This is a genomic window from Acidobacteriota bacterium, from assembly GCA_016184105.1.
In the GTDB taxonomy this organism is placed as follows: Bacteria; Acidobacteriota; Vicinamibacteria; order Vicinamibacterales; family 2-12-FULL-66-21; genus JACPDI01.
This window is the reverse complement of the sequence record JACPDI010000008.1, coordinates 1-57,031: the sequence shown is the minus strand read 5'-3', so window position 1 is coordinate 57,031 and position 57,031 is coordinate 1. Positions and strand designations below refer to the sequence as shown.

Sequence of the window (57,031 nt, the reverse complement as noted above, 5' to 3'; positions counted from 1 at the left end):
GCGATTCCTGGACGTAGGTGGACGTCTGGTAGATCGGCGTGATGATCGCGCCCGTCGCTGAATCGGGCTGCTGTCCGGCGTGGATGCAAACGGTGGAGAATCTCGCGTCGTTGGTGAGCTTCACAGGCCTCCACGATACTTTGATATCATCCGGTTTTCAATTGCGATGCTGAGTGAGCACACGCGCGCGACGTTGCTGCGCACGCTCGCCGGCCGCGCCTTCCTCGTCGCGGCGGCGGTGAAGCTGGTGCTCGCGGCCGCCGGCGTCGTCCGGCCGCTGCCGGACGGGCTCGCGTTCGTCGAGGCCGTCGCCACGCTCGTCATCCTCGGCGTGCTGCTGCTGTTCGTGTGGCGGCTCGCGCGCGCGTTGCGCCGGCGCCTGCTCTGGCGCGTGCGGCGCAAGTTGATCCTCTCCTACATCTTCATCGGGTTCGTGCCGGCGCTGCTCATCGCGATGTTCTTCCTGGTGGGCGCGTTCCTCCTGTTTCTCAATCTCAGCTCGTATCTGTTCAGCGACGGCTACGGCAGCCTGCTGAACACCGTGCAGTTGATGACGGGCACCACGGCCGCCGAGCTGTCGCGCACGCGGAATATCGAACAGGGCGGCGGGGCGATACTCGAGCGCCGCCGCAACAACCTGCGCAACCGGTATCCCGAGATGTCGCTCGCGATCGTCCCGCTCCGCCCGGGGCACGGCACGGTGCTGGCGGCGGGCCCGTGGCGCCATCTCGAGCCGCCCGACGCCATCCCTGACTGGGTGATCAAGCGCGGCGAGTTCCGCGGCACGCTGGCCATGGTGCACGAGGACGCGCCGAACGAGCCTGAGCTGGTGCTCCGCGCGGTGCAGCTGCCCGAGGGAGCCGACCCCGCGTACGCCGTCGTGGTGGACCTGCCGTTTGACGGCGAGGTGATCGAAGCGCTCAACGATCAAACCGGGATTCGCGTGGGCGGGATCACCATCACGGCGAACCAGACCACGCGCGCCCGCCCGTTGCTGGGGCGGCTGCGCCGCGCCGCGAGCGCAATCGTGCAGCCCCGGCCGGCCGACGCGGCGCAGACGGCCGAAGGCGGGACCTCGCCCGGGATCTGGGAGCGCAGCGTCGCCTTTCTCGAGTACGTTGACTGGCAGACCGGCGCGTCGGGACGGGCGTCGCTGAGCCTCGACGTGACGCCCCGCAGCCTGTACGCGCGGATCTCCGGCGCGCACCCGGCCTTCGGCGGGTCGCCTCTCGGCCAGACCTTCGTCGTCATCCTGGTCGGCATCGCGGCGCTGTTTGTCATCATCCAGCTCGTGGCCCTGACGATGGGGGTCGCGCTGGCGCGGTCGATCACGGGCGCCGTGCACGAGATGTTCGCCGGGACCGAGCGCGTGCGGCAGGGGGATTTCACGCATCGCATCGCGGTGAAGACACAGGATCAGCTCGGCGAGCTGGCCGCGTCGTTCAACACGATGACCGAGAGCATCGAGCACCTCCTGCAGACCGAGGCGGAGAAGAAGCGGCTGGAAGAAGAGCTGCGGATCGCGCGCGAGATCCAGATGTCGCTCCTGCCGCGCGGCCCGCTGTCGATGCCCGGCCTGGAGGTCACCGCGCTCTGCGTGCCCGCGCGCGAGGTCGGAGGGGACTACTACGACTTCTTCCCGCTCGGGGAGGGACGCGTGGCGATTCTCGTCGCCGACGTGTCCGGCAAGGGCACGTCGGCGGCGCTCTACATGGCGGAGCTGAAGGGCCTGCTCCTGTCGCTCGCCCAGCGCCACCAGTCCCCTCGGGAACTGCTGATCGAGGTCAACCGCATCCTGTCGGACAACCTGGACAGCCGCAGCTTCATCACCATGACGTATGCGGTGTTCGATCTGAACACCGCGACGATGACGTACTGCCGCGCGGGGCACACGCCGATGATCTACCTGCCGGCACGCGGGCCCAGGCGCGGGCTCGCGCAGGCGCTTCTGCCCGGCGGGCTCGTCGTGGGGCTGCGCATCGACGGGATCGGCGAGAAGTTCACCGCGCTGCTCGAGGAAGAGCACGTGCCGCTGGATCGCGGCGACGTGTTCGTGCTGTACACCGACGGCGTGACCGAGGCGATGGATGGCGACCAGGAGCTGTTCGGCGAGGCGCGCCTGCGACGGATCGTCGAGGAGCACGGCCACCTGCGGTCGGCGGAGCTGCGCGAGCGGATCCTGCGCGAGGTGGAGTCGTTTGTGGGCGAGGCGGACCAGCACGACGACCTGACGCTCATCCTCGTGAAGGTGGTGGATGTGGGGACGCCGGCGTCAATGCCGGAGCGCGAGGTCGCGGTCTCGTGAGCGAGCCGGTCGTCATCTTTCGCACCGCGTCCCAGATCGAGGCCAACATCGTCAGGGGCCTGCTCGACGCGAACGGCATCGACGCGATCCTGCTGTCGCACCTGACGCGGTCGGTGTTTCCGCTCGCGATCAGCGGCGAAGGCGAGCTGCGGATCGCGGTCAATCCCGATCAGATGGAGGAGGCGCTGGCGGTCATCGCCAGCCATCGCGAGGAGGTCGTCGCCGGGCGCGTGGTGCGGATCCGCGACGAGTTCGGGGGCCTGGAGCAGCGGCTCGGCTACCGGTTCCGGGATCACGGGCTGCTCGAGCACGCGCTCACGCACCGCTCGTCGGTCCACGAGGATGTCAGCGGCGGCGTGTTCGACAACGAGTCGCTCGAGTTTCTCGGCGACGCGGTGCTCGGCTTTGCGATCGCCGACATGCTGTTCCGCGAGTTTCCCCAGCACAACGAGGGGCAGAAGTCGAAGATGAAAGCCTGGCTGGTGTCGGAGCGGTCGCTCGCCCAGCTGGCCGTGGACCTCGGGCTGGGGGAGTTCCTCATTTTGGGCCGCGGCGAGGAGAAGAGCGGCGGGCGGCGCAAACAGGCGCTGGTCGCCGACAGCTTCGAGGCGCTCATTGCCGCGATCTACCTCGATGGCGGCATCGAGGCGGCGCGCGAGTTCATCGCGCGCCGCTTTCGCCCGCTCATCGACGAGGCCAAGGTGACGAGCGACGAGGCCTCGTACACGGCCGACTACAAGTCCGCGCTGCAGGAGCGGCTGCAGTCCGAGGAGCGCGGGCTGCCGGATTACCGGCTTGCCGGCGAGACCGGCCCTGCCCACCGCAAGCGCTTCGAAGTGGAGGTCTGGGTGGGCGGCGCGCCGATGGCGCGCGCCGAGGGGCGCTCGAAAAAGCGCGCGGAGCAGGAGGCCGCCCGCCTCGCGCTCGAGGTGCTGAATCGCTCGCCGGGCGGGGAGAGCGGCCAGACCTAATCGATCTCGATGATCCCGTCCGACGAGGCGACGGCTGCGCCGGCCATGGCGAGAGCCGGCGCGGGCTCCGGGGCGGGTGGCGTGCCGGATTGCGGCAGTCGCGCCATCGCGTAGCCGTGCACCTCGCGCGCAAGATGCTCGTCCGAGATCGGCGCAGGACGGCAGTGGAGGCGGACCCAGAGGCGGAGGAGCGGATCGGTGAAACGATAGCGCTTCTGCTTCGACTCGACCAGGTCCACGTCTTCGAGCCAGGAGAGATAGTCCTTCGTGGATCCCGGCGTGCGGCGCAGCCGGTGCGCGATCTCGGTCAGCGTCAGCGGCTCTTCAGCGCCGAGCACTTCCAGGATCGCCTTGAGCGCGCCGTATCCGCGGGCGCGATGCAGCCGCAGCTCGTAGCAGAAGCGGCAGGACGCGAACAGCGCGCCGCCGGGGGCGAGCAACTCGGTCAGCGCCGCCACCGGATCGGCGGGCCCGCGCATCTTCATGGCCTGCGTGGCGCTCGCGATCGCGCGCGCGTACGCGGGACGCCCGTCGGCCAGCGCGTGGATCGCGCGCGTGGTCTCCTCGTCCAGCCCGCTCGCGCCGTCGCCCAGCGAGGCGTGGGTCTCGACGGCACTCAGCGGCGAGACGTTGATGATCTCGAACTGCGCCGGCGCATCGCGAAGGAGCCGCTGCGCGCGGGAGACATACCGGCTGGTCAGCACGAAACGGTTGGAGCCGGCGGCCAGCGCCGCGACGAAGTCGCGCAGCACGGTGCGCAGCCCCGGGAAGCTCTCGAAGGTGCGCAGCTCGAACGCCTCGTCCAGCAGGAACGTGGCCGGGCTGCCGCCCGGCGCGCGCGAGGCCGTGAGGAAGACGAGCAGCGCCTCGAGCGCATCGCGTGCCGTGGCATCGGCGGGCGCGGGGGCGTTCGGCGCCGGAGGAGCGAACGGTGAATCGTTCCGCAGCGCCTGGAGAAAGCGCTCCGGCGTGGTCGCGACGCGCTCCACGTCCACGTACTGGCACGTCGAGCGGCCGAACTGCTCTCTGAGCCGCATCAGGACGGATGTCCGGCCGCTGCCGCACGCCCCGAGCAGTACCGGGATGCGGCGGGGCGAGGCGTCGAGGGCCGCCAGGACGCGGCGCTCGAGCAGCGGACGCTGCAGGGTCATCGCTTCTCCTCGCGGCCTGCGACAGGCTCAGGTCGCGGCGTCATCGCTCGTTCTCGACCGTGCTCTTCAACATGGGGATTCGTACGCCGCGCTCGCGCGCCGTGGCGATGGCCTCAGGATACCCCGCGTCGGCGTGCCGCGCGATGCCACTGCCGGGGTCGCAGGTGAGCACACGCTCGAGCTTCTCGGCGGCCTCCTGCGTGCCGTCGGCGACCACCACCATGCCCGCGTGAAGCGAGTAGCCGATTCCGACCCCGCCACCGTGATGAACCGACACCCAGGTCGCGCCCGAGGATGTGTTCAGGAGCGCGTTCAGCACGGGCCAATCCGCGATCGCGTCGCTGCCGTCCCGCATTCCTTCCGTCTCGCGGTTCGGCGAGGCGACCGACCCGGTGTCCAGGTGATCGCGGCCGATGACGATCGGCGCCTTCAGCTGGCCGCGGCGGACCATGTCATTGATCTTCAGCCCGAACCGCGCGCGCTCGCCGTAGCCGAGCCAGAAAATGCGGGCCGGCAATCCCTGGAACGCGACCCGCTCGCCCGCCATGCGGATCCACCGGCAGAGCGGCTCGTCATCGGCAAACATCTCCAGCGCCGCGCGATCGGTGGCGCGGATGTCCTCCGGATCGCCCGAGAGGGCGGCCCAGCGGAACGGCCCCTTGCCCTCGCAGAACAGCGGCCGGATGTATTCGGGGACGAAGCCGGGAATCTCGAACGCGCGCTCGACGCCCGCCTTCTGCGCCTGCGCCCGGATGTTGTTGCCGTAGTCGAACGTGATGGCGCCGCGCCGCTGAAGATCGAGCATGGCGCGCACGTGCGCGCCCATGGCCGCGTACGATCGTTTCAGATATTCGTCGGGCCGAACGCCCCGGAGCGTCTCCGCCTGGTCCAGCGTCATGCCGTTCGGCACGTAGCCGTTGAGCGGGTCGTGCGCCGACGTCTGATCGGTGAGGACATCCGGCACCACGCCGCGGCGCGCGAGCTCCGGCAGCACGTCGGCGGCGTTGGCCAGCAGCGCGATCGAGCGCGGAACGCGGTTCTTCGTCCACTCCGCGGCTTTCGCCAGGGCTTCGTCGAGCGACGCGGTCTGTTCGTCCACGTATCGCGTCGCCAGGCGTCGCGCGATCCGTCCGGGATCGACCTCCACCACCAGGGCCACACCGCCATTCATCGTGACGGCCAGCGGCTGCGCCCCGCCCATGCCACCCAGACCAGCCGTGACGACGAGCCGCCCCGCGAGCGTGCCGTCGAAGTTCCTGCGCGCCGCCGACGCGAGCGTCTCGTAGGTCCCCTGGAGGATGCCCTGCGTCCCGATGTAGATCCAGCTGCCCGCGGTCATCTGTCCGTACATCGTCAGACCGCGGTCTTCGAGGTCGCGGAAGTTCTCCCAGGTCGCCCACGCCGGGACCAGGAGGGCGTTGGCGATGAGGACGCGCGGCGCCCAGGGATGCGTGCGAAACACGGCAACGGGCTTGCCGGACTGCACGAGCAGTGTTTCGTCGGCGCCGAGGGAGCGGAGCGAGGCGACGATCGCGTCGAAGCACTCCCAGCTCCGCGCGGCGCGGCCCGATCCGCCGTACACGATCAGATCGTCGGGCCGCTCGGCCACGTCCGGGTCGAGGTTGTTCATGAGCATGCGCAGCGCGGCTTCCTGCGGCCAGCCCTGACAGCTGATCGACGTGCCGCGGGGAGCCGTAACGTGGCGGGCGAGTGTGCGCATCTGCTGAACGTAGTCCCGAGGTGGCGAGGAGTAGAAATCTAAGAAGCTCCGGGCGCGTTGTCAATTTGAAAGAAAAAATTTCTTACTTGACATCTACTCCGCACGCGTTTTCCAGAGAGCCGTCGGCGATCAGGTCCGCGATCCGCGCGATGTCGGGCGCGGGCGGACGGTCGCCTGCGAGCGGTGCGACCCTCGTCCTGACGTGCGCGTGCGCCCGCGCCAGCGGCGGCGAGGTGCGCAGCGGCGCGAGCAGGTCGAGTCCCTGTGCGGCGCACAACAGCTCGATCGCCAGCACCTGTCGCGCGAGCTCCACGGCGCGCGCCGCTTTCAGCGCGGCGAACATGCTCATGCTGACGTGGTCCTCGCGGTTCGCCGACGTCGGAATCGTGTCCACGCTGGCCGGGTGCGCCGTCGCCTTCATTTCGGAGACCAGTGCCGCGGCGGCCACCTGCGCCATCATGTATCCGGAATGCAACCCGCCGTCGCGCGTGAGAAACGCCGGCAGGCCGCTCAACGAGGCGTTCATGAGCCGGTCGGCGCGCCGCTCGCTGATCGACGCAAGCTGGACCACGCCGATGGCGAGGGTATCGGCGGCAAGTGCCACGGGCGCGCCATGGAAATTGCCGCCGGAGACAATTTCCCCGCCGGGCGAATCCGCCGCGAAGACCATCGGGTTGTCCGTCGCGGCGTTCGCTTCGATCTCGACAATCCGGCGGCTGAAACCGATGGCCTCGCGGGCGGCGCCGTGCACTTGCGCGGCGCAGCGGAGCGAATAGGCGTCCTGCACCGTGCCGCAGTTTTCGTGCGACTTGTTGATGCCGCTCTCCTGCAGCAGCGCGAACAGGTTCGCGGCGGCCGCGCGCTGTCCCGCGTACGGGCGCGGTGCGTGAATGCGCGCCTCGAAGGGATGGTACGAGCCGCGGAGCGCGTCGACCGCCATCGCGGCGATGATGTCGGCGGCGCGCGCCAGCCGCTCGGCGTCGGCGACCGCCAGCGCGAGCACGGCCGCCGACGGCTGCGTGCCGTTGATGAGCGCCAGCCCTTCTTTCGGCTGGAGCGACAGCGGCTCGAGTCCGGCCCGGCGCAGCGCGTCGGCACCGCCGATCACCGTGCCGTCCTCGGCGATCGCCTCGCCTTCGCCGATGAGCACGAGCGCGAGGTGCGCGAGCGGCGCGAGATCGCCGCTCGCGCCGACAGAGCCGCGGCTGGGCACGCGCGGGTGAACGCGGCGGTTCAGCAGCGCGATCAGGGCCTCCACCGTTTCGACGCGGCTGCCGGAGAACCCCTTCGCGAGCACGTTGGCCCGTAGCAGCGTGGCGGCGCGCACGGCGCGCACCGGCAGCGGCTCGCCGACGCCGGACGCATGGCTCCGCAGCAGGTTCACCTGCAGCGCCGACAGCGCCTCACGCGCAATCCGGACGTCCGCCAGCGATCCGAACCCGGTGTTGATGCCGTAGACCGGCGCTTCGCCGCCGGCCATCCGATCCACGACGGCGCGTGCGGCGCGCACGCGCGCGGCCGCCGCCGGCGCCAGGCCGGCTTCAGCCCGGCGGTCCGCGATGTCGCCGATCTGTTCGAGGGTGAGCGATGAGCCGTCGAGGAGGATCGCCATGCGTTAGAATGGTGTGTTTGCAATTCTACAGCCTGAGCGTCCTATGAACATTGTCGTACTGGGCGCGCAGTGGGGAGACGAAGGCAAGGGGAAGATCGTCGACCTGCTGGCGCCGCGCTTTTCGATCGTCGCGCGCTACCAGGGTGGGCACAACGCGGGCCACACCGTCTACGTGCGGGGCAGCAAGTTCATCCTGCGCCTGATTCCATCGGGGATTCTGCACGACGGGCTGACCTGCGTCATCGGCAATGGCGTCGTCATCGATCCGCAGGCGCTGCTCGCCGAGGTGGCGGAGCTCGAGAAGAACGGCATCAGGGTCGGCGACCGCCTGGTCATCAGCGACCGCGCGCACCTGATCCTGCCGTACCACCGCGAGCTCGACCTGCTGTCGGAAGCCCGTCGCGGCGAACGGAAAATCGGCACGACATCGCGCGGCATCGGTCCGGCCTACGAAGACAAGGTGGCGCGCCGCGGTGTGCGCGTCGGCGATCTGCGCGACCTCGGCGCGCTCGGCGAGGCGATTCGACACAACGTGGACGCGCGCAACCGCCTCGTCGAGGGCAAGCCGATGGACGCCGCGGCGGTCGTCGCCGACCTCCGGGCGCAGTGGGAGAAGATGCGCGGCTGGGTGGCGGACGTCTCGCTGTACCTCGCGCAGGCGCGCGCGGCCGGCCGGCGCGTGCTCTTCGAGGGGGCGCAGGGCACGCTCCTCGACATCGATCACGGTACGTATCCGTACGTGACCTCGTCGAACGCCACGGCGGGCGGCGTGTGCACGGGGCTCGGCGTCGGTCCACGCACCATCCAGGGCGTCCTCGGCGTCGCCAAGGCGTACACGACGCGGGTCGGCGAAGGACCGCTCGTCAGCGAGCTGCACGGCGAAGCGGGGGAACGGCTCCGCCAGAAGGGCGGAGAGTTCGGCGCGGTCACCGGCCGGCCCCGGCGCTGCGGCTGGTTCGACGCCGTTGCGGTGCGGTACGCCGCGCGCATCAACGGGCTCGATGCGCTCGCCATCACGAAGATGGACGTGCTCGACGGCATGGACGAGATCCCGATCTGCACGGCGTATCGCCATCGCGGCCGGATCGTCCAGGAGTTCCCGGGCGACATCGCGCAGCTGTCCGCGTGCGAGCCCGTGTACGAGACGATGCCGGGATGGTCGCAGCCGACGCGGGGCGTTCGCAGCTTCGACGCGCTCCCGGCCGAGGCGCGGAATTACCTCGCGCGGCTGGAGGAAGTCTCGGGGATTCCCGCGGCCATCGTGTCCACGGGCTCGGAGCGGGAGGACACGATCATCCGCGGCGATTCGATTGCCGGCCGCTGGTTCGCCTAGCGTTCGACGGCCTTGTTGTCCTGGCAGAAGCGCTCGAGCAGGGTCTTGTCCGCGTCGATGAACTCGATGCCGACGCGGTAGTGCGGGCCGGGATCTCCCGCGCGGCGCGGCAGTTCGAACCTGGCCCACGCAATGACGCCGCGAAAGCGGATTGGCGGGTTGCCCCCCTCGCGCGTGATCGTCACGCGCACGCGTTGGCCGGGGCGGACCATGCCGGGCGAGAGCACCTGCGCGCCAATCACCGACATGTCGATCACCGAGACCGGGTCGCCATCCAGCTGGATTTCGAGGCCGGGGCGGGCGCGGAAGCGAGGCGACCGCCGCGTGCCGTGCCAGTCGAGCGGGCGGCCCGCGGCATCAACGGCGGCCGGCGGTCCCGGCGCTGCGGGCGCGACGGGACCCGGCTCGGGCGGCTTCGCGGTCTTGGCGGCGCCGGTCGCGGCGCCGACGCCCACCGCCGCCGGACGGGCGATGACGCGGGAGTAGTCGCCGGCGTGCGACAGGACTCGGATCTCGGTTTCCGCCAGCGAGGGATCGCTCTTGAGCCGATTGATCAGGGCCGCGCCGCGCGAGGTGGCGGCAAAGAGGCGCTCGAGGACCACGAGACGGGGCTGGTGCTCGTTGATCGCCTGCAGCGCTTCGAGGGGCTCGGAGTCTGAAAACGTTAGCGTCTCGTCGTCCAGACCCGCTCGTGACACGAGCGCCGGCAGCAGGTCCGCGGAGCCGATGACTACCGCAGCGGACATGGAAAAACGATCATAACATGCGGGCCTTTTTGTTCGATCTGGACGACACGTTGTTCGATCACCGCCACAGCACGCGCGTCGCGCTCGGCGTGATTCAGCGGCACCTGCCCGCCCTGGCGGCGCTTCCCCTGGACGTGCTCGAAGAGCGGCACGGCGTCGTCCTCGAGTCCGTTCATCAACAGGTGCTCGCCGGCGCCCTGAGCGTGGACGATGCCCGCATCGCGCGATTCAGGCGGCTCGTGGAAACGCACGGCGGAACACCGCGCGCCGGCGAGATCGAACAGGCGGCGCGCGCGTATCGCGCCGCGTACCGCGAAGCGCGCCGCCCGGTCCCGGGCGCCGTGGCGCTGCTGAAGACGCTTCGCCCTCACGGCGCGATTGGCGTCGTCAGCAACAACATCCTGAGCGAGCAGCAGGACAAGATTGCCGCGTGCGGCATGCGCGAGCACATCGACGTGCTGCTGGTGTCGGAAGAAGCCGGCTGCGCCAAACCTGACCCCGCGATCTTCCGGATGGCGCTCGAGAAGCTGGGTGCCGCACCGGAAGAGACGATCATGATCGGGGCAGCGGGCATCCGGTCAGTCTGGTTCAATCCCCTGAAGCGTCCCTGCCCGGATCAATCCGTCATCGCCGGCCAGATTGGTTGCTGGGAGCCACCTGACGCGGTCGTGGAGCGGTTGCTGCGCTGCTGACAGGGTGAGGCACAAGGCACAAGGCACAAGGCACAAGGAATATCCTCGTGCCTCGTGCCTGGTGCTCGTGTCCCGTGAAGCGCTTCAGCGCCGGATGGACTGCCGCAGCTGCTGAGGGTGCATCCGAATCTCCTCCAGCTTCGCGCGATCGAGCGTCACGGTGCCGGTCGCGCCGCTCGTGCCGGTGGTTGACGTCGATGCCGTGGCGCTGCTGCCGCCGCCGGACGCCTCGTTCAGGATCTTCTCGATCGCCGCGATGTGGGTTTCAGCCGTCTCTCCGCCCGCGGCGCTGTGGAACGCCTGGAGCCGGGTCCGGAATTCCTCGAGCTTCGCGCGGATCGCCGGATCGAGCGCCGCGCTCGCCGGTGCGCCCGTCGTCCCGCTTGTCCCGACCGCGCCGGTCGTCGACGAACTCGTCGAAGCGGTCGCGGATGCGGAGGCCGAGAGGAGCGCGGTCAGCGTCGCGTTCACTTCGTTGTACGCCGAGCGCCAGTCACCCTGCGTCGTGATGAGCTGATTGAACTGGCTGATCAGCTGCGACACCTTGTTGCGGGTGTCTCCCTGGAGCTGCTGCGCCTGCGGCATCGCCGTCACGTCGGCCAGCGACTGGCGGGCTTGCGTCAAGTGCTCGCGCGCCGCGTTCGCGTCAGCCTGCGCAGCGGCGCTCGTGCTGCTCGTCGGGGGAGGCTGCGGGTGGGTGCCGTGTGCCGGCGCGCTCTGCGCCGTCTGGGTCGACTCGGGCGGCGTCGTGCTCGTGGGCGGGGTTGCCGAGCTGCTCGTGCCCGCGGCGCTGGTCATCGATCCGCTCGCCGAGGCGCCGCTCGCCGCCGCCGCAAACTGCGTGATGTGGGTGCGGAATTCTTCGAGCTTCGCGCGCACGTCGCTGTCGAGCGCCGTCGTGCGGCTCGTGCCGGCGGCCTCGGAAGCCGCGCCACCGCCCGGCCCGAGCAGGTCGGACAACGCACGGTCGAGCGCTATCAGGTGCGTGTTCCAGTTGCCACTCTTCGGGCCGCGCGAGCTGCGCGCGGCCGCTCCCGCCGCGCTGCCCGCCGCCTTCGCGGTGTAGCTCTTTTCGAGCGCGGCGAAGTGGCGGCGCACGTCGTTCATCTTCGCGGCGTGGCGTCCGGTGACTCCGGCGCGCGGAATGCTGTTGAGAGTCTGTTTCGCCGCGGTCAGGTGTTCATCGGGTGATGAAGTCTGCGCGGCCGCGAAGGCCGGCAGCGCGATCAGCGCCGCAATACCCGCAATCGCGGGCCATGGTGACGTTCGTGCCATCGGTGCTCCTCCTCTACACAAGTGCTGATGTCCGTGGAGAAAGGGAGCAAGGGTTGTGCCCGGCTCGCGCGTGCGCCAGCTCAGCGGAGCATGCAGTAGCGCTTCAACCAGCGGCTCAATCCTTCGAGTTGCCGGGCGCCTGCTCGGGGAGGGCGTACTTGCGGAAGTTAGGGAGGAGGTGCCCCTCGATGCGGACGGTGGGCCCGCCAAGACGGAGAAGGCAAGCCCCGCGCGGGCGCCGGGCAGCCACATTAGCATCCGCTAAGTGTGGCTGCCACGACCCGCCGCTACATCTCGTCGTTGTCGCGCCCGAAATCCCTGGTGCCCACGCCGGAGGGCTGGCTGATGTCGCCCGCGGCCGGGATGTCAGTGAAGGATCCAACCGCCGGACCTTCGACCGCCATCGGCTCGGGCCGTGCGGCCGGCCGGCGGGTCGCGCGCGCCGTGCTCCGCCGCGCGATCTTCTTCGCTCCGCCCTTGCGCGCGGCAGCCTTACGGGCCGTCTTCCGCGCAGCCCCCTTGCGGCCGCGGGCCGCCCCCTTGCGCGCGCCTGTTCGGGCAGTCTTCTTGCCGCCGCGGCTTGCGCCACGCCGTGACGCCGCGCGGCCCCCGGCTTTCGAACGCTTCCTCGGTCGTTTCTTGGCCATCAAATGCCTCCCTGTACCCGCCGGGATGATAGCCGAACTCATCTCGAGCGTCCAACGGCCGCGCTGAACGCGCGCGCGCCGATCCGCTGGCGCGTGCGCCAGTACTCCGCCCACGCGTCGCGCCGCTGGCGCGCAAGACGGGCCGGCGCGGTGAGCACGGTGAGGTGGTCGGCGGACGTGTAGAACGCGGAATCCTGGTCCGCGATCCGCTCCGCCACGGCTGCCGGTGTTCTTGACGAAACTGGCCGGATCCAGGGCCTCGAGCGCCTGGCGCACGAGGCGCGCGGTCTCGATGACTCGAGGCCATGCGACGCGCGGGCCCGGGTCGATGTCGAACACGAGCCGATCCGGATGCAAAGAGCGGGCGCGCCGTCTGATACCATCCGCGTGTCTTCATGTCTCAGCTCGGCAAATTGGCGGGCGTCACCGCCCTGGTGCTGGCGTCCGCTGTTCTGTTCGCGACGGTCGCGCAGCGAAAAATGCGCGATTTCGAGGTGTATTGGGCGGCTGGCGCTCGGGCGGCGGTGGCCGAGCCGCTCTACCGCGCAACCGATGGGCACTACCGGTTCAAGTACCTGCCCGCGTTTGCCGTGGCGGTGTCACCGCTGTCGCGCGTGACCCTGCCGGCGGCCAAGGCGATCTGGATTGCGCTGTCGGTGTTCTGCCTTGCGGCGCTGGTCTGGGTCTCGGTGAGCATCGTGCCGGAGTCGTCGCTGAGCCGCCGGGCGCTGGCGGCGCTCACCGTGGCCGCCATGGCGAAGTTCTACGCCCACGAACTGGTGCTCGGCCAGGCCAACCTGCTGTTCGGCGCGTTGTGCGTCGCGGCGCTTGGCGCGCTGTTGAGGGGGCGCGACGCCGCGGGAGGAGCGGCCTTCGGCGCGGCGATACTCGTCAAGCCGTACGCGGTGGCGTTCGTGCCGTACCTGCTTGCCGTGCGCCGCTGGCGCGCCGCGGCCGCGGCGGCGCTGGCGGGCGTGGCCGTGGCCGCCTTGCCCGTGGTGGTCTACGGCGTCAGCGGCACGATCGCGCTCACGCGCGCGTGGTGGCAGACGGCGTCGGAGACGAGCGTGCCGCTGTTGACCAACGCCGACAGCATCTCCGTCTTTGCGATGTACGCGAAGTGGATCGGATGGGGCACTGCCGCCGCCACGCTCTCTGCCGCGACGATTGGCGTCCTGGCGGCCGCCTGTGTGGTGGCGCTCGCACGGCGCGGCGGGGTCCGCTCGCCGGAGGTTCTCGAGGTGGGGATGGCGCTGACGCTGATTCCGCTCGTCACGCCGCAGGGTTGGGACTACGCCCTGCTGCTGTCGACGCCGCTCGTCGCGCTGCTCATCGCGCAGGCGGCGCGCCTGCCGCGCGGCGAGCGCGCCGTCTTCATCGTGGCGCTGTTGGCCGTGGCGTTGAGCCTGTACGACGTGATGGGGCGGGCCGCGTACGCGCGGTTCATGTCGCTCGCCATCATCACGGTGTGTTACCTCGCGATCCTCGCCGTCGCGGTCAGGGTCAGGCTCCGCCGCGCCGCCTAGTGCGGCTCGAGCACCAGGCGCCGCTCCGCCGCCGCATCGACCGCCGCCCGCGAGAACCGCAGCGGACGGTACCGACCCTCGTTCCAGTCGTTCAGCAGGTCGGAGTAGCGGCCGCTGAAGATCTGTCCCGATTGCCCCAGGGGCAGGATGAACACGGACGCGTCCAGGTTCGACAGATCGACGATCTGGCGGTACGACGAGACCAGCATCTGGTCGCGCACGGGCATCGACGGGTTGACCGTGAAGGCGTCGCCGCCGCGACGCACGCGGCGGCTGAAGAACGGGCGCAGCACGGGGGAGGCCTGCAGCGGCAGGTGGGGGAACCAGACCTCGTTCTGCCGATCCCAGCGCCAGGCATCGGGATCGCCGGATCGTTGTGCGAGGCGGAGGTCGGCGAGCGCCTCCTCCAGCGCCCCTCCCAGGATATCCGGGCACGTCTCCCTTGGCGCCGTGTTCACATCGTCGCACCAGCGGGTGAGCGGATCGCGTGCGATCCCGTCGAACGCTTTTGCCACGCTGCCGGTGAACGGCCGATAGTCGTTCCAGAGCGGCTGGCCCAACTCGTCACTCACGATGCGCCGCGCCGCGCGCGCGTAGTATGCCTTGAACAGGGCGGCCGGCGCGCTGTCGGCGGCGAGCGATCGGTTCCATCTCGCGAGGCGCGCGATCGCGTCCCGCGCTGCGTCCGAGCGGGGAGCGGCCTGCAGGAGGAACGGCAAAATCGCGATCGGTTGCGCGGACCGCTGATCGGTCTGCAGCAGTTTCATGTCGTCGAGCGTGGCGCGCGGCATCGACGCCAGCACCTCGGTAATCCGCGCCGCGCGGTAGGGAGCGTCCCACGACGTGCTGACGGGGTGCGGGTAGCTGGGAGAGACAACCTGGTTGTTCGCGCTCGCGATGAAGCCGCGCGCGGGATTGAGCGTGCGCGGCAGCTCCGGCAGCGGCACGTACCCGCGCCAGTCGTTGCCCGTGGAGGAGCCGTCCACCGGCGCCCGGCCGTCACCGGCGCGCACGGGCAGCGCGCCAGGACCGAGGTACGCGATGTTGCCGTCCACGTCCGCGTACACGAAGTTCAACATCGGCAGGTGATAGCCCTCGAAGGCGGCCGCGAACCCGTCCCATGACTCGGCGCGATTGACGCGGAGGAAGGCTTCCGCGGTGCGATCCGACGGATCGTGACCGGTCCACCTCAGGGCGAGCGCCGCGCGTTCGTCGAACAGGTCCGACACCAGCGGCCCGTGGCGCGTGAGGCGGACGCGCAGCGCGACCGGTGGCGCGTCGCGAACGGCGATCGCCTCGTGCAGGATCCGCATCGGCTCCCATCGGCCGTCCACGAGCGCCTCGTCGCGCTCATTGATCCGCTCGGCAAACAGGTCCTGGACGTCGGACATCATGTTCGTGACGCCCCACGCGATCCGCTTGTTGTGGCCGATGACGACCGCCGGAGCGCCGGGTAACGTCGCGCCGATCACGTCGAGCGGCCCGCCGGTGAGGTGCGCGACGTACCAGACGGCTGGGGCCTGGGTGCCCAGGTGGGGATCGTTGGCCAGCAGCGGCTTGCCGGTCGCGGTGCGCGAACCGCTGACGACCCAGTTGTTCGAACCGCCGGGCGGAATCGGATCGGATGCGACCTTCTCGAAAAAGTTCAGCGCCGCCCTCGCGAGCGCCGCCGTTTCTTCTTTCGAGGAAACGGCATACGGGTCGGTGGGCGCTGCCGGCTGGAACTCCGGCAGCACCAGTGGGCCGCCCGCGGCATAGGCGGGCAGCAGGTCGGAGGCCCCGTCGGGGCCGACCCTGGCCGAGAGGCGCACGCGGAGCATCTCCTCCCGCCAGTTGGTGCTCATCGACCAGCCCATCACCTTCTGCCACGCGAGAACGTCCTCGGCTCTCCACGGTTCCGGTGAGAAGCGGAAGATCGCGAACTCGACGGGAAGCTTCCGGCCGCCGTGGCCTTCGAGATACGCGTTGACGCCGGCGATGTAGCGGTCCACGAGGGCCCGCGTCTCCGGCGCCATCGCCGCCACCGCGGTGCGCGCGGCGCGTGCGAACCCAATCGTCCGCATCAGCCGGTCGGTATCGACGGCGGCCGCGCCAAGGATCTCGGCGAGCCGTCCTGCCGCGAGCCGGCGCTGGAAATCCATCTGCCAGAGTCGGTCCTGCGCGTGGACGTATCCGAGCGCGAACAGGGCGTCCGCTTCGCTGCGGGCGCGGATGTGAGGCACGCCTTCCGGATCTCTGACGATTTCCACGGGCTGATGGAGCCCGCCGACATGGAGGGTCCCGGAGGTTTCCGGCAAGGACTGCCACAGCCGCCAGGCGATGGCGGCTGCGACAGCGACGGTGGTCAGCAAGAGCAGGAGGGCAACCCGGATCGACCAGCGACGCACCCGGCAATACTAGCTCAGGCGCGCCTAGTCTCGCATGAGCTGCCGGCGTTGCCGGACCAAATGCCGACGCTCGCGCATCAACTCGCGGCGGTCGCGGATCAACTCGCGGCGCTCACGCATCAACGCGCGACGCGCCCGGAACAGGCCACGGTGCTCGCGCAACAGCCTGCGCTGCTCCGGCGTGAAGATCCGGGACACTCGCTCCTGCTGGTCCAGTCGCCGCGCCTGGAGCTGGTGAGAGAGCTGAGCGACCTCGTCCCTGAGCGCGGCGATTGTTCGCTGATCCGGGTCGTCCGCCAACAGAGCTTCGCGCAACCGGCGCGTCGCCTCCTGGAGCTTCTGCGCGCCGGCGCGCTGCACGGCGCGCGTCTCCTCGCGCAGTTTCCGGATCTCGTCGCGCTGCGCGTCGGTCAGGGACCTCCGCTGGCCTCTGCACTCGTCCTCCTGCTCTGGTTAGACCGCGGCAGGCGACGGAGGTTAAAGACCGCGGAGGAGCACCGATTGCTGGCCGGCGTACACGACGACGTACCGGAGCAGGAAGCCGCCGGCCAGCACGAGCCACGCGGCGAGGGTGACCAGCGCTCGCGGCACGCGATGCGCGCGTGCGGCGCGGACCTCGATGCCGCCGGGGACGAGCAGCCCGAGGAGGACGACGCCAAGCCAGAACGGCAGCGCGCAGTCACCAGCCGCGAGCACGCCCACGCCGTGGCGCGCCGAGCTGGACGAGACGACCCCGTAAAACAGCAGGCCGCCGAGCGTGAGCGTCTCGGCGGCAATGAGCACGATGTCGGCCCTCGAGAGCGCGGGGTGCTCCGCCGCCGGCGTGATGAGCATCAGGGCCGCCGCTGCGGAAGAGAGCGCTGAAAGCACGAACAGCACGGCGAGCGCCGGCGTGTTCCACAACGGCCGGGCGACGAGCACGCCCAGGAGAACGGCCGTGTAGACGGCCACGGCGAGGCCGAGCGGCAGGCCGGCGACAGCCAGCCGGCGTGCCCACGCATCCCCGTGCGGCACGCGCCAGCGCCGCCAGCGGGCGGGCAGCTGGAGGTACGCGTAGAACAGCGTCACGGCGGAGAACAGGGCGAGCAGCCAGCTCCCGATCCACATCGGCGAGAGCGGCCTCAGGGCGACGAACAGCTTCCAGAAGAGCAGCGGCCGGCCGAGATCGAACACGAGCAGCGCCGTGCCAGCGATGACCGGCAACGGCGCGAGGAACGCACCACGGCGGACGATTGCCGTATACCGATCGCCGCGTCCCAGCAGCATGGCGGTGGCCGACAGCATCATCGCGCCGGCGCTCAGCCCGCCGCAGAACAAGTAGATGACGATCAGCAGGCCCCAGGAGGGTTCGTCGTGCACCAGGTCACCTCATGAAAGATAGAAAATCTTCGGTCGAGTTGCCGCTTCCGGCTTCAGGACCGCCCCGCCGCGTTCGGCCGCGAGCCGCGAGACGGGCGCCTGCGCATCATCGAGGTCGCCGAAGACCCGTACCTTCGCCGGACAGGTGAGTACGCACGCGGGTTGCTGCCGGTGCGCGACGCGATGGACGCAGAACGTGCACTTGTCGACGGTGCCCGAGTCCTCATCGAAGTAACGCGCGTCGTAGGGGCACGACTCGATGCAGTATCGGCACCCGATGCAGTCGTCCGGGTTGAGGAGCACGACACCGTCGGCATCGACGTAGCTCGCTCCCGTCGGGCAGACCCGGACGCACGGGGCGTTCTCGCAGTGCATGCACTGTCCGGGCTCAATCCGGACGCCGATGCCGGGGAAGGTCCCGGCCTCGCGCTCCGCGACCCAGTTGCGGCTCCGGCCGGTGGGCACTTCGTTCTCGGCCTTGCAGGCCACGAGGCACGCGCCGCAGTGCAGGCACCGCTGCGTGTCGACCACCATGCCCAGTCTCATACGCGCTCCACGGTCACGAACGTCTCATGCAGGGCCGCGTTGCCGCTGATGCGGTCCCAGCGCGGCTCGATCAAGTCCTGGTCGCTCGCGCCGCGGCCGAAGGCGCGGCGCAGCGCGGAGGTCGTGTGGCCGAAGCCGTGCGGCAGGTGCACGCAGTCGGGGCGGATGCGGCCGGTGACGAATGCCCGCACCTTCACCTCGCCGATGCGGCTGCGGACGCGCACCTGGTCGCCGTCGGCGATGCCTTTCGACTCGGCGACCGCCCGGTTGATCCACAGGCGGTTCTCCGCGCACAGTTCGTGCAGCCACTCGTTGTTCTGGTTGGCCGCGTGCGTGAACAGCGCCTGCTTGCCCGGCAGCAGGCGGAACTGTCCGCCGGGCGGCTGCGCAGGCGGTGCGTACTCCGGGAGGGGAGGGTAGCCGTTCCTGCGCAGCCGCTCGTTGGCCAGCTCGATCTTTCCGGACGGCGTCCGGAACCTGAACTCGGGGTTGCGCGTGACGCCGTACTGCCGCGCGGTGCGGTTCGACCACACGCCGGTCGCCTCGAACGCGGATCGATCGATCCCGTGCGGCGCGAGCTGCGCCGCGATGTACTGATCGATGTCGAAATCGAAGTAGCGGCCGAGACCGGTGCGCGCCGCGAGCCCCTTCATGATGTCGAGGCACGGCCGCGTGGAGAACTGCGGCTTGACGACCTGCTGGCGCAGCGCGGCGAACGCGTACGGCACGCTGAATTCCTCGATCGGGTCGGTCCGCTCGAGATACGTGGACTCCGGCAGGATCACGTCGGCGAGCCACCCGCTGTCTGTCGGCTGGATGTCGATGACCGCCACGAACTCCATCTTGCGGAACATCTGTTCGGTGAGGCGCCGGTCCGGGAGGGTGTGCATCGGGTTGTGCTTGAACATCATCCAGCCCCGCACCGGGTAGGGCCGGTCCGCGAGCACGGCGTCGCGCAACTCGATGTACGCGCCATCTTCCGCACTCGCGAGCGGATGCCGTTCGGCGATGGCGTCCACGCGTTCGGCGTCGGGCCACGGGTATTCCGGCGGCTCGGGCGCGCCGAGGTCGAGCTTCTCGTTGGGAACCACCCCGCCCGGCGTGTCCCAGTTCCCGACCAGGACATTCGCGATCGCCATTGCCTGCCGCATCTCGGTGTCGTTCTGATACCAGGAAGTCCGCCGCCCGCGGTAAATCACGGCCTTCGGCGCGCGCGCGGCGAACTCGCGGGCGATCGCGCGAATGCGATCGGCAGGAATCTCGGTCTCGGCCGCCGCCCACTCGGGCGAAAACCGCGTCACGTGCGCCGCAAGCTCCTCGAATCCGTGCGTGTAGGCTTCGACGAACGCTCGGTCGTAGAGCTGCTCCTCGATGAGGACGTGAATCAGGGCGAGATAGAAGGCCAGGTCGGTGCCGGGACGAATCGGCAACCACTCGTCGGCCTTGGACGCGGTCACGGTGAACCGCGGATCGAGGTACACGAGTTTGGCCTTCCGCTGCCTCAGGCCGTCGCTCAGGTCCACGCTGTCCGGCGTGATGAACGACTCGAAGCGGTTCGCGCCGCTGGCAATCACGTAGTCGGCGTGCGCGAGGTCGAACTCGGGCACCGTGCCGTAGGTGATGAACCACGCCAGGTTGCTCGAGCTGAGGCAGACGCTCGGGTGGCGCACGAGGTTCGGCGAGCCCCAGGCCTGCGCGAGCGAACGGAAGAACCGCTCCTGGAACGATTCGCACGAGCTGAAGAGCACCCCCTGCGGCCCGTAGCGCTCCCGGATCGCCAGCAGCCGCTCGGCGGTGAAATCAAGCGCCTCCTTCCACGTCGCCTTGCGCCACGCGCCCGATCCGCGCTCGCCGGTGCGGATCAGCGGATGTTTCAGCCGGTCGGGGTCGTACAGCGTCTTCACGCCGGCGTTCCCCTTCGCGCAGAGCATGCCGCGCGATTTCGGGAACGCGGGGTTCGGCTCGAGCTTGACGATGCGGCCGCGCGCGACGTGCGCGATGATGCCGCACTTGTTCACGCAGTTGTCGCAGATGCTGAACACCTTCGTCGTCGCTCCGCGGGCGGCGACGCGCGCCGAAGGCGCGTTGTCTATTTGCAGGAGTTTCCGGACGCGGCCGCAGCCGGCCGCGGTCAGGCCGACGGCGCCGGCACCCGCGAGGGTGCCGGCGCCCGCGACACGGATAAATCGACGCCGGTTCATGGGTGTCAGAAGCGGACGCCGAAGGCGACCCGCAGGTTGAACATGTCCTTGTACGTGGGGAAGCCGAGCATCGGCGTCTCGTCGAGCCTCTTCGGCGCGCCGAGATGCCAGCCGCTGCCGCTGTACTCGTAGTCGTACTGCAGCCCCGAGACCCGCAGCTGCCCGTACTTGCCGATCTGCTGGTTCACGTAGACTTCGTACACGTTGCCGCGGGTCTGCAGCTTGGAGAGCAGGATCTCGTCAGCGGCGTGCGTGAAGTTGAACCAGTACCGGCTCCCGCGGTTGAACTCGGCCCCGACCTGCGTCTGCCCGAAGTCGTACCGCAGGCCGGTATACACGGACCACGCGTCGTGTGATTCGGGAACGGAGAACGGGTCGGTCAGCAATCCGCCGAACGGCGTCGTGATGTCCTCGGGATGCGACCACATGCCGGCGACCGAGCCGAACCATTTCACGGGCCCTTCTGTCCGCTCGATGGCGAGCGCGGCAAGATCGATGTCGCCGATGTTGGACGACGGCGTGAAGCGCATCACCGCCGGTCCCGGCGCGGCGTTGCCGGTCACCGGATCCACCGGCATTACGACGAGCGAGTTGAACCCGTCGGTCACGCGCATCGCGCGGAGCACTGTCGCCTGGACGAACGTGGTGTCGGTGGAGTACAGGTCCAGGTTGAGGCCGCCGAAGTGCACGTCCTTGAGGCGATCGCCCGGCGCCTTGAGCTGATCGCCGCTGCCGAACCCGGATTCGTACCCGAGGCCGTAGCAGAAGCGCCAGATGGCGTTCTTCATCTTGTCGCCGAAGGCGTAGCCGACCGTGACGCCGTCGAACTGGTAGTCAACCACGTGGCCGAGCGGCGTGCCCCCGCGCAGGCGCCCTTCGCGCATCTCGGTCGGGGGACCGCCCGTCGAGGGGCGGCGGCCAACCGAAAGGTAGAGCCCCGTTCCGCCGATCTGGTTCCAGTCGAAGTACGCGCGATCGACGCGGACGATGTCGCTGTTCGGGACGCCGATGGTGGTGCCGTCGATGTTGATGGACGTGGGCTGCCCGTTGAACACCTGCACGCCGGCGCTGTCGCCCCACGCCTTGTACATCGCGAGGCGGCCGGAGAAGGAGAGTCCCTTCGCGAGGTCGGTCTTCATGTTCACGCGGATGCGCGTCGTGTACAGGATGTTGTTGGTGTAGTCCTGCTCGGCGCGCAGCGTCGCGGGCATCAGCATCTGCATCATCGCGGCCTGCTGCGCCGCGGGGAACTGGGCCATCGCCGCCTTCAAGTCCGCGAAGGTGAGGCGGCTCGTGAACAGGAGATAGTCGGCGTAGTGGGCGGCCACGTTGTTGTCGAGGACCGCGTAGATGGACGACGGGTCGGCGCTCGCCGGCGTCGGGAACGCGCCCTGGTTCGTCATCATGAAGAACATCGAGTCCACGATGCCCTTCTGCAGCTTCAGCCCGTCGAAGTACGGCGCCTGCGTGCCGTTCAGGGTGTCGCTCGCGATGCGGATCTCGCCGGTGAAGTTAATCCGATCGAGCGCGGCCTTCCGCTCGAGCGGCTCGATCCGCGCCTCCTGCTCCTGTTGCGCGGTTTCCTGCGCGGCAAGCTTGTCGCGCAGGGCCGCGAGCGTGGGCGGCGTCTTCAGCGCGGCGAGCTGCTGCTCGAGCTGCTCGACCTGCAGGCGCAGCGCCGCCTCGGTCGCGGCAGCCTGCACGCTGTTCTGCGTCTCCTGGGCTCGCGCGGGCACGGCGAGCAGCGCGGCTGCGGCGGCAGCGACGGCAACGCGTGTGAGAGTTCGCATCGCGCCTCCTACTTGAGGCCGCACGTCTCGGGCTGGTCCGAGTCCGCGGCATGAGAGACGAGGAAGTGCTGGATGTCGGCGACGTCGGCCGGCAGCAGCAACCGGCCGGTCTTCTCCGTCACGCGCGGAAGCATCTTGGCGACGTCCTTCTTGAACGCGCGCTCCCATTGCGCCTGCGTCTTGGTGAGCGGCGACAGATCCTTGGCCGCGCCTTTCGGCACGTGGCAGCTCTTGCAGGCGGTGCGGAAGAGCGACTTGCCACGATTTGGATTCGCGCCGCCCGCGAAGGCGACGCCGGTGATGACCAGGGTCGCGGCAACGAGGGCGGCGACCGGCGCCCATGAACGAGTAGTCATGAATGAAAGCTCCGCACGTGTGGGGGGCAACGAACATGCCCATGGGAGCGGCCGGAAATCGTCCGAAAGCCGGGGAAGGAGGGGAGGAATGAAACGGAGTGTTGCGCGAGGGCTGAAACGCCCCGTTTCAGCGCAACAACATGTTCAGCGCGGCTCGAGCAGTCTGAACGCCCTCATCCGGCGCCAGAGGGTCGTCCGGCTGATGCCGAGCGCGCGCGCGGCGCGCGAGGCGTTCCAGCGGTGCGCCTCGAGCACGCGGCGTAACTGCGCGGCCGGAGTGTCCGGGGGCGCCGGCGGCGACTCTTCGCCGGAGGTTCCGGGTGATTCGTCCGGTGGCTGGAGCTGTCGCAGCGGCGCCGGCAGGAACCGCCGCTCGATCCGGCTCGTCGTCGTGGACACCATCGCGTATTCGATGGCGTGCTCCAGCTCGCGTACGTTGCCCGGCCAGGCATACTGCAGCATCAGCGCGAGCGCCCGGTTCGAGATCCCCTCGAAGGCGTCCTCGCGACCCGCGAAGTGGCGCGGCCGGTACTTGGCGATGAAGTGCTCCACGAGCAGGGGAATGTCCTCCACGCGGCTTCGAAGCGGCGGGACGGCGATGGGCACGACCGCCAGGCGATAGTAGAGGTCCTCCCGGAAGCGCTCTTCGTGCACGAGGCGGAGGAGGTCGCGGTTCGTCGCCGCGATGATGCGGACATCCGCGCGCCTGGTGCGGCTGTCGCCCACACGCTCGAACGTCTTCTCCTGCAGGACGCGGAGCAGCTTGGCCTGAAACGCCGGCGTCGTGTCGCCGATCTCGTCCAGGAAGATCGTGCCCCCGGCCGCCACCTCGAAGCGCCCCGGCTTATCAGAGACCGCACCGGTGTAGGCGCCGCGCACGTGGCCGAACAGCTCGCTCTCCAGCAGGTTGTCGTTGAGCGCGGCGCAGTTGAGCGTGAGGAACGGCTTGTCGCGCCGCGCGCTCGCGTTGTGGATGGCGCGCGCGACCAGCTCCTTGCCGGTGCCGGTCTCGCCGCTGATGAGCACGGTGGCGTCGGTGTCGGCCACCGCGTCGATGGCGTCAACGAGCTGGCGCATCGCCGCGCTCCGGCCCACCAGATCGTGCGTCGTGAACCGCTCGTTCACCGCCCGGCGCAGCTGCTCGATCTCGGTTTGATCGCGCACGACGCCGATGAGGCCCTCGACCCCGCCGTGGGCATCATGCAGGAACGCGGTTGTCACCGACACCGCGACGCTCGAACCGTCCGCCCGCCGGACCAGCTCGCGGCAGCGCTCGACGACCGCGCCGCGCTCGAGCGTCCAACGCATCGGGCAGTCGGTCGCGCACTTGGAGCCGCGAAACACCTGGCTGCACGCGCGCCCGACCGCCGCGGCCGCCTCGATCCCGACAAGCCGCTCCATACGGGGCGAGAGCGATCGGATCACCATGTGGCGATCGACCGTGAAAATGCCGTCGGCGATCGAGTCGATCACCTGTTCGGTCTTGTCCTTCTCGCGCCGAATGGCGTCGGCGACTTCGTGAAGCTCCAGGATGATGTCGCGGAGCTTGTCCATGCCGCGGAAGTTCTCGAGCACGCCAATCGTGCGGCCGCTCTGGTCCCGGACCGGCGACGCGGTGAGGCAGAACGTGTGCTCTGCGCCCGTGGTGGCCGGCAAATCGACATTGAAGTGGGCTTCGGGGCATTCGAGGTCCGCCCAGTTGGCGGGATCGAGCCGCGCCGCAGACTCCGCATCCAGCAGGTCGGTCCACCTCCGGCCTCGCAACGCATCGGGCGTGCGGCCGAACAACTCCGCGAGCCGGTCGTTCGCATAGACGATGCGCCCGTCGAGATCGAGCAGCGCGATCGCGTCGGCGATGTTTCCAAGAATGATCTCGGCGGTGGGAGGAGTAGAGGTCGGCGCCATGCCGCCCGGGGCGTATCGGAAGTCTATGCCAGCCCGGCAACCCATTGAGAATGGGGGGCTTCTGCGGACGGGCCGGCGCGCTGCAACACTCTGTTGCCGGGATCACGGCGCCCGAGGACGTAATAAGGGGGACAGTCACACTTTCCGAAGCGGCGGCCCAGGAAAGTGTGACTGTCCCCCTTATTCTCTCGTCGCTTATACTCTCCGCGTGCCGTTCCGCTTCACCTTTTGGCGACGGGGGCTCGGGAAGCTCGAGCGCGACGTGATGGAAGTCGTGTGGCGCGCGGCGTCGGACCTCTCCGTCCGCGAGGTGCACGAGCAGCTCCGGCAGACGGTGGCCTACACCACGGTCATGACGACGCTGGATCGCCTCTATAAGAAAGGATTCCTGGCGCGCGCCAAGGCAGGGAAGGCGTACCGGTATTCCCCGGCAATGCCGGCGCACCGCTTCGCGATGCAGCTCGTGTCCAACCTCGTGGACGACATCGGCGCGAAAGATCGCGAGCTGCTCGACGAGCTGGAGCGATTCGTCCGCGAGAAGCGGCGCAGTCTGGACTCTTCACCATGATCGGGCACATGCTGTTCGGCCTCCAGGTCGCGCTCGCATGGTTCTGCGCCGTGAACGTGGTCGCGTCGCTGGGGTTCCTGGTGTCTCACGCGGCGGCAGAGCGGTCGTTTGCCGGATCGACTCACCCGCGGACGTTTCTTGTCTGGCGCTTCCTCCCCTTGCTGGTGTCCGTGATTGCGACGGCCGGCTTCGCGATTCCGGCCTACATGTGGCTGGAGCCGCGCGGCGTGGAGGAAGCCACGGGAGCGGTCGCGCGGGTCCTGTCGATTGGCGGCGGGCTGTTGCTGGGCGCGGCGATGATGCGCGGCGTTCGCTCCCTTCGCCGGACGTCGCGGGCGCTTCGGGCGTGCGTGGCAGGCGCGCGACCGATCGACCATCCTGGCGCGCCCGTTCCCGCCTTCGCCGTTCCGGACGCCGGCGCTGTGATGCTGCTCGCCGGTGTCGTTCGCCCCCGCCTGTACGTGTCAGAGCAGGTTCTCGCCGCGCTGGATGCGGAAGAGCTGAACGCCGCTATCGCGCACGAGATCGCTCATCACCGTTCGTGGGACAACGCGAAGAGGCGGCTCTTCGCGTTCGCGCCGGACGTGCTCTCCTGGACGGCGCGCGCGCGCGAAATCGAGGATCGATGGCACCAGGCCGCGGAATTTTCAGCCGACGCGGCGGCCGCGGGCGGGTGCGAGAAGGAAGCGGCAAGGCTGGCGTCCGCGCTCGTCAAAGTGGCGCGCCTGGCAGCCGGGAATCGAATGCCGGATTACGGCTGCGCTCTGTTTCACGACGGTCATCCCGTTGGCGACCGCGTGCGGCGACTGATTGCCGGCGGCGCGGCATCGGACGCCCGTTCCGTGAGCGTGGCGCGCGCGGCGTGCTCGGTGGTCGCGGTGGCCCTGACGATCGGCGCGATGCCGTGGCCGGCGGCGCTGGCCTTCGTTCAGGAAGTCACGGAAGCTCTCGTGCATCTGCCGTGAAAATTCTACGCGCCGAACGCGCGACCGTGTAATCGCGTAAGTCTTACCCATCCAGCCTGACGCGCGTCGCGGCTCGCACGGCCACATGTCGCGAATTTCTGCCTCGTCGTCAGCGGAACCGTTCTTGCTCCTCGTTCCGCCATCAATTTCCCTTTTCGACTCGCATGATCAAACTCTGGATTGTGGCAGGCGCGGTGGCGTGTGTCGCGGCGGTTGCCGCGGCATGGCGGAAGCGGAAAAGTGGAGGAGCCGGCATCAGCAGTGAGCCCGTGAGCGGACAGTGGCTGGCGGAAGCCCGCGCGAGAGGCGAGGAGCACACTTGGTGACGGCGCAGGATTTCGGCGACAAGCTGCGGCATCAGCGGGAGCGGCGCGGCGTCAGCATCCAGGCCATCGCGGATGCGACCAAGATCAATCGCAGCATGCTTGCCGCGCTGGAGGCAGGGGACTGCACGCGCTGGCCCGGCGGCCTTTACAGTCGCGCGTATGTCCGGAGCTACGCGAGCGCCGTGGGGCTCGACCCTGACGAGGTCGTTGCCGAGTTCTGCGAGATCTTCTCCGATCTGGCGTGGCTCGGCGGACGTCCCGAGCGGACGGAGCCGGCGACGGCTCGGACGGACCCTGCTTTCGAGCCGCGCGCCGGCCGCATCGCGTCGCGCAAGCTGGCGGGCGATATCGCCTGAGCCTCAGTGGCCCGCCGCCGGCCTGTGGAGGCTGGCGATCTTTGTCACCCCGGCGATGGTCGTTGCGACCTCCTCATCCGTGTTGAACGGACCGCCGTGCGGAGTTGCTCGTGCACGAGGGGCGCGCAGTGCAGGCCTGTGCGGCACGCGATGTCGCGGTCCACGTCGAGCAGCATTCCCACGTCCGCCGGGTCCCTGCCGAGCCCCTGAAAAGTCGCGTCAGCGCGCGCCGGGTGTCTTCGGAGCAGGCGAATCAACGGCGCCAGCCCCTTCTCCATGTAGTCGGCGCGAATTGCAGCCGGATCTTGCCGGGAAACCCGGGGAATGCTTCTTGAACCAGAGACACACGCGTGGGCGAGCTGAGCCGCGGATCGTTGCGCGCAAGGACGGATATGCGGCGGTTTATGACCATCGTGCCGTTCGTGCTGGCGATCGCAGGGGCGGCGGCGTGCGGCTCTTCTACCCAGTCTGTTACCGCGCCTTCCACATCGAAGTGCCCGCTGAGCGCCGCGGCGCAGCCGTCGGCGTTTGGTTCCGGAGGCGGAAACGGCATCGTCGCCGTGACCACCAACCGGGAGTGCGCCTGGTCCGCGTCGGCGTCGGGAAACTGGATCCAGTTGGCGGCGCAGGCCGCCGGCCAGGGTGAAGGGCAGGTTGGATTCAGCGTCAGCGCGAACCGGGATCCGTCGGAGCGGCGGGCAGCGATTACCGTTGGCGAGCAGCAGTTGGCGATCTCGCAGGAGGCGTCGCCCTGCGTGTTCGGGGTGGCGCCGACGAGCCAGTCGGTATCACCGGCGGGAGAGCGGCGCACGATTATCGTCACGGCGAGCAGCACCCGGTGCTCGTGGGCGGCGCGCAGCGACGTCGGCTGGATCGCGATCGTGGAGGGTGCGCAAGGCACCGGAAACGGCGCGGTGGCGTACGAGGTCCATGGGACCACCGGCTCGACGCGAGCCGGCACTCTGCGGGTGGACGGGCACGTGTTCACCGTGACGCAGGCATCCGGCTGCACGTACAGCATCGATCCGTCGAGCCAGAACTTCGCGTGCCGGCTGCGCCTGGACCGCGTCCGCTTCGCAGCCGTGGGTGCGCATCACGTCCGGCGCGGCAGGATCGGGCAGCGGCACGATTCAGTTTTCAGTGAACGCGTCGAGCGGGCCGGGACGAGCGGCGGCGATCACCGCCGGCGGCCAGACATTCACGATCCAGCAGTCGACCGGATGCGCGTACTCGCTGAGCGCGATGTCGGCGCAGATTGCCGCGGGTGGCGGAACCGGGAGCGTGTCAGTCACCACGGGGACGGGATGCGCGTGGGTGGCCGTGTCAAACCCGGCCGACGCCTGGGCGCGGATCACGTCTGGTGCGACTGGCAGTGGCAGCGGCACCGTTTCCTTTACCGTCGATCCCAATGCCGCGACCACGGCGCGGGCGACGACCCTGACGATCGCGGGACAGGCGTTCTCAATTTCGCAGGACGGGGCGCCGCCGCCGTGCACGTACACCATCGCGCCGACTTCGCAGATGCTGGGCGCGGCGGAAACCACCGGCAGCTTCAACGTTGACACCGCGGCGAACTGCGCGTGGACCGCCACGTCGACGGTCGCCTGGCTCGCGGTGACCGCAGGTGCGAGCGGCACCGGGTCGGGCGCGGTGAGCTATCGCGCCGCCGCAAACACCGGCGCGGCGCGCAGCGGAACAATCAGGGTGGGGGGCATGGATTTCACCGTCACGCAGGGCGGTGGGTAGCGACCCGCTGTGGCGCGAGCGTCAGCTTCGGATCGTTTCGAGTCCGTGCGCGCGTGGTCCTTTCTCGGACCGCCAGAGCAGGAACGAGAAGAAGAGCCCCATGAGCCCGAGCGCCGCGAACATCCACATGCCCGGCACGTAGCCGGCGGGATGGTCCGCACCGGCCGCCGAGGCGTCGTTCGCACGGCCGATCGCCCAGGCCATCGCTCCCCAGCCAATCTGCTGGCAGAACGTCATGAGCGCGTACGCGGTGCCCAGCCGCTTCTCATCCACCAGATATGCGACAGACGGCCACAGGATCGCCGGCACGAGCGAGAAGGCGATACCCAGCAGGGCCACCGGGATCGACAGTGGCATCCGTGTGTACGCCATGAGCAGAAAGGCGGGGAAGAGCAGCAGCGAGCCCGCGGTCATCAGCAGCGAGCGGCGGCCGACCTTGTCAACGAGAAGGCCGAAGAGCGGTGTGGCAAACATCGCCGTCAGCGGCAGCAGGCCGTTCAGGAACGCCGCCTGCTCCGGCGAGACGCCGTGCGCGTGGACGAAGAAGATGTTCGCAAACCGCCGGAACGGGAACATCGCGGAGTAGAACGTCACGCACAGCCCGACGACGTACCAGTACGAGCGATCGAAGCGGACGAGATCCGCCAGAACGAGCTTGTCTGTCGTCACGCTCGTGTCGCGCGGGAACTCGCGCTCCGCCCGCCGCTCCAGCACCGCGTAGATGATCCCGCCAACCAGGCATGTGGATGCGATGAGACCGGCGAGGACCAGCGGCGGCTGCCACGAGTGGAACAGGCCGCTGGCGAAGTTGGGCGAGTTGTCGGCCGCGACCGACCCGAACCTCGCAATCATGAGGTTCACGCCCATCGCGAACCCCAGTTCTCTGCCCTTGAACCAGCGGCCGAGCACCGTGGTCGCCGCGACGATGAGCGGTTCGGCCCCGATGCCCATGACGAACCGTCCAGCCGCCATCGCGATCGGCGTTGATGCCACGGCGATGACGAACGCACCGAGCATCGTGATCGCGCCGAACGCGATCATCGCGCGCTTGGTGCCGGCGCGGTCGATGATGACGCCCCCAGCGAGCAGCACCAGGAGGGCGGCGATGTTATAGGAGGTGTCGAGCAGCCCGATTTGCGCCTGGGTGAACCCGAGCTGCGACTCGAGCAGCGGCCCGACCGGGTTCAGCGCGTCGAACGCATAGTAGTTGCCGAACATCGCCAGGCTGACGAAGGCCAGCACCAGCCAGCGGTAGGCGCGCGTGGGGCCGGGACGTGTCGACGGGGTGACCATAGCGGCGTTAGTCTAATGCAGTGCAACAACGCGCTGCCATGCGCGCGCGCCTGCGATGGATTGCGGCGTTTGGCGCGTTCGCGATTGCCGCCGCGGGCGCGCCCGTCTTTGCCGCGCAGCTCGGGCCGAAGACCCGCGAGGCCTTCGAGCGGTACGTCCGCCTGTCGGAGGCGCGCATGGACGAGGAGGTGCGGTCCGGCACGGCGTTCTTCTGGACCGACACGCTGCCCCCTGCGCGCCGGAAAGACGCCGAGGCGCGGTTGCGGCGGGGCGAGGTGCTCATGGATCGCCTGGAGATGCCGGGGAAAGACGTGCCGGACGGGATGATCCACCACTGGGTGGGCCTGGTGTTCGTGCCGGGCGCGAGCGCAGCGGAGATCGTCTCGCTGCTCCAGGACTACGATCGCCACGCGGAGATCTTCAAGCCGCACGTCGAGCGATCGCGCACGCTCTGGCGCGACGGCCGGCGGTTCCGCCTGTTCCTGCGGTTCCACATGAAGAAGGTGCTGTCGGTGACGCTGGACACCGAGAGCGAGGCGGAATTCTTCCATCCCGATTCGACCCGGGCCTACAGCCGGATCCGCAGCACCCGCGTCGCGGAAGTTGCCGAAGCGGGCACCGCGCAGGAACACGAGAAGCCGATTGAGAACGACACCGGCTTCATGTGGCGCCTGAACACGTATTGGCGCGTGGGCGAGGGCGACGGCGGCGCCTACGTCCAATGCGAGTCGATCTCGCTCTCGCGCGACATCCCGTTCGGGCTTGGCTGGATCATCGGGCCCTTCGTCACCGGCGTTCCAAGAGAATCGCTGCAGTTCACGCTGGGCCGCGTCCTTTTCACGGCCCGTAAGTCCTTACCGGCGCGGTAAGCCGGCCCGCCTGCCTTCGGGCCTTTTCAGGCCGATTTCCGGGGCATGGTGTTTGCGGGTGCGCGGCGCAAGGAGAAGCACATGCACCGTTTTCGAGTCCTGGCACCCCTCGCGGCCTTGCTGGCCGCCGCCGCCGGGTGCGGCGGCGATTCGCCGACGGCTCCGTCCCCCGGCTCCATCGTGTTCACCGCGCAGCTCAGCGCGCAGAACGAAGTGCCGCCGATCGGCAACGCCGAATCGGGCGCCCTGGGCAGCGTCACGATCATGATGGACGTCCAGCGCGGTGCTTCCGATGCGATCACCAGCGCGACCGCGTCGTTCAGCGCCTCGCTCCTGGGGTTTCCCCCGGGGAGCACGGCGATCCTGGCGCACATCCACGAAGGGGGTTCCGGCGTCGCCGGCGGCGTTCGGGTCAACACGGGGCTGACCCCGGCGACGGGCATCTCGATGCCAAACGGTAGCGGGGTCATCAGTGTGGCGGGCGTCAACGTGCCGGTCAACGTGGCCAATGCGATGGTCGCGAACCCGGCCGGGTTCTATTTCAACGTGCACACGCCGGTGAACCCCGGGGGAGCCGTGCGGGGGCAGCTCGTCCGGCAATAACCGGAATCCGCCGCAGAACGCGCCGAAGCCGCAGCTCGGCATATTCCGCGCGTTCTGCGGTGGACGGCTCACTTTTCCGGCTCAGATTTGCAGAACCGGCCGTTCGTGAGACAATATCCGCAGACAGGAGAGATGAGCGAAGGATCGAGATATCTGCCCAGCCGGCTTTCCGGCCGTTGACTCTCCCTCCAACAACGCCCTTCTTAGATTGAGTTCAGCAGCACCACACAGCAGCAACAACCGCAGGAGACGCCCCGGACGCGGCGGCAGGAACCGCGGCGCGGGCGCGCGTTCGCTGCCGGCGCCCCGCCAGCCCGGCACCTTCGCGCACCCCTTCACGCCGGTCGAGCACGACCCGACGCCGATTGAGTTCGGCGATCTCGACCTGGACCCGACCCTGCTTCAAGGCATCGAAGACAGGGGATTCGTGCGCACGACGCCGGTCCAGAGCGCCGCGATCCCGCTCGTGCTCGCGGGCGAAGACCTGATCGGCTGCGCGCAGACCGGCACCGGCAAGACGGCGGCGTTCCTCGTGCCGATCATCGAGGGGCTGCTCGGGTCGCGCGACGGTGCCGGCCGCGACGTGCCGGAGGCCGCCGCCGGGGCGGAGGCGGACCGGCCGAGCACGCGCGTGCTCGTCCTCGCGCCCACACGCGAGCTGGCCGTGCAGATCGAAGAAGACTTCCAGGGGCTTGCCTACCACACCGGTCTGTCCGCGGTCGCCGTCTACGGCGGCGTGGAGGCGGGAGGCCAGGAGCGCGCGTTGCGCGCCGGCGTGGACGTCGTCGTCGCGACCCCCGGGCGCCTGCTCGATCACATGAGCACCTTCAGCCATCGCTTCGACCGGCTCGAAGTGCTCGTGCTGGACGAGGCGGATCGCATGCTCGACATGGGCTTCTGGCCGAGCGTGCGGCGCATCGTGTCCACGCTCCCCGCGAAGCGGCAGACCTTGTTCTTCTCGGCGACGATGTCCGACGACGTGTTCCGGTCGGCCGTCGAGATCATGCCGGACGCGAAGATGATCCAGGTGGGGATCACCGGCGGAGCGGCGGTCACCGTCACGCACCGCGCGCACCACGTGGCCTCCGGCGAGAAGGTGGAGTGGCTCTCGCGCTTCCTGAAGCGCGAAAAGGAACCCACGCTCATTTTCACCCGCACGAAGCGCGGCGCCGACCGCGTGGCGCGGCGGCTCGCGGCGTCCGGCATCCGGTGCGCGGCGCTCCACGCCGACCGCACGCAGGAGCAGCGCACGGCCGCCGTCGAGGGATTCCGCGCCGGACGGTTCACGGCGCTTGTGGCGACCGACATCGCGGCCCGCGGCCTCGACATCGAGGGCATCGGGCACGTCATCAACTTCGAGGTGCCGGACTCGCCCGACGCCTACGTCCACCGTGTGGGGCGGACCGGGCGCGCGGAAGCGTCCGGCGTGGCCCTCACCCTCGTCGCGCCGGAGGAAGTCGGCGCGTTCCGCGCGCTCGAACGGGCGCTCAATCTGGCCGTCGGCGAACCGAACGCCGGAAACTAACCAGGCAGAGAAAGAAAGAGAGAGAGAGCATGGGCCGCAAGCTTTACGTCGGGAACCTGCCCTTCGAGACGACCGAAGGGGACCTGCAGACGCTGTTCGAACAGGCGGGCGCGGTTGACTCCGTGCGCGTCATGCGCGACATGGCGACCGGACGGGCGCGCGGGTTCGCGTTCGTCGAGATGGTCTCGGATGGGGATGCGCAGAAGGCGATCGAACAGCTGAACGACGCGCAGTTTGGCGGGCGCACGCTCACCGTGAACGAGGCCCGGCCCAAGCCCGACTCGGGCGGCTTTGGCGGCGGCGGCGGCCAGGGGCGCGGCGGACGCGGCGGACGCGGCGGCGGCGGTGGCCGTGGCGGCTTCGGCGGCGGCGGTGGCCGGCGGTCCGAGCCGCGCTGGTAATGTTTGGTGGTCAGTGGCCAGTGGTTGGCGGCCAGTGAGCAATGAGCAATGAGCAATGAGCAATGAGCGGTGAGCGCCGCCCGGTGACCACCGACCACCGACCACTGCTTTCAGGAGACCTCGATGGCAGGCAAGTCCCGACCGACGCAACTCAAGCGCCAGCGCGAGCGCGCGCTGGCCGAGAAACGCAACCAGAAGGCTGCGCGCCGGCAGGAAGCCAAGGAGCGCCGGGCGAACACGCCGCGGCGCGAAGGCGATGAGGATCCCGACATCGCCGGCATCCGCCCGGGCCCGCAGCCGCCGCCGTACGACCTGGAAGACCTGGAAGGGGAATGAGGAGCACCAACATGGTCTTCGCGAAAGGCGCTCGCGTCCATCAGCCGGATTACGGCCCGGGCACGATCGTCGAAACGAACGAGCACCACACGCTGATCGCCTTCGATCACGGTGGCGTGCGCAAATTCGTCACCTCGATGGTGTCGCTCACGCGCAGCGACGCGCCGGCCCCGGCCGCTGCGCCGAAACGCGGACGACGAAGCGGCAACTCCACATAATCGGCAATTGGCAATCGGGGGAATCGGATAATCGCACGATGGCAATGGGGTTATCGATCCCCCGACAGACTCCCAGCCCCCTTACACCCCGGCTTCCTCTTCCGAATCGGCGAACGACCAGGTGCGCGCGGGCTCGTCGGCCCGCGCGGCCCCGGGCAGCGTCACGACGAACGTCGTGCCGCGGCCGTGCCCCTCGCTGAAGACGGCAATCGTGCCGTCGTGCGCTTCGACGAGCTGCTTGGCAATCGACAGCCCCAGCCCGACGCCGTCGTGCGTGCGCGAGGTGCTCGGCTCCGCCTGGCGGAAGCGCTCGAACACGTGCGGGAGGAACTCCGGCTCGATGCCGACGCCCGTGTCGCTGACGCGGATCTCGACCTGCGATCCGGCCACCGCCACCGAGAGCTGCACGACGCCGCCAGACGGCGTGAACTTCAGCGCGTTGCTCAGGAGGTTGAGAAAGATCTGCTCCAGCCTGCGCAGATCTCCCATGACGGTCGCCTCCGGCACATCCGAGTACTGCAAGTCGATACCCTGCGCCGCCGCCACCGGCAGCACCGTCTCGCAGACGCCGCGCAGGACGTCGCGGATGCTCACGTGCTGCCGGTCGAGCATCAGCCGTCCCGCGACGATGCGCGAGAAGTCGAGCAGGTCTTCGACGAGTTTCGCCTGGCGCGTCGCGTTGTCGCGGATCGACTGCACCGCGCGGCTCGCGACCGCCGGTTCCACCGACGGCCGCTGCAGGATCGTCGCCCAGCCCAGGATCGAGCTGAGCGGCGTGCGCAGCTCGTGCGACACGATCGACAGGAAGTCGTCCTTCAGGCGGTTGGCGACCTCCGCCTCCGCGCGCGCCCGCTGGGCCGACTCGTACAGCCGCGCCCGATCGATCGCCTGCGCGCAGTGCTGCGCGACCGAGATCAACAGCGCCTTGTAGTCGTCATCAAAACTGACCGGCACGGTGAAGTGGAAGGAGAGCACGCCGATCACGGTTCCCTCCACGATGAGCGGCAGCGCGGCTGACGATGTGTAGCCGCCGTCGGCCGCGGCGGCGGCCGACAGCCAGCACCGCTCCTGCATTTCCTCGAAGGTGCGGATGAAGACGGGCGCGCGCGTCGTGAGCGCATCGGTGGCGCACAGGCCGCGCTCGGCCCGAACGCGCGTGCCGATCCCCTCTGCGGGATCCGCATACAACCGCTCGAAGGTCCCTCCGTCGTCCACGAGCAGGAGCACGTCGGCGGCGGTCGCGCCCACCACGATGCGGCCGCGCTGGACCACCGCGCGGGCCACCGCCTCCACCGCAACCGCTTCGGAGAGCGCGGCGGTGAGCGCGTGCAGGCGGCTCGTGCGCGCGGCCAGCGATCGGTACCGCACCTCGCTCGAGCGCAGCGCCTGCTCGATCTTCAGCCGCTCGGCGAGTTCGAGGTCCGCGCGCTGCCGCAGCAGTTCCGCCTCGGCCCGCGCGCGCTGCGCCGACTCGTGCTGGCGCGTCCGATCGAGCGCCTGGGCCGCGCGGGGCGCGAGCTGCGCGAGCAGGTCGCGGTCCTCGGCGTCGAAGGCGCGCGCCCCGTGGAAGTCGAGCCGCAGGACCGCCCCTACGCCGGCGCTCGTGATGAGCGGTACGGCGATGGTGGCCTGATGCTCGCGTGGGTACAGAGAAGGGGCCGCGCCGCCGTACTCGCGCAGGTATTCGTCGGGTGAGTCGAGGAAGACCGGCGCGCGCCGGCCGACCGCGTCACCCATCGGGCCCGCCTGTTCGATCGGCACGTGCGCCAGCATCGCCCTGAGAGGCTCCGGATATCCGATCGCCCGGGCGAGTTCCAGGGCGGACCCGTCGTCGGTGACGAGCAGCACCGCCCCGGCATTCGCCTGGAGCCAGTGAGCGGCCTCCTGCACGCACGCCTCGATGGCGTCGGCCGGCTGCACCGCCTTGGCGAGCGCGGCGGTCATCTGCTCGAGTCGATCGGCGCGCGCGGCCGCCCGCTCGGCGACGATGCGCTGCCGATCCTTCTCGCGCCAGTGGCGGTTCAGGCGTCCCGCCAGCAGGGTCATGGGGAGCCAGGCGGCGATGAAACCCGAGAGCGCGATGGCCTCCGCGGGGCCGTCGACGTGGAACAGGTCGCCGGCGCTGAGCAGGTAGAAATCGCTCGCGAGCGCGGAGAGCAGCAGCGCCAACATCCCGGGCCCAAACCCGCCGACGAGCGCGACCAGACCGACCGCGGGCGAGAAGGCGAAGAAGAGGAAGCGCGTGGCGGAGGCGCTCGCCAGCCGCAACTCGAGCCACAGCGCTACGCCAACAAGCGCGGGTGCCAGTGCGAACGCAAGTGCCTGCCGCCGATGCACAGAGAGATTGAAACGCATGGCCTCGCCGACAAAAGCAGAGGTTGCCCAGGGGAGCAGGCGAGGCAATCTCCAGGGATCGTCTGCCGATTATAACGTCGCGCGCTACAATGCAACGCGATGAAGCACATCTGTTTCGCGTTGGTGGTCGCGATTCTGCTCTCCAGCTCGAGCACGGCGCAGCGCCCGGCACGCGCCACCGCCAGGACCGGAACCGCGCCGTTCTCCGTTGCCGAACGATCGATCGCCGAGATGCGTGCGGCGATGGAGCGGGGGCGGGTGACGTCGCGCGAGCTCGTGCAGCAGTACCTGGTCCGCATTGCGCTGTACGAAGACAAGCTGAACGGCGTCATGGCCGTGAATCCCGGCGCGCTGAAGGAGGCCGACGAGCGCGACCGCGAGCGCGCCGCGGGACGGACGCGCGGGCCGCTGCACGGGATCCCCATCGCGCTCAAGGACAACATCCACACGACGAATATGCCCACGACCGGCGGGGCGCTGGCCTTCGACGGTTTCACCCCGCCGTACGAGGCGACCGTGACGCGGAACCTGCGCGAGGCGGGCGCCATCATCATCGCGAAGACGGTGCTCACCGAGCTGGCGAACTGGGTGGCGAGCGGGATGCCGGCCAACTACAACGCGCTCAGCGGATACGGCATGAACCCGTACGATCCGCGGCGCGATCCGCGCGAGGCGACCTTTGACGGCCGCCCGGCAATGGGTACGGGCGGGTCGAGTTCCGGCATCGGAACCGCGGCAAATTTCTGGGCCGCCAACATCGGCACCGAAACCTCGGGATCGATTCTCAGCCCCGCGAACCAGAACATGCTTGCGGCGATCAAGCCGACGGTGGGGCGCGTGAGCCGCTACGGAATCATCCCGATCACCGCCGACCAGGACACCGCCGGCCCGATGGCGAAGAGCGTCGCCGACGCGGCGATCCTGCTCGGCGTGCTCGAGCGCGGCAATCCGGACCCGCACGATGCGGCGACGAGCGCGTGCGCGCCGCCGCCGGGAAATGATTACACCGCCTCTTTGCGGGATGACGCCCTGAAGGGGGCGCGCATCGGCATCCCGCGCGCCTTCTTCTACGAGCGCGTTCCGGTGCCCGGCAGCGATCGCCAGCGCGGCGGCCTGAATGCCGAGCAGGCACGCGTGATGGCGGAGGCCATCGAGACGCTGAAGGCGCAGGGGGCGGAGATCGTCGACCCGGCGGACATTCCCAGCATCACCGACCCGGACGCGGCGAAGAACTTCCTGAACTGGGGCATCTGCTCGGGAGCGGACAACGCGAAGGGGAAAGATGAGAATTGCTCCGTCGCGCTGAAGTACGGCATGAAGCGCGACTTCAACGCGTGGCTGGGCACGCTCGGGCCGGCGGCACCCGTGAAGACGCTGACCGGCCTTCGCCAGTGGAACGAGGAGCATCGCAAGGCGGGCGCGATCAAATACGAGCAGGCGAACCTGGACATCTCGGACGAGATGGACGTGGAAAGGGACCGCGCGCGGTGGGAGGCGGACCGGGCGAAAGACAGGCTGCTGGCCGCGACCAACGGCATCGACGCGGCGATCGAGCAGCACAAGCTCGACGCGCTGCTGTTTCCCGGCTCCAGCGGGTCGGCTCTGGCTGCGCGGCCGGGTTATCCGACGGTGATGGTGCCCTTCGGGCTCGTGCCGAACGTGCCGCCCGGACAGGCCGCGCCGTTTCCCGCGGGGTTCGACGCGAAGCCGCAGCCGTACGGCGTCAGCTTCACCGGTACCGCCTGCAGCGAGCCGCGACTGATTGGGCTTGCGTATGCCTTCGAGCAGGCGACGAAGAAGCGCGTGCCGCCCGCCTCAGCGCCCTGACAGGGCTGCCGCAGCAGGCGCAGAACGCGCGGAACTCGATTTGTAACCCCGCGCCAGGAACGTAATTCGGGACCGCCGCCGTACGCGGTTGTTTGCCGGAATCTTCGCACTTCGGCGCCGGGTATGGCGTTTGCGGCGCTTGCCGGGCGGCGCTCCGCCGAAGCGCCGACAATTTATGCAGAGTGCCGACGAAAACGGGACTGCGCCGCAGCAGCGCAGTCAGCCGACTGCCGCCGGGCCGGCCGCAAGCACGCCGAGTCCTTCCACCGCCGGCTGGCCTGTCGCGGCGATAGCCGGCGTGGGCGTGCTGGCCGGCGCCGGCATCGTGGTGTTCCTGATGGCGCGCGCGCCGGAAGCCGCGATGGGACGCACCGATGCGAGCGCTGCGCCGCCAGCGCCGTCAACCGCACCATCGACATCCCCCGCACCGGTCGAGGCCGCGTCCACGCCCAAGTGGGTCGGCGGCGTCGTCAATGCGGGAACCCGGTACCGCGAAGTGGTGTACGAGCTTCCGGCGGAAAACGACATCTCCACCTGGGCGCGACGCGTGCGGCCCGTTCTGACCGTTCGCTGCGCCAACGGCGCGGGGGAAGTGTTCGTGCTGACCGAATCGGCCGCGGCGATGGAAGGGGACGACGGCCGGCATACCGTGCAGGTGGCGTACGACGGGGCCGCCGGACATGCCGAGCACTGGGTTGCGTCGGATGACTACGCGGGACTGTTCGCGCCCGATGCCGTTGCCACGGCGCGCCGGATCGCGCAGGCGCGCACCCTCCGCTTCGGGTTCACACCGTACAATGGCTCGCCGGTCGTCGCTGATTTCGACGTCCGCGGTTTCGATCGGGTGCTCGACGGACTCGCGCGAAGCTGCCGGTGGAAGCCGTAGCGTCGCAGTTGCCCGCTACGCCCGCTTGGACGCGGCCATCTCCTTGCCGGTGACCGCTTCGAGCGCGTCGATGGCGGCGCGGTGCCCCGCGAGCACGTCGCGCTCCTCGCCTCCCAGATAGATTCGGCCGAACGAGCCGAACGCGCGGACCTCCAGGATGTTGATGCGCGCGTGCTTCTCGGCCTCGTTCGCGGCGAGCACGGCGTAGGCGGCCGGCCCCACTTCCAGCACGAACAGGCTCTGGCGCGCGACGAGCAGGTGCCCGTGCCGCATGCGGTTGATCAGCTGCGCGTGGTGCGGGTCGATGTTGTGAATCACCTGGCTCGAGAGGATGCGGGGCTTCCAGCGATCCTCTTTCTTCAGCCCGAGCGACTCGAGGATCGCGGCGCCGGCGGCGAGGACTTCCGCCTGCGAGGGGGAATGGACTTCGAGCAGGCCGAACAACCGCTCGACGATCTGCATCCCCGGGCGCACGGCGGTCGCTTTGACCGCGATGTCGGTGATTCGGTTGATCTCGATGCCCGGCGCGATCTCCACCCACAGCGATGCGTCGCCCGGCAGCGGCAGAAAGCCCTGCGCCACGGTGCCGAGAAACGCCGCGTGCTGGTCCTGCAGGGAATCGAGGAAGACGTAGGAGCGAAGGTCGGCCACGGAGCGACTCCAGTATAATCCAGCGGCGAATTGCGGATACAGTCCTGGGTCGCGCTTCTCGTTTTTGCCGGCACGCTGACGACGCGCGTGTGGGGCGTCGCATCGGACTTTCCGTTGCAGCGCGACCAGGTGCGTGACTGGGGGATCGCGCTCGGTCCATTCACGAGCCTGCCGCTCGTCGGGCCAGCCACGCACGTCGGGGGCTACACGATCGGGCCCGCCTTCTACTGGATTCTGTGGTTCGTTCGCGTGACGGTGGGGCCATGGGCTGACAACCTGCCGCATGCGGGCGGCATCGGCCAGGCGATCCTGGGAACGGCCGCCGACACGTTGCTCCTGGTCGCCATCTGGCGACGCTTCCGATCGCCATGGACGGCCCTGGCGACCATCGTGCTGATCGTCACTTCACCGTTCGACCTCAGCTTCGCAGCCGTCATCTGGAATCCCGTGATCGGCGCGACCCTCGCGAAGGTCGCGATGGCACTCGTGCTGCTCGACGTGCCTCGCCGCTCGCCGGCGGCTGCCGGCCTGACGGCGGCCGTGGCGTGGAGCGCGATCCACGCCTACACCGGTGCGGTTTTCGTGACGGCCGGTGTCTTTGCCGCGATCCTGTTCGACGCGCGTGCCCGTGGAGACCGCCGCGCCGTTGGCCGCAACGCGCTGGCGATTGTCGCGGCCGTTGCGCTCCTGCAACTGCCGTACGTGATCCACCAGGCTTCCCGGGGGTTCCGCGACAGCGCGATGGGCGCCGTGTCGGGAAGCGTGGGGCAGATCCTTTCCGGACGCGAAGGCCCGCGGGTGATGGCGAGTGTCGACGGGTATCTGGCCGCGGTGCAATACCTGCAGGCCTCTCCGTGGAGTCCCTCGCTCGAGGCCGTTGGATGGACGCTGCTGGCGTGCGGGATCGGCGTCGCGATTCGCTACCGCCGCGACTGGACGGTGCTGGCGATCACGCTCGTGCCACAGCTGGCGGCAATCGCCGGCTATGCGTTCTTTCTTGCGGAGCTCGATGCGTACTATTACCTCCCGTTGATGCCCGCCGCCGGGCTGACCGCCGTGCTGGGCGTCACGACGCTGGCGCGCTCGCGGCGGGGCGCGGCGCTGCTGGGCGCTGCCGCGCTCGCGGCTGCGCTCTGGGCCACGCCCGCCCGGGTCGCGGCGCGATCCTCGAGGATGCCGGAGTACGAAGTGATTGTCGGCGCCTCGCGCAGGATTGCGGCCTCGCGCCAGCCCCTGCGCCAGGTCCGCACGGCTTTCGCGCTCCCGCCTACGGGCGATGCGGAGTTCGTGTTCAAGATCCTCGGCGGCCGCATCGAGCGCACGTCTTCCTGGTACGCCATCATCACGGCAGATGGCGGCGTCGTCTACCGCAGGGTGGCGGACCGCTGATGCGCGAAGGCCGGCGGCTGGCGCTCGTCGTCCTCGCGGCTGCCGCGGTGCGGATCTGGGGCATCGGGTTCGGCCTCCCGCACGTGGGCGCTCGCCCGGACGAACCCCAGATTGCGGGTCCCGCGGTGGGCTTCCTGTCGGGCAACCTTCGCCCTCCGTATCTCGAGTGGCCGACGCTATTCGCGTACACGGTGGCCCTGATGTACGCGTTGTACTTTCTGGCGACCCGTCCGTTCGGCGGGTACCCGACGCTCGCGGCGTTCGCCGAAAGCCGGCGGATCGACATTTCACCCTTCCTGTGCATTTCCCGCGGCCTGTCGGCCCTGATGGGCGTGCTGGCGGTGTGGTGGACGTATGGGATCGGCCGCCGTGCTTTCGACAGCACGGTTGGCCTCGTGGCGGCCTCCTTCCTGGCGGTGGCCTTCCTCCACGTGAGGGACTCGCACTTCGGCGTGACCGATGTGACCATGACCGCGCTGGTGATGCTTGCAGTCCTCGCGATCCTGAACTGGCGCCAGTCAGGGGGCGCGCGGCGCGCGGTGCTTGCGGGCCTCGCGGCCGGCCTCGCGACCTCGGCGAAGTACAACGCGGTGCTCGTGTGCGTTACGTTTGCCGTCGCGGCCGCCCAGCGGCTGCACGAAGAGCGGGCCGACGGCACGCGAGCGATCGGAAGGAACGTGCTGGCGCTCGTCCTGTTCGCGTGCGCCTTTCCGCTCGCGCTGTTCGCCACGTCTCCGTACGTCCTGATCGACTGGCCGCGCGTGGTCCGCGCGTTGACCGCCACACAGTCGATGTTCCTGTCCGGGCATTCGATTGTGCTGGGCCGTGGATGGTGGTACTACGCCAGTGTGGTCTTGCCGGCGGCCGTGGGCTGGCCGATGTTCCTCGCGGGCGTCGCCGGGACGTTCCTGTTGCTGGTCACCCGCTTTCGGCAAGCGGCCGTCGTCGTGGCGTTTCCGATCACGTATTACATCGTTGCCGGCCGTGGGCTCGGTGTGTTCGCCCGGTACATCCTGCCGGTCGTGCCGTTCCTGTGCCTCGCCGCGGCCTGGCTGACCGTGCAGGGCGTACGCTGGGCCACGCGAAACGTGTCGCCCGCGCGGCGCCGTGGCGCAATGGTGACTGCGACCCTGCTGATGCTCGCGCCGACGGCGTACAAGAGCGTTCTGCTCGATCGGCTGCTCGCCAGGCCTGACAACCGCGAGATAACCGGCCGGGCGCTGAACGAGATTCTTCCGCCCGGCAGCCTCATCTATCAGACGGGCGAGAGTTACGGACACGTGCCGCTCGATATCGGGCGACGCCGGACCGATCTCCGCTCCGTGCGGTTCGACTCGATAAGCGGACGCTTCCGACCAGACGAGCCGGACTGGATTCTGGTCCAGCGCTCGCCGCTGGTCGTCTACAGCGGGGTTCATCCGTCGGTCGAGCGCCTGCTCCACGAACGCTACGTGCTCGCGCGGAGGTTCCCGACCGTATCGGATCCGACGGTGAAGCGCATCTACGATCAGCAGGACGCGTTCTACGTTCCGCTTTCAGGGCTGGAAGGAATCAGACGCGCCGGGCCGGAGTTCGAGCTCTACGTCCGGCGCCGGCCGTAGAATGGGCGCATGCCGACGCCAAGTGCGCTACGTGCCCTGGCAGGCGCCATCGTCCTGCTGTGCGTCCCCCCAGTTGCGCTGGCCGACCAGACCGATCCGGTTGCGGATCCGAAGGCTATTGTCGTCGTGGGGAACGCGCGCTTCACCGTGCTCACGCCGCAACTCGTGCGGATGGAATGGTCAGCCAGCCGTACGTTCGAGGATCGCCCGTCTCTTGTCTTCCTGAACCGTCGCCTTCCACCGCCTCCATTCACGGTCGCGAAGGTGCAAGGCTGGACGACCGTCGACACGGGACGTCTCACGCTGCGCTACCGGTCCGGCGGCGCGGGACGATTCACCGCGGAGAATCTCGGCGTCGAGCTGGACGTCGCAGGCAAGCGCGTCGCGTGGAAGCCTGGGATGGCGGACACGGGCAACCTGCGCGGAACCACCCGCACGTTGGACGGAGTGAAAGGCGCGACGAGCCTCGAGCCCGGACTGATTTCTCGAGACGGCTGGACCCTGGTTGACGATTCCACGCGGCCGCTCTTCGACGATTCAGACTGGCCGTGGGTGATCCAGCGACCGCCCGGCGCTCGCCAGGACTGGTATTTCTTTGGGCACGGCCACGAGTACCGCCGGGCGCTCCAGGATTTCACGCGCGTCGCCGGCCGCATCCCGATGCCGCCGCGCTTCGCGTTCGGCACGTGGTGGTCGCGATACTGGAGCTACACCGATCGCGAGCTCAAGGCCCTGGTCGAGGAGTTCGAGGCGCACGACGTCCCGCTGGACGTCCTCGTCATCGACATGGACTGGCACCTGACGTTTGGAACGAAGTGGTGGGAGAACAGGAAAGATCAGTCCGGGCACACCCTCGGATGGACCGGCTACACGTGGAACCGCACGCTCTTCCCGGACCCGCCGGGATTTCTCGCCTGGTGCGGCGAGCGAGGGCTGAAGACGCCGCTCAACCTCCACCCCGCTTCAGGCGTGCAGCCGCACGAAGAGCAATATCCCGCGATGGCGCGCGCGATGGGTATCGATCCGGCCACGCGGCAATACGTTCGGTTCGACATCACGAACAAGAAATTCGCCGAGAACTATTTCAAGATTCTCCACCACCCGTACGAGCAGCAGGGCGTGGATTTCTGGTGGCTCGACTGGCAGCAGGAACACCAGACCAGGACGGAAGGGGTCAACCCTACGTGGTGGTTGAATTACGTCCACACGTCCGACCTGGAGCGCCGCGGCAGGCGTCCCATCATCTATCACCGGTGGGGCGGGCTGGGAAATCACCGCTACCAGATCGGCTTCTCGGGGGACACGGTGTCCGTGTGGGACTCGCTGGCGTTCCAGCCGTTCTTCACCGCCACGGCGGCGAATGTGGGCTACGGCTACTGGAGCCACGACATCGGCGGGCACATGCCGGGACCGGTGGACGCCGAGCTGTACACGCGCTGGGTGCAGTTCGGGCTGTTCAGCCCGATCCTTCGCACGCACACGACCAAGAACCCGCAGGCGGAACGCCGCATCTGGGCGTACCCGGCCGACAACGCGAAGGTGATGCGCGACGCGTTCGTGCTGCGCTACGCGCTGATTCCATACCTCTATTCCGCGTCACGGCAGGCGTACGACACCGGGTTGTCGCCGCTCCGCCCCTTGTACTACGACTATCCGGAGGCGCCGGAAGCCTACGAGTTCACGGGCGAGTACCTGTTCGGCGAGAGCATGATCGTCGCGCCCATCGCGGCGCCGGTTGATCCAGAGAGCGGGCTCGCGAAGAAGGATGTCTGGCTTCCTCCCGGCGAGTGGGTCGAATGGTACACGGGAGCGCAGCTTCAAGGGCCCGCGCGTCTCGAGCGCCGCTTCACGCTCGAAGAAGTGCCCGTCTACGTCAAGGCTGGCGCCATCGTGCCCATGCAGCCGCAGATGCAGCACACCGGCGAGAAACCGGTCGACCCGCTCATCCTGACGATCTTCCCGGGCGCCGGCGGCTCCACCCGGGTTTACGACGATGAAGGGGATGGGCTGGGATACCAGGAGGACGAGTTCTCGTGGACGACCGTCCGGCACGCGGCCGACACGAGTGGCGCACGCCGGATCGAGATCCTTCCTGCGCAAGGCCGTTATCCGGGAATGCCGGACTCGCGCGGGTACGAGGTCCGTCTGTTTGGCGCGCCGCCGCCCGCCTCGGTCGTCGTCGGCGACCGTGTTGTGCCGTTCGGCGCCCGAGGGGAGCGCGTCGGCTCGTGGCGCTACGACGGCGAGACGCTGACGACCATCATCTCCGTGCCTCGTGCGCCGATCGCCGAGCCGGTGACGCTGGTCGTGAAACCGGCTGCGGAGGCCGCCGACCGCGCCCTCGTCAGCGGCTACATCGGCACGATCCGTCGTCTGCGCGGCGCCATGCGGGAGTTGAATAACACCTGGCCCAAAGGCTGGGCGCCGGACGTCCTTGTCGAAGCGGTTCAAACCCCGTCGCGGATTGAGATCAACCCGGGAAGCACCGCGGAGGAGTTGAAGAGCCTGGCGGCGCGCGTCCCACGGATGCGCGAGGAGATTCGCGCGATGGATGTCGATCAGAAGGCAACCGCGCGCGCGCTGGCGCGCCTCAAGTAGACGCGTCGAGAAAGTCCAGGATGGCGCGAATCATCCGCTGTCCTGCGACCAGCTCGTCATCGTTGTGATCCGTGCCCGGCACGACGAGCAGCCGCTTCGGGTCCTGGGCCGCCTCGTACAGCCGCCGGCTCTGCTTGGCCGGCACGATGCTGTCACGTTCGGCGGTGATCACAAGCACGGGACAGCGCACCTGCGAGATGCGGTCGAGAGACGGGAAGCGATCGCGAAGCAGCCACCGCACGGGAAGGAACGGATAGTGGTGCGCCGCGACGTCTGCCAGCGACGTGAAGGGAGAACGCAGGATCAGCGCCCGGGGCGCGTGCTCGAGCGCGAGATTCACCGCCACCGCGGCGCCGAGCGACTCGCCAAAGTACACGATCCCATCCTGATTCACGTCAGCGCGGGATGCGAGATACGCGCGCGCCGCTCGCCCGTCGCGCACCAGTCCTGCCTCGGTCGGCAGCCCGGCATTTCCTCCATAGCCGCGATAGTCGAACAGGAGCGTGGCGATGCCGTGCCGGGTAAGCCGGAGTGCCAGCTCGGCCCGATAGGCGCGATTGCCCGCGTTGCCGTTGAAGACGATGACCGCCAGGTCGTTGCCCTCCGTCGCCGGAGGCACGAACCAGGCGTTCAGCCTGACGCCGTCGTCGGTCTCGAACGTCACCTCCTCGACGTTGCGGAGCCCCGTCCGGCCGGGAGGTGGCACGTCGCCGAGGGGGAAGTAGATCATTCGCCGCTGGAATACCCACGCCAGCGCGAGGAGCAGGAGCACGAGACCGGCAAACAGCGCCGCGTGCCTCACCATGGAGTGTCCGCCCCGCTCATGGCAGCTCGACGGCCCTCGGCAGCCCCGCTACCGCCTGTGCCGGTGGCCCCGCTTCCGGGTATGATCCATGCTCTGTGCGGAAAAAGATCTGCGACACCATCCTCGACGCCATCGGGGACACCCCGATGGTGCGCATCAACCGGCTGACGCGCGGCCTGATTGACGCCGAGGTGCTCGTCAAGCTCGAGACGTTCAACCCGGGCAACTCGATCAAGGACCGGATGGCGGTCAAGATGATCGAGGACGCCGAGCGTGCCGGTCTGCTCAAGAAGGGCGGCACCATCATCGAGGGGACGTCCGGCAACACGGGTATGGGGCTCGCCATCGTCGCGGTGGTCAAGGGCTACAAGTGCATCTTTACCACGACCGACAAGCAGTCGAAGGAGAAGATCGATGCGCTGAAGGCATTCGGCGCCGAGGTCATCGTGTGCCCGACCAACGTCGATCCGGAAGACCCGCGGTCGTATTATTCCGTGTCGTCGCGCCTCGCGCAGGAAGTGCCCGGCGCGTGGAAGGCGAACCAGTACGACAACCTGTCGAACCAGCAGGCGCACTACGAGCAGACCGGACCCGAGATCTGGGACCAGACCGACGGCCGCATCACGCACCTGGTGGTGGGGGTCGGCACGGGCGGCACGGTGACCGGCGTTGCGCGCTACCTCAAGGAGCGCAACGCGGCCGTCAAGGTGTGGGGGATTGACACGTACGGATCGGTCTTCAAGAAGTACAAGGAGACCGGCGTCTTCGACAAGCACGAGATCTACCCCTACATCACCGAAGGGATCGGGGAGGACTTCCTGCCGCAGAACGTGGACTTCAGCGTCATCGACCGCTTCGAGAAGGTGACGGACAAGGATGCGGCGGTGATGACGCGCCGAATCGCGCGCGAGGAAGGCATCTTCGCGGGCAATTCGGCGGGTGCCGCGATGGCCGGCCTGCTCCAGTTGAAAGACGGCCTCACGAAAGGCGATGTCGTCGTGGTCATCTTCCATGACCATGGGTCGCGCTACCTGGGGAAGATGTTCAACGACGACTGGATGCGCCAGAAGGGCTTCATCGAAAAGACCGGCCTCACGGCGCGCGAGCTGGTGGCCTGCGGCGTGTCCGGCGAGCTGTTCTCGGTGGAGTCGCGCGAGCCGGTGTCGAACGCGGTGCGCATGATGAGCGAGCACGACTTCTCGCAGATCTCGATCACGCGTGACGACCGGCTGGCCGGCTCGCTCGATGAAGCGCACCTCTTCGCCGAGATCACGCGGAACCCGGCGGTCCGAAGCGAGCCCGTCGAGTCGATCATGCAGCCCGCGTTTCCGTTCGTCGATATCTCGACGCCGGTGGAAGTGCTCGCCACCATGGTGACACCCGAGAGCCCGGCCGTCCTGGTGCGGGACTTCAAGACCGACAAGACCTATATCATCACGCGCTCGGACATCATCCGGGCGCTCGCGTGAGCTAGACCTTCATCCCGAGCAGGTGCCTGCCTGCCGCCACCGCGGCGCCAAACTTGCCGAAGCGCTCGATGAAGATGGCCGTGTAAAGCGCCGGCGTATCCGCGGGCGGCGTGCGGTTGCCCGGCCTGCGGACCAGGGTCATGGCGCCGGAGGGGCAGGTGGTGACGCACAGCCCGCATCCGATGCAGCGCGCTTCCAGCACCGCGGCGGCGCCGGTCTCGAAGCTGACCGCGTCCATCTGGCACCGCCCCTGGCACGTGCCGCACGCCTCGCAGATATCGGGGTTCACGTCGGCCAGGTGATTCGTGCTGAAATGCCGCGCGGGCTCGGGCAGCTGCCGCGCCGACTTCAGCACGCCGCAGCAGCACCCGCAGCAGCAGCAGATAAACAACGGGGATTGCGTGTTCTGCGGCTGCAGCACGAGACCTTCGCGGTCCGCCTCGTCCAGCACGCTCAGCACGCCCTCGCGATCGATGTAATGTGCCGCCCCCTCGCGGACCATCGCGCGCGCCGCCGGGCCGAACGTCAGGCAGGTCTGCCGCGCCGTCGTCTGGCGGCAGGGCTCGTTCAACAGGTCATGGCCATTCCGGCAGATGCAGTCCATGACCGCGAACGGACCGTCGAAGGCGGCGACGAAGGACCGGATGTCGTCGTACGTTCCGACACTGAGAGGCGGAGCGATCGCCTGGTTGACCGGAACCGTGCGAAGCTGCGGGATCCCGCCTCCATGGAACGCGCGGCCGAACGCCTCGGCCATGTAGTCGTCCAGATCGCGCTGCAGCTCCGGCGTCAACCGCGTCAGCTGCCGTTCGTACATCCCCACGGCCAGCAGCGACTTGCCGTACTTCGGGGCGCGCTTGCCGCCGACGCGCTCGATCAGCCCGCGTTCGGCCATGCGATCGAGCGCTCGCGCGAGCGCCTCACGCGGCATGGCGCGGCGCAGGCGCCTGTGAATCACGGGGACCGGCTCGGGAACCGCGCTCAACTCCAGCGCGATCCCGGCCTCCTCCACGGTGAAGAGCCGCTGCAGGATTCTGATTTCGACGCCGGACTTCGTCGCCGGAAAACCGACCGGCATGCGGTCGAGATGCTGCTGGAGACGACGGAAGACATCTTCGGGTGCCATGACGGCCTCGGGATGCGCTCATCCTATCGCCTTCCCGGCCGGCCGGCTACTCGGCTAGAGTAGTCCGCATGAGACTGTTTCTCGCGATCGCCGCCCTGTTGTCTGCTGTCACTCCGTCAGTCGCGCAACCGGCGATGGCGGCCTCGCCGCTCGCCGCCGAGATCGACCGGCGCGCCGCCGCCATCGAGCAGGACCTGCTCGCCTGGCGACGGCACCTGCACCAGCATCCCGAGCTGTCGAACCGAGAAGGCGAGACGGCGAAGTTCGTGGCGGACACACTCCGCAGCTTCGGCCTCGAGCCAAAGACCGGCGTCGCGCGCCACGGCGTCGTCGCGGTGCTGCAGGGGGTGAGGCCCGGGCCGGCGGTCGCGCTTCGATCGGACATGGACGGCCTGCCGGTCGTGGAGGAGGTGGACGTCCCGTTTGCCAGCCGCGCGAAGAGTGAATACGAAGGCAAGGCGGTCGGCGTGATGCACGCGTGCGGTCACGACGCGCACATGGCCATCTTGCTGGCGACGGCGAAAGTGCTGACCGACATGAAGCCGCAGCTCCCGGGCACCGTCACCTTCGTGTTCCAGCCCGCCGAGGAAGGGGCGCCGCGCGACGAGGAGCCGGCCGGGGCCGAGCTGATGGTCAAGGAGGGGGTGCTGAAGCAGCCCGCCGTGGACGCGATCTTCGGCCTGCACGTCTTCGCGAACGTCCCGGCCGGCACGATCGGGTGGCGCAGCGGGCCGATGCTCGCGGCGGTCGATTCGTTCGAAGTCGTCGTGCGCGGCCGGCAGACGCACGGCGCGAACCCGTGGTCCGGCATCGATCCGATCGTGGTGGCTTCACAGATCGTGCTGGGCCTGCAGACGATCGTGAGCCGCCAGGTCGACATCACCGACCAGCCCGCCATCGTGACGGTGGGGCAGTTCGAGGCGGGCACCCGCAACAACATCATCCCTGACTCGGCGCGGCTCGTCGGGACGATTCGGACCTTCGACGCGAACATGCGCAAGGACATCCATGCGCGAATCGCCAGGACGGCCGAACGGATCGCCGAAGCGACCGGGGCCACCGCATCCGTGCGGATCGATACCGGGTATCCCGAGACCGTGAACGATCCGCGGCTCACTTCGCGGATGCTCCCCACGCTCCGGCGCGTCGCCGGCCGGCAGCTGATGGAACTGCCGAAGAACACGGTTGCCGAGGACTTCAGCTACTTCCAGCGCGAGGTGCCCGGGCTCTTCATCATGCTGGGCATCACGCCGCCGGCGGAGGTCGGGAAGGCGGCGCCCAACCACTCGCCGAGGTTCTTCGTGGAGGAGTCGGCGCTCGTCACCGGCGTGCGCGCCCTGGCGCATCTGGCAGCGGACTACCTGTTCGCGAAGTAGCAGTTCAGGATTCCAAGTTACCGTCAAGTAACCGTCTCGATTGACGCAGATTCGAATGGGAGCCGAGGCGGCGATCACGGGTGCCACTCGCTCTCCCGGAGCGCCGCGAGCGGCAGGCCTCGCGCTTCGGCCCAGCGCTCCCATTCCATGGCAGGTTTTTCCGCCAGCACCTGCGCGAGCGCCGCGCGATCGCCCACGTCCACGCCCAGCTCGCGTGCGAGCGCGGCGCGGAAGTGCGGCTCGAGGGCCGCAACCGCCAGCCAGCCTTCGCGAGTGGGATAGATGCTGTAGGCCGGCTGGGATCCGCCCAGCGACCCTGCCGGCGAGGTGAGGTCGTGCCGGAGCGGTTCTCCGAACAGCCGGGCGGATGCAGAGAGCGCCACCTCGACGCGGGCGGCCTCTCCACCGCGCTCGCGCGCGAGCAGCAGGTCGAGCGCCGCAATCACGACCTGCTGCGCGCCGGCGAGGTCGGCAATCAGCGTTCGCGGCATGGCTGAAGGGGCCACGAGCCCCGCCTCCGCCTGGTAGGTCAGGTCGTGCCCCGCGACATCCTGGCGCGGCGATGGGTATCCGGTGATCGCGACGTGGCAGAGCCGCGGGTGATCGCGGTGGAGATCCGGCCACGAGAGCCCCAGCCGCTGCAGCGAGGCCGGGCGTGTCGCCGTGATGAGAAGGTCGGCGGACGCCAGCAGTCGATCGAGCTGGCCCCGCCCGTCAGGGGACTTCAGATCCAGGCGCAGCACCTGCATGCCCGCGGTCAGCTCGGCGTACCAGGCGGGCGCCGCGAGCGCGAGAGGATCGCCTGTTGGCGGTTCGGCCTTGATCGCCGTCGCGCCCCTGTCGCGCAGCATGGCGGCAGCAACCGGCCCCGGTACGTTCACGGCGGTGGACACGATCCGTACTCCGTCGAGCGTTCTCTTCACGGAGCGGATCCTAGCCGGTCGCCTGCGGGGCGGGAAACCAGTGACGCGTCCGGTTGCACACCCCGCACACCGAGAGCATCACGGGCACTTCAATCAACACGCCGACCACGGTGGCAAGGGCGGCGCCGGACTGCGGCCCGAAGAGCGCGATCGCCGTGGCGACCGCCAGTTCGAAGAAGTTGCTTGCGCCGATGAGCGCGCCGGGGGCGGCGACGGCGTACTCGACACGGAACAGGCGCATCAGCCCGTAGGTCAGCGACGCGTTGAAATACACCTGGATGAGAATCGGCACGGCGATGAGCGCCACGTGCAGCGTCTTGGTGGTGATGTTCTCCGCCTGGAACGCGAAAATCAGGATCAGCGTGACCAGCAGCGCCGCCATGCTGACCGGCGCGAACCGCGGCAGGAGCGCCTCCTCGAACCAGGCGCGCCCCTTTCGGCTCATCAGCCAATGCCGGAACAGCACGCCGGCCGCGAGCGGAATCACAATAAAAATGACGACGGAGTAGAGGAGAACCTTGAAGGGCACGTGCAGGGAAGAGGCGCCGGAAACGAGGAACCGAACGATGGGCGCGAACAGCAGGAGCATGATCAGGTCGTTCACCGAAACCTGCACGAGCGTGTACGCGGGGTCTCCGTCCGACAGGTAACTCCACACGAACACCATCGCCGTGCAGGGGGCCGCCGCGAGGATGATCGCTCCCGCGATGTACTGGTCGGCATCGGCGGGGCCAATCCACGCGCTGAAGACGACCCGGAAGAACAGCCACGCGATCGCCGCCATCGAGAACGGCTTGACGACCCAGTTCACGAGCAGCGTGACCAGCAGCCCCTTCGGCCGGCGCCCGACGTCGCGGATCGCGCCGAAATCCACCTTCATCATCATCGGCGTGATCATCAGCCAGATGAGCACGGCAATCGGCACGTTGATCTGGCTGCCGGCGCCGAATTCGAGTTCCCGCAGGCCGTTCATGAAGCCGGGTACGGCGTTGCCGAGCAGGAGGCCGATCCCCATGCAGAGGCCGACCCAGAGGCTCAGATACCGCTCGAAGATGCCGAGGCGTTTCTTTGGTGCAGCGGTCGTTCGCGCGGGCACTGCGCTTGTTCCCCTCACGCCTTCCGGTCGCACCGCAGGACGTTGGCGCGGTCGCGGTAGAAGTCGCACTGTCCCTGCAGGGCCTCCCGCAGGCGGACCCGAGCGCGGTGGATCCGGATCTTCGCGGTGGGCACCGAGCACCCGCACACCTTCGCTGTTTGGGCAGCGCTCAGCCCCTCGAGATCGTGAAGGACCAGGGCTGCCCGGTAGTCCTCGGGCAGGCTGCCAATCACCTCTCGCGCGCACACGTTCATCTCGTCGACGACGAGCCGCTCGTCGACGGTGACGTCGGCGGCCGCCAGGCCTTCTGTCTCCATGATATCGCCTCCTTGCCTGGTTGGACGGGTTTCGGCGGCGGAGGGATACACCGGGGCGCTGACGGACCGACGCCAGTCGACACTGGCCGGTGGCGGGAGTGGTGTGACGTTCAGCGTGTGTCCGGCCAGCGTGCGTTCGCTGCGGATGCCGTCCTTGACCGTGGCGCGGATCTCCTCGTCGGTCACGGATCGGCCGGCGGCGTGCAGCGCCTTTGCGCCGGTGTGGCTGAAGAGGATCGGCTGCGTGGACGTCTCGAGCGCGTCGATGATCGTTCGCGTGAGCGTTCAGTGCCGGCAGCATCCTACACCGGGGCCGCCCGCGTGCTACGATGCGCGCTGAGGAGGCGCCGGGTGGCGGCGACGCACTGACGGGTCCTGCGCGTGACCTCGTCGTACCGGTAATGGCCGCGCTCCTTGCCATTGGCGTCGCGGGCATGGCGACTTATCTGGATGGATCGTCGCCGCCCGCTCCGCCCAGCGCCCCACGCAACCCGCTGGCGCCCGCGCCTCCGCCGGTAAGCGCATTCAGCTGGAGACTGACCGCCGCGATGTCGGCCCACAGCGCGCTCGTCCTGGAAGTCGAGACGGCGAAGCAGGGGGAAGCGGTGGCCATCGCCGGGCTGCTGACCGAGTCGTACAAGGATCGCTTCGACGAGGTGCTCGTCTACTTCTTCGAGCCGGATGGGAAGCCGCGCCTGGCGTTCGTGCGCGTGCAGTGGACGCGCGCGCACGGCTATCGCACGCTCGCGCTGCGTGCGTTGCGATGACGGCTCCCCCTATTCGATCGCGAAGAGCAGGAACTGCGTGAACTGGCTCGCCGCGAAGTTGTTGTCGCTGACGAGAACGAGTGACCGGCGGCCGTCCGGCAGAGTCCGGCCGATGACCATCCCCTCGATGTTGTCGAGCGGCAGCCCGAGATCGTCCAGGTCCAGCAGCAGCGTCTTTCTCACAGCGCGGATGCTGTCGAGCATGCCGGCCAGGCTCTCCGCGCCGTTCACGTCGCCGGCCCCCGGGAACTCGACGCGGTAGATCTTGATCGTGTTTCCCGTGTCCGGCGCGCCGACCGAGAAGGAACGCTCCATCGAGAGCATGAGCTCGGCGTTGAACGGGAGCAGTTCGACCAGCCCGTTCACGGCGAAGCTCGTCGCCGGCACCGGCGGCTCCGCGATCGGATCGGTCACGTAGACGTACTGGCGATCCAGCCGGCCGGCCGCGAGGTTGTAGCGGAGGATCCGCGAAGGGCTGCCGCCAGCGAGGCTGGCGGCGGGGCCGTCCTGCACCAGCGCGCCCTCGGACCCGACGAACAGGTGACGGCCGTCGGGCGCCACGGCGGCCGCCTCGAAGGCGAGATTCTGGCGCACGCCGTGCGTCGAGCTCGTCGGGTCGAACGCGCCGGGAACCGGCAGGTCGCCGAGGAACGTGCCATCGCGCGCGTAGCGGCGAACCCACGGTGCAATCTGCCGGGTGGCGATCCCTTCCGACGTGACGATCAGCTCGCCGCTCTTGGCCAGCGTCAGCCCTTCCGGATCGAAGCTGCCCGCCGCGTACGGCTGTCCGTCCGGCGCGAGCAGCGTCGTCACGGCGACGAAGTGGACGTCGCCATCGTCGAGCCGGCCGTCGGCGAGATCGAGCTGTAGTGTGTAGAAGCGGCCGGGGTTCAGCATGCTCTGGTCGTCGGAGAGCGCGTAGAAGACGCCGCGCGCCGCGTCGTAGGTGATGCTCGAGAGCCCGCCGACCGTCGTGCCGTCAAACGTCGTCCCGGTGGCGACGATGGCCTGGCCGAGGAATTCGAGGGCGGGCGGCTTCGCCCGGTTGTCCGCGTGGGCCACCATGCCGGCGCCCGCCACCGCGGCCGCGGCCGCCAATCGAATCAGAACGCTGTGGTATCTGCGCATCGAATCCTCCAGGCTGCGCCGGCAGATCGGCGGTTGACAAGAGAAGCCGGCACCTTCGCTCACTCACGCATGCTGCATCTGGCCCACGTCGTACTGCGACAGCAGTTCGGACGGGGCGAAATCATCCGGAAGATTGTTCAGATCGACCCCGGTCACTCTCGCCATTTCCCGCTTGAACCACACGTCAAAGGCCTCTCGCGACGCGGAGAACTCTGCCACCGCCTTGGCGAAGTCCTGCGATTCCATGTAGCCCACGAGCTGATCGCCGGAGGCAGCTTTCGCCAGGTACCACAGTTCCTTCGTGATCCCGATCCGGCGTTCCGAGGCGTCAAACTCTTTCTTTCGCGGACCGTCCAGCTCGTGCATGAAGGCCCGAGCGTCGCTGGTTTTCCCGGAGAGGATCGGCAGCACGAGGCAGATGTGATCCATGTGAAACCTCCTGAGAGGAACGAAAGCCTACGCCGCCAGGGGGCCGGATGCAAGCTGCACAGTGGAAGGTGGAAGGCGAGAGCCCAGGCACGCCCAGGAAATCGTCGCCGCATCCGCTTTCCGGCTTTTCCACCTCCGTGAAAAGCGGCGATCATCTCGACGGCCTGGGCTCCTGGGTCTATGAGGGCGACTGAGCGACTACCATGCGGGTGATCCCTTGGAGGCGTAGTGCTTCAGCTCAATGAGCCTCGTGCGTGGCTCGCAGTCACGAAAATGGGCCGCCAGCAGGTCCTCCGCGGGCGCCGGGTCGGCCTTGGGCGCATGGACGGCTTTGGCGTCCCTAATGCCTGCCAGTTGGAACCAAATCGTTCCTTGGCTCCGGCAAATCGACGGGCTTCGTCGCGCAGCCTGAGCCTTACCTGGCACGTTGGAAACCGGAGCCGCAACTGGACGGACGAGAGGCGCAAACGCGCCGAAATGGGCGGGGCGTTTCCGACTTGCGAGTCTAATGATCGTGTGGCGGACGGTCGGTGGCATTCAACAACTTGTCGTAATCCACCGGCTCCTTCCCTTCGAGCATGTCCTCGAGTTTTGCTGCGAATCGCCGAATCGCCTCTTGGTCCGTCGAACTCATCGTCGGAGAATCCGTCTCGCCCACGTCTTTGGGAGCAATGTATCGTCCACCCCACGTGATGGTCACGGTCAGTCGTTCCAGGAGAAACCGCTCGTGGCGAGCCAACGGCACGCCAGCCGCCTCCGCGAGAGTGATCAAATCGTGTCGCGTCAGTTCTCGTCGGAGCCGACCCTTGACAAGGATCGATTCGCCGGCCGCGCGCAGTTGCTTCACCCGTAGGCCCTTCAACAAGTGCTCCAGAGCGTAGCCGCCTAACAGTGACGCTGCCGGCATCGCCAATGCCTCCGGCGTCGAGTGCTGCGCGTGCCACCACAGAACCTCCGATGAGAACAGCAACCCCTTTCCTTGCCGGCGCCACGCTTCAGGGTATTCGAGTAATGGGGAGAGATCGAGTCTTAGGGGCATCAGGGTTCACGACTAATCCCGGCGGTGCCTGGACCGCCATCGCGTTCTCAGTCGGGACCACCAGCGGTTTGCTGTGCTTGGGCCAAGCGCTGCTCACACGCTTTGAGAAACGCGTTTCGAGCCTCTTTCTTCTGCGCGGGATCGAGTCGCACCTTGAGCGCACGGCCTCCTTCGGCTAAGAGCCGACCATCGAACTCTTTTGGGATCTGTCCGGATTGACGAATCGACTCGGTAAGGGCTTCGAGTTCCGTCGTGGGGATCTCCGTCGCGAGGGCGGAAGCAACGTCGTTGAGCGGATCGGGTACCAGCATCGGTTCCAGCGGCGCGGGAGCGGCGGCCGGGAGAGGCGCCGCAGATACCACGGCAATGTCGGGCTTACACGAGAGGAACGGGGTCAGATCATCGGGACTCCATTCGTGCGTCGAATCGGCTTCTTGAAGCAGGAACAGCGACTGGCTTCCCCGGCTAGGGCGAATTCCGAGAAGGTGCACACGGACGCCGAACTCCTGCGCCTGTTGCACTCCGACGCGCAAATCCTCATCTCCGGACAAGAGCACCGCCTCGCTCATCGCGTGGTTGCGCGCCAAAGCAATCATGTCGGTGACGATCAGAGAGTCCACGCCCTTTTGCTCACCGACGCTGTTGACGAAGCCGAGACGGACCTTCACGCGTGCCAAGTGCGCCAACGTGAGGTGTTGGGAACTGGGGCCGGTTGACGTTCCGTCGTACCAGTACACGCGCAGCAAGTCGACACCGCTGACCCGGACTGCAAAGTCGGCGAGTGCGTCGATTGCCTTTTCGTGATCTAGTACGAGGCGACCGCGAGGGAGCTTTTGACCCGCAAGAGCCACCGATCCCTGGGCGAAAAGGTAGCCGGCGTCCACGAAGACGGCAACCCGATCCATCAGCAACTCCTGAACCTGGGGCGAAAAACGAAGGGCTCCCGAAGGAGCCCTGTACTAGGTCACCCCATTTAGAATACTAGTCGGGACGACCGCAACTATTATCGGCCAGGCATCGGTATTCCGTCAACCTCAAGGCCTGCACGTAGGCGCCGCTGCTCTTGGCCGATTAGCGCATTCCCACGCTTCTCGCTGTTCCCGACCTTCCCCACACCGGCCTGTCGAGGATTGATCTGTTCAAGCCTCGACCGTGATCTTGATACTCCCCGGATCGACGCCGAGCGTGCGGGCGAGCCGGACCTTGGCCTCCGGGATCGTCAGCGGCTCGAAGTTGTCGTCCTCACCTGCGGCGGTTCCCTGCGACGTGGGCGGCATTACCGGAGGCCGGGTGCTGCTGCTGCCTGACGCGGTGGGTTCGTCCAGCGGCACCGTATTAATCGGCGGGTGGTCGAGACCGATACCGCCGCCGACACGGTTCACAGGATCGTCGCTGTCCGGGTGATACAGCGATACCCACATTCCCCGTCCCACCGGGATGGTATGACCGGCCTTCCGGCGTGCGGCGTAGGAGCGGTCGAACCGCTCGCGCAGGTCCTTCGCGTCGAAGATGTGCACCTGA

At 68.6% G+C, this 57,031-nt stretch carries 53 protein-coding genes and 1 pseudogene (1 of these 54 cut by a window edge); 23 read left to right on the top strand and 31 right to left on the bottom strand.

Annotated features, from left to right (window positions below; all coding sequences use genetic code 11):
- Nucleotides 1-124, bottom strand: the 5' portion of a protein-coding gene (locus HYU53_02360; GenBank protein MBI2220034.1) for a PLP-dependent transferase. The gene continues 1,034 nt to the left of window position 1, outside the view; the window shows 124 of its 1,158 coding nt (coding positions 1-124); it begins with the start codon at nt 122-124; the stop codon falls past the left edge of the window.
- A gap of 42 nt (nt 125-166) precedes the next feature.
- Here HYU53_02360 and HYU53_02355 point away from each other — a divergent pair, with 42 nt between their 5' ends.
- Nucleotides 167-2,305: a SpoIIE family protein phosphatase gene (locus HYU53_02355; GenBank protein ID MBI2220033.1), complete on the top strand. Its 2,139-nt coding sequence runs from the start codon at nt 167-169 to the stop codon at nt 2,303-2,305.
- Nucleotides 2,302-3,276 (top strand): ribonuclease III, encoded by a 975-nt coding sequence (gene rnc, locus HYU53_02350; protein ID MBI2220032.1) that lies wholly within the window; start codon nt 2,302-2,304, stop codon nt 3,274-3,276. Before HYU53_02355 ends, rnc begins: the two co-directional genes overlap by 4 nt.
- Here rnc and HYU53_02345 read toward each other — a convergent pair.
- From HYU53_02345 to hutH, 3 genes are all read right to left on the bottom strand, one after another.
- The gene (locus HYU53_02345) at nt 3,273-4,427 is read right to left on the bottom strand and encodes a hypothetical protein (GenBank protein MBI2220031.1); all 1,155 of its coding nucleotides are present in this window, start codon (nt 4,425-4,427) and stop codon (nt 3,273-3,275) included. The two genes, rnc and HYU53_02345, sit on opposite strands and share 4 nt — an antisense overlap.
- A gap of 40 nt (nt 4,428-4,467) precedes the next feature.
- A complete protein-coding gene (gene hutU, locus HYU53_02340; protein ID MBI2220030.1) occupies nt 4,468-6,147 on the bottom strand; it encodes a urocanate hydratase in 1,680 nt (559 codons plus the stop codon).
- A gap of 82 nt (nt 6,148-6,229) precedes the next feature.
- Nucleotides 6,230-7,759, bottom strand: coding sequence for a histidine ammonia-lyase (gene hutH, locus HYU53_02335; GenBank protein ID MBI2220029.1), 1,530 nt, complete (start codon nt 7,757-7,759; stop codon nt 6,230-6,232).
- 43 nt (nt 7,760-7,802) lie between these two features.
- On the opposite strand from hutH, the gene HYU53_02330 reads away from it, so the two are divergent.
- Nucleotides 7,803-9,092: an adenylosuccinate synthase gene (locus HYU53_02330; protein ID MBI2220028.1), complete on the top strand. Its 1,290-nt coding sequence runs from the start codon at nt 7,803-7,805 to the stop codon at nt 9,090-9,092.
- Here HYU53_02330 and HYU53_02325 read toward each other — a convergent pair.
- Entirely contained in the window at nt 9,089-9,838 is a 750-nt protein-coding gene (locus tag HYU53_02325) for a PilZ domain-containing protein (GenBank protein MBI2220027.1), read from the bottom strand. The two genes, HYU53_02330 and HYU53_02325, sit on opposite strands and share 4 nt — an antisense overlap.
- Nucleotides 9,839-9,855: 17 nt before the next feature.
- Between HYU53_02325 and HYU53_02320 the strand changes: the two genes are divergently transcribed.
- Nucleotides 9,856-10,530, top strand: coding sequence for an HAD family hydrolase (locus HYU53_02320; GenBank protein ID MBI2220026.1), 675 nt, complete (start codon nt 9,856-9,858; stop codon nt 10,528-10,530).
- An 84-nt stretch (nt 10,531-10,614) separates the two neighbouring features.
- On the opposite strand, the gene HYU53_02315 is transcribed toward HYU53_02320, so the two are convergent.
- From HYU53_02315 to HYU53_02305, 3 genes are all read right to left on the bottom strand, one after another.
- Entirely contained in the window at nt 10,615-11,805 is a 1,191-nt protein-coding gene (locus HYU53_02315; GenBank protein MBI2220025.1) for a hypothetical protein, read from the bottom strand.
- Between the two features lie 287 nt (nt 11,806-12,092).
- Entirely contained in the window at nt 12,093-12,452 is a 360-nt protein-coding gene (locus HYU53_02310) for a hypothetical protein (GenBank protein ID MBI2220024.1), read from the bottom strand.
- Between the two features lie 38 nt (nt 12,453-12,490).
- Nucleotides 12,491-12,670 carry a hypothetical protein gene (locus HYU53_02305; GenBank protein MBI2220023.1) on the bottom strand — a complete coding sequence of 60 codons (180 nt, stop codon included), beginning with the start codon at nt 12,668-12,670 and terminating at the stop codon, nt 12,491-12,493.
- A gap of 177 nt (nt 12,671-12,847) precedes the next feature.
- On the opposite strand from HYU53_02305, the gene HYU53_02300 reads away from it, so the two are divergent.
- Entirely contained in the window at nt 12,848-13,978 is a 1,131-nt protein-coding gene (locus HYU53_02300) for a DUF2029 domain-containing protein (GenBank protein MBI2220022.1), read from the top strand.
- Here HYU53_02300 and HYU53_02295 read toward each other — a convergent pair.
- The 8 genes from HYU53_02295 to HYU53_02260 all read right to left on the bottom strand — a co-directional run bounded on the left by HYU53_02295 (nt 13,975) and on the right by HYU53_02260 (nt 24,522).
- Complete coding sequence (locus HYU53_02295; GenBank protein ID MBI2220021.1) at nt 13,975-16,365, bottom strand: penicillin acylase family protein; 2,391 nt, start codon at nt 16,363-16,365, stop codon at nt 13,975-13,977. The two genes, HYU53_02300 and HYU53_02295, sit on opposite strands and share 4 nt — an antisense overlap.
- A 24-nt stretch (nt 16,366-16,389) precedes the next feature.
- Nucleotides 16,390-16,779 (bottom strand): Spy/CpxP family protein refolding chaperone, encoded by a 390-nt coding sequence (locus tag HYU53_02290; protein MBI2220020.1) that lies wholly within the window; start codon nt 16,777-16,779, stop codon nt 16,390-16,392.
- Between the two features lie 63 nt (nt 16,780-16,842).
- Nucleotides 16,843-17,724, bottom strand: a complete 882-nt coding sequence (nrfD, locus tag HYU53_02285; protein MBI2220019.1) for a polysulfide reductase NrfD — start codon at nt 17,722-17,724, stop codon at nt 16,843-16,845.
- A 9-nt stretch (nt 17,725-17,733) separates the two neighbouring features.
- Nucleotides 17,734-18,270: a 4Fe-4S dicluster domain-containing protein gene (locus HYU53_02280; GenBank protein ID MBI2220018.1), complete on the bottom strand. Its 537-nt coding sequence runs from the start codon at nt 18,268-18,270 to the stop codon at nt 17,734-17,736.
- Entirely contained in the window at nt 18,267-20,471 is a 2,205-nt protein-coding gene (locus tag HYU53_02275; protein ID MBI2220017.1) for a molybdopterin-dependent oxidoreductase, read from the bottom strand. The genes HYU53_02280 and HYU53_02275 overlap by 4 nt, the downstream gene beginning before the upstream one ends.
- Before the next feature lie 5 nt (nt 20,472-20,476).
- Nucleotides 20,477-22,261: a DUF3373 family protein gene (locus tag HYU53_02270; GenBank protein MBI2220016.1), complete on the bottom strand. Its 1,785-nt coding sequence runs from the start codon at nt 22,259-22,261 to the stop codon at nt 20,477-20,479.
- Between the two features lie 8 nt (nt 22,262-22,269).
- The gene (locus tag HYU53_02265) at nt 22,270-22,617 is read right to left on the bottom strand and encodes a cytochrome c (GenBank protein MBI2220015.1); all 348 of its coding nucleotides are present in this window, start codon (nt 22,615-22,617) and stop codon (nt 22,270-22,272) included.
- 144 nt (nt 22,618-22,761) lie between these two features.
- On the bottom strand, nt 22,762-24,522 hold the full coding sequence (locus HYU53_02260) for a sigma 54-interacting transcriptional regulator (GenBank protein ID MBI2220014.1): 1,761 nt from the start codon (nt 24,520-24,522) through the stop codon (nt 22,762-22,764).
- A gap of 25 nt (nt 24,523-24,547) precedes the next feature.
- Between HYU53_02260 and HYU53_02255 the strand changes: the two genes are divergently transcribed.
- The 3 genes from HYU53_02255 to HYU53_02245 all read left to right on the top strand — a co-directional run bounded on the left by HYU53_02255 (nt 24,548) and on the right by HYU53_02245 (nt 26,737).
- A complete protein-coding gene (locus HYU53_02255) occupies nt 24,548-25,090 on the top strand; it encodes a BlaI/MecI/CopY family transcriptional regulator (protein MBI2220013.1) in 543 nt (180 codons plus the stop codon).
- Nucleotides 25,087-26,055 (top strand): M48 family metalloprotease, encoded by a 969-nt coding sequence (locus tag HYU53_02250; GenBank protein MBI2220012.1) that lies wholly within the window; start codon nt 25,087-25,089, stop codon nt 26,053-26,055. The genes HYU53_02255 and HYU53_02250 overlap by 4 nt, the downstream gene beginning before the upstream one ends.
- A 322-nt stretch (nt 26,056-26,377) precedes the next feature.
- Nucleotides 26,378-26,737, top strand: a complete 360-nt coding sequence (locus HYU53_02245) for a helix-turn-helix domain-containing protein (GenBank protein ID MBI2220011.1) — start codon at nt 26,378-26,380, stop codon at nt 26,735-26,737.
- A gap of 253 nt (nt 26,738-26,990) precedes the next feature.
- Here HYU53_02245 and HYU53_02240 read toward each other — a convergent pair whose 3' ends face one another.
- Nucleotides 26,991-27,758, bottom strand: coding sequence for a hypothetical protein (locus tag HYU53_02240; protein ID MBI2220010.1), 768 nt, complete (start codon nt 27,756-27,758; stop codon nt 26,991-26,993).
- A 65-nt stretch (nt 27,759-27,823) separates the two neighbouring features.
- Between HYU53_02240 and HYU53_02235 the strand changes: the two genes are divergently transcribed.
- Nucleotides 27,824-28,483, top strand: coding sequence for a BACON domain-containing protein (locus tag HYU53_02235; protein ID MBI2220009.1), 660 nt, complete (start codon nt 27,824-27,826; stop codon nt 28,481-28,483).
- A gap of 21 nt (nt 28,484-28,504) precedes the next feature.
- Here HYU53_02235 and HYU53_02230 read toward each other — a convergent pair whose 3' ends face one another.
- Nucleotides 28,505-29,776, bottom strand: coding sequence for an MFS transporter (locus tag HYU53_02230; protein ID MBI2220008.1), 1,272 nt, complete (start codon nt 29,774-29,776; stop codon nt 28,505-28,507).
- 38 nt (nt 29,777-29,814) lie between these two features.
- Here HYU53_02230 and HYU53_02225 point away from each other — a divergent pair, with 38 nt between their 5' ends.
- The 6 genes from HYU53_02225 to HYU53_02200 all read left to right on the top strand — a co-directional run bounded on the left by HYU53_02225 (nt 29,815) and on the right by HYU53_02200 (nt 33,728).
- On the top strand, nt 29,815-30,645 hold the full coding sequence (locus tag HYU53_02225) for a hypothetical protein (protein MBI2220007.1): 831 nt from the start codon (nt 29,815-29,817) through the stop codon (nt 30,643-30,645).
- Between the two features lie 81 nt (nt 30,646-30,726).
- A complete protein-coding gene (locus HYU53_02220) occupies nt 30,727-31,248 on the top strand; it encodes a CHRD domain-containing protein (protein ID MBI2220006.1) in 522 nt (173 codons plus the stop codon).
- A gap of 364 nt (nt 31,249-31,612) precedes the next feature.
- Nucleotides 31,613-32,773 (top strand): DEAD/DEAH box helicase, encoded by a 1,161-nt coding sequence (locus tag HYU53_02215; GenBank protein ID MBI2220005.1) that lies wholly within the window; start codon nt 31,613-31,615, stop codon nt 32,771-32,773.
- A gap of 29 nt (nt 32,774-32,802) precedes the next feature.
- Complete coding sequence (locus HYU53_02210; protein ID MBI2220004.1) at nt 32,803-33,174, top strand: RNA-binding protein; 372 nt, start codon at nt 32,803-32,805, stop codon at nt 33,172-33,174.
- A 123-nt stretch (nt 33,175-33,297) separates the two neighbouring features.
- Complete coding sequence (locus HYU53_02205) at nt 33,298-33,510, top strand: hypothetical protein (GenBank protein MBI2220003.1); 213 nt, start codon at nt 33,298-33,300, stop codon at nt 33,508-33,510.
- Between the two features lie 11 nt (nt 33,511-33,521).
- On the top strand, nt 33,522-33,728 hold the full coding sequence (locus tag HYU53_02200) for a hypothetical protein (protein ID MBI2220002.1): 207 nt from the start codon (nt 33,522-33,524) through the stop codon (nt 33,726-33,728).
- A gap of 81 nt (nt 33,729-33,809) precedes the next feature.
- On the opposite strand, the gene HYU53_02195 is transcribed toward HYU53_02200, so the two are convergent.
- On the bottom strand, nt 33,810-36,065 hold the full coding sequence (locus HYU53_02195) for a GAF domain-containing sensor histidine kinase (protein ID MBI2220001.1): 2,256 nt from the start codon (nt 36,063-36,065) through the stop codon (nt 33,810-33,812).
- Between the two features lie 117 nt (nt 36,066-36,182).
- On the opposite strand from HYU53_02195, the gene HYU53_02190 reads away from it, so the two are divergent.
- Both HYU53_02190 and HYU53_02185 read left to right on the top strand, forming a co-directional pair.
- A complete protein-coding gene (locus HYU53_02190; protein MBI2220000.1) occupies nt 36,183-37,910 on the top strand; it encodes an amidase in 1,728 nt (575 codons plus the stop codon).
- A gap of 175 nt (nt 37,911-38,085) precedes the next feature.
- Entirely contained in the window at nt 38,086-38,796 is a 711-nt protein-coding gene (locus HYU53_02185; protein ID MBI2219999.1) for a hypothetical protein, read from the top strand.
- A gap of 15 nt (nt 38,797-38,811) precedes the next feature.
- Here HYU53_02185 and HYU53_02180 read toward each other — a convergent pair whose 3' ends face one another.
- Nucleotides 38,812-39,447, bottom strand: a complete 636-nt coding sequence (locus HYU53_02180) for a hypothetical protein (GenBank protein MBI2219998.1) — start codon at nt 39,445-39,447, stop codon at nt 38,812-38,814.
- A gap of 30 nt (nt 39,448-39,477) precedes the next feature.
- Between HYU53_02180 and HYU53_02175 the strand changes: the two genes are divergently transcribed.
- From HYU53_02175 to HYU53_02165, 3 genes are read left to right on the top strand one after another with little or no spacing between them, the layout of a single operon-like run.
- On the top strand, nt 39,478-40,836 hold the full coding sequence (locus HYU53_02175; GenBank protein MBI2219997.1) for a hypothetical protein: 1,359 nt from the start codon (nt 39,478-39,480) through the stop codon (nt 40,834-40,836).
- The gene (locus HYU53_02170) at nt 40,836-42,437 is read left to right on the top strand and encodes a glycosyltransferase family 39 protein (GenBank protein ID MBI2219996.1); all 1,602 of its coding nucleotides are present in this window, start codon (nt 40,836-40,838) and stop codon (nt 42,435-42,437) included. The genes HYU53_02175 and HYU53_02170 overlap by 1 nt, the downstream gene beginning before the upstream one ends.
- A gap of 9 nt (nt 42,438-42,446) precedes the next feature.
- Nucleotides 42,447-45,035 (top strand): DUF5110 domain-containing protein, encoded by a 2,589-nt coding sequence (locus tag HYU53_02165; GenBank protein MBI2219995.1) that lies wholly within the window; start codon nt 42,447-42,449, stop codon nt 45,033-45,035.
- Here the strand turns inward: HYU53_02165 and HYU53_02160 are convergent.
- Entirely contained in the window at nt 45,028-45,840 is an 813-nt protein-coding gene (locus tag HYU53_02160; GenBank protein ID MBI2219994.1) for an alpha/beta hydrolase, read from the bottom strand. The genes HYU53_02165 and HYU53_02160 overlap by 8 nt on opposite strands.
- A 146-nt stretch (nt 45,841-45,986) precedes the next feature.
- Here HYU53_02160 and HYU53_02155 point away from each other — a divergent pair, with 146 nt between their 5' ends.
- A complete protein-coding gene (locus tag HYU53_02155) occupies nt 45,987-47,309 on the top strand; it encodes a pyridoxal-phosphate dependent enzyme (protein MBI2219993.1) in 1,323 nt (440 codons plus the stop codon).
- A 1-nt stretch (nt 47,310) separates the two neighbouring features.
- Here HYU53_02155 and HYU53_02150 read toward each other — a convergent pair whose 3' ends face one another.
- A complete protein-coding gene (locus HYU53_02150; protein ID MBI2219992.1) occupies nt 47,311-48,435 on the bottom strand; it encodes a 4Fe-4S binding protein in 1,125 nt (374 codons plus the stop codon).
- 68 nt (nt 48,436-48,503) lie between these two features.
- Here HYU53_02150 and HYU53_02145 point away from each other — a divergent pair, with 68 nt between their 5' ends.
- The gene (locus tag HYU53_02145; GenBank protein ID MBI2219991.1) at nt 48,504-49,811 is read left to right on the top strand and encodes an amidohydrolase; all 1,308 of its coding nucleotides are present in this window, start codon (nt 48,504-48,506) and stop codon (nt 49,809-49,811) included.
- Nucleotides 49,812-49,885: 74 nt separating this feature from the next.
- Here HYU53_02145 and HYU53_02140 read toward each other — a convergent pair whose 3' ends face one another.
- From HYU53_02140 to HYU53_02125, 4 genes and pseudogenes are all read right to left on the bottom strand, one after another.
- Entirely contained in the window at nt 49,886-50,734 is an 849-nt protein-coding gene (locus HYU53_02140) for a CoA transferase (GenBank protein ID MBI2219990.1), read from the bottom strand.
- Between the two features lie 10 nt (nt 50,735-50,744).
- Complete coding sequence (gene arsB / locus HYU53_02135; protein ID MBI2219989.1) at nt 50,745-51,848, bottom strand: ACR3 family arsenite efflux transporter; 1,104 nt, start codon at nt 51,846-51,848, stop codon at nt 50,745-50,747.
- Nucleotides 51,845-52,147, bottom strand: a complete 303-nt coding sequence (locus HYU53_02130; protein MBI2219988.1) for a hypothetical protein — start codon at nt 52,145-52,147, stop codon at nt 51,845-51,847. Before HYU53_02130 ends, arsB begins: the two co-directional genes overlap by 4 nt.
- 147 nt (nt 52,148-52,294) lie before the next feature.
- A pseudogene (locus HYU53_02125) lies at nt 52,295-52,417 on the bottom strand (membrane dipeptidase).
- 278 nt (nt 52,418-52,695) lie between these two features.
- Here HYU53_02125 and HYU53_02120 point away from each other — a divergent pair.
- Complete coding sequence (locus HYU53_02120; protein MBI2219987.1) at nt 52,696-52,914, top strand: hypothetical protein; 219 nt, start codon at nt 52,696-52,698, stop codon at nt 52,912-52,914.
- 9 nt (nt 52,915-52,923) lie between these two features.
- Here the strand turns inward: HYU53_02120 and HYU53_02115 are convergent, their stop codons facing one another.
- The 5 genes from HYU53_02115 to HYU53_02095 all read right to left on the bottom strand — a co-directional run.
- A complete protein-coding gene (locus tag HYU53_02115) occupies nt 52,924-54,042 on the bottom strand; it encodes an esterase-like activity of phytase family protein (protein ID MBI2219986.1) in 1,119 nt (372 codons plus the stop codon).
- A 63-nt stretch (nt 54,043-54,105) separates the two neighbouring features.
- Nucleotides 54,106-54,471 carry a hypothetical protein gene (locus tag HYU53_02110; protein MBI2219985.1) on the bottom strand — a complete coding sequence of 122 codons (366 nt, stop codon included), beginning with the start codon at nt 54,469-54,471 and terminating at the stop codon, nt 54,106-54,108.
- A gap of 505 nt (nt 54,472-54,976) precedes the next feature.
- Nucleotides 54,977-55,510 (bottom strand): hypothetical protein, encoded by a 534-nt coding sequence (locus HYU53_02105; GenBank protein ID MBI2219984.1) that lies wholly within the window; start codon nt 55,508-55,510, stop codon nt 54,977-54,979.
- 47 nt (nt 55,511-55,557) lie between these two features.
- On the bottom strand, nt 55,558-56,415 hold the full coding sequence (locus HYU53_02100; GenBank protein ID MBI2219983.1) for an NYN domain-containing protein: 858 nt from the start codon (nt 56,413-56,415) through the stop codon (nt 55,558-55,560).
- A gap of 234 nt (nt 56,416-56,649) precedes the next feature.
- The coding region (locus HYU53_02095; protein ID MBI2219982.1) for a hypothetical protein at nt 56,650-57,031 on the bottom strand (382 nt) is incomplete at its 5' end.

Bases quoted from the DNA above. Each gene is read 5' to 3' on its own strand.
- HYU53_02270 (MBI2220016.1), bottom strand. From the start codon at position 22,261: ATGCGAACTCTCACACGCGTTGCCGTCGCTGCCGCCGCAGCCGCGCTG.
- HYU53_02230 (MBI2220008.1), bottom strand. From the start codon at position 29,776: ATGGTCACCCCGTCGACACGTCCCGGCCCCACGCGCGCCTACCGCTGG.
- HYU53_02120 (MBI2219987.1), top strand. From the start codon at position 52,696: ATGTCGGCCCACAGCGCGCTCGTCCTGGAAGTCGAGACGGCGAAGCAG.
- HYU53_02200 (MBI2220002.1), top strand. From the start codon at position 33,522: ATGGTCTTCGCGAAAGGCGCTCGCGTCCATCAGCCGGATTACGGCCCG.
- HYU53_02300 (MBI2220022.1), top strand. From the start codon at position 12,848: ATGTCTCAGCTCGGCAAATTGGCGGGCGTCACCGCCCTGGTGCTGGCG.
- HYU53_02255 (MBI2220013.1), top strand. From the start codon at position 24,548: ATGCCAGCCCGGCAACCCATTGAGAATGGGGGGCTTCTGCGGACGGGC.
- HYU53_02100 (MBI2219983.1), bottom strand. From the start codon at position 56,415: ATGGATCGGGTTGCCGTCTTCGTGGACGCCGGCTACCTTTTCGCCCAG.
- HYU53_02280 (MBI2220018.1), bottom strand. From the start codon at position 18,270: ATGAGACTGGGCATGGTGGTCGACACGCAGCGGTGCCTGCACTGCGGC.
- HYU53_02145 (MBI2219991.1), top strand. From the start codon at position 48,504: ATGAGACTGTTTCTCGCGATCGCCGCCCTGTTGTCTGCTGTCACTCCG.
- HYU53_02260 (MBI2220014.1), bottom strand. From the start codon at position 24,522: ATGGCGCCGACCTCTACTCCTCCCACCGCCGAGATCATTCTTGGAAAC.
- HYU53_02110 (MBI2219985.1), bottom strand. From the start codon at position 54,471: ATGGATCACATCTGCCTCGTGCTGCCGATCCTCTCCGGGAAAACCAGC.
- hutH (MBI2220029.1), bottom strand. From the start codon at position 7,759: ATGGCGATCCTCCTCGACGGCTCATCGCTCACCCTCGAACAGATCGGC.
- hutU (MBI2220030.1), bottom strand. From the start codon at position 6,147: ATGCGCACACTCGCCCGCCACGTTACGGCTCCCCGCGGCACGTCGATC.
- HYU53_02115 (MBI2219986.1), bottom strand. From the start codon at position 54,042: ATGCGCAGATACCACAGCGTTCTGATTCGATTGGCGGCCGCGGCCGCG.
- HYU53_02155 (MBI2219993.1), top strand. From the start codon at position 45,987: ATGGTGCGCATCAACCGGCTGACGCGCGGCCTGATTGACGCCGAGGTG.
- HYU53_02325 (MBI2220027.1), bottom strand. From the start codon at position 9,838: ATGTCCGCTGCGGTAGTCATCGGCTCCGCGGACCTGCTGCCGGCGCTC.
- HYU53_02240 (MBI2220010.1), bottom strand. From the start codon at position 27,758: ATGCTGTACGTGCAGCCGGATGCCTGCGTCACGGTGAACACGTGCCCG.
- HYU53_02205 (MBI2220003.1), top strand. From the start codon at position 33,298: ATGGCAGGCAAGTCCCGACCGACGCAACTCAAGCGCCAGCGCGAGCGC.
- HYU53_02130 (MBI2219988.1), bottom strand. From the start codon at position 52,147: ATGGAGACAGAAGGCCTGGCGGCCGCCGACGTCACCGTCGACGAGCGG.
- HYU53_02160 (MBI2219994.1), bottom strand. From the start codon at position 45,840: ATGGTGAGGCACGCGGCGCTGTTTGCCGGTCTCGTGCTCCTGCTCCTC.
- HYU53_02265 (MBI2220015.1), bottom strand. From the start codon at position 22,617: ATGACTACTCGTTCATGGGCGCCGGTCGCCGCCCTCGTTGCCGCGACC.
- HYU53_02250 (MBI2220012.1), top strand. From the start codon at position 25,087: ATGATCGGGCACATGCTGTTCGGCCTCCAGGTCGCGCTCGCATGGTTC.
- HYU53_02150 (MBI2219992.1), bottom strand. From the start codon at position 48,435: ATGGCACCCGAAGATGTCTTCCGTCGTCTCCAGCAGCATCTCGACCGC.
- HYU53_02320 (MBI2220026.1), top strand. From the start codon at position 9,856: ATGCGGGCCTTTTTGTTCGATCTGGACGACACGTTGTTCGATCACCGC.
- HYU53_02315 (MBI2220025.1), bottom strand. From the start codon at position 11,805: ATGGCACGAACGTCACCATGGCCCGCGATTGCGGGTATTGCGGCGCTG.
- HYU53_02220 (MBI2220006.1), top strand. From the start codon at position 30,727: ATGCACCGTTTTCGAGTCCTGGCACCCCTCGCGGCCTTGCTGGCCGCC.
- HYU53_02330 (MBI2220028.1), top strand. From the start codon at position 7,803: ATGAACATTGTCGTACTGGGCGCGCAGTGGGGAGACGAAGGCAAGGGG.
- HYU53_02275 (MBI2220017.1), bottom strand. From the start codon at position 20,471: ATGAACCGGCGTCGATTTATCCGTGTCGCGGGCGCCGGCACCCTCGCG.
- HYU53_02190 (MBI2220000.1), top strand. From the start codon at position 36,183: ATGAAGCACATCTGTTTCGCGTTGGTGGTCGCGATTCTGCTCTCCAGC.
- HYU53_02355 (MBI2220033.1), top strand. From the start codon at position 167: ATGCTGAGTGAGCACACGCGCGCGACGTTGCTGCGCACGCTCGCCGGC.
- HYU53_02105 (MBI2219984.1), bottom strand. From the start codon at position 55,510: ATGCCCCTAAGACTCGATCTCTCCCCATTACTCGAATACCCTGAAGCG.
- HYU53_02310 (MBI2220024.1), bottom strand. From the start codon at position 12,452: ATGGCCAAGAAACGACCGAGGAAGCGTTCGAAAGCCGGGGGCCGCGCG.
- HYU53_02345 (MBI2220031.1), bottom strand. From the start codon at position 4,427: ATGACCCTGCAGCGTCCGCTGCTCGAGCGCCGCGTCCTGGCGGCCCTC.
- HYU53_02185 (MBI2219999.1), top strand. From the start codon at position 38,086: ATGCAGAGTGCCGACGAAAACGGGACTGCGCCGCAGCAGCGCAGTCAG.
- HYU53_02225 (MBI2220007.1), top strand. From the start codon at position 29,815: ATGCGCGCGCGCCTGCGATGGATTGCGGCGTTTGGCGCGTTCGCGATT.
- HYU53_02165 (MBI2219995.1), top strand. From the start codon at position 42,447: ATGCCGACGCCAAGTGCGCTACGTGCCCTGGCAGGCGCCATCGTCCTG.
- HYU53_02210 (MBI2220004.1), top strand. From the start codon at position 32,803: ATGGGCCGCAAGCTTTACGTCGGGAACCTGCCCTTCGAGACGACCGAA.
- HYU53_02170 (MBI2219996.1), top strand. From the start codon at position 40,836: ATGCGCGAAGGCCGGCGGCTGGCGCTCGTCGTCCTCGCGGCTGCCGCG.